General features: G+C 74.3%; 52 protein-coding genes (1 of these 52 only partly in view). 27 read left to right on the top strand and 25 right to left on the bottom strand.

Annotated features, from left to right (window positions below):
- Positions 1 to 333: the 3' end of a hypothetical protein gene (locus tag AB0N04_RS09715; protein ID WP_360206120.1), read on the top strand. 426 nt of this gene lie to the left of the window's left edge; the window shows 333 of its 759 coding nt (coding positions 427–759); its start codon lies beyond the left edge, outside the window; its stop codon occupies positions 331 to 333.
- A 308-nt stretch (positions 334 to 641) separates the two neighbouring features.
- Positions 642 to 1,556 carry a ribonuclease BN gene (locus AB0N04_RS09710; protein ID WP_360206123.1) on the top strand — a complete coding sequence of 305 codons (915 nt, stop codon included), beginning with the start codon at positions 642 to 644 and terminating at the stop codon, positions 1,554 to 1,556.
- 64 nt (positions 1,557 to 1,620) lie between these two features.
- On the opposite strand, the gene AB0N04_RS09705 is transcribed toward AB0N04_RS09710, so the two are convergent.
- Positions 1,621 to 2,340: a rhomboid-like protein gene (locus tag AB0N04_RS09705; protein ID WP_360206125.1), complete on the bottom strand. Its 720-nt coding sequence runs from the start codon at positions 2,338 to 2,340 to the stop codon at positions 1,621 to 1,623.
- A gap of 103 nt (positions 2,341 to 2,443) precedes the next feature.
- Positions 2,444 to 4,519, bottom strand: coding sequence for a SpoIIE family protein phosphatase (locus AB0N04_RS09700; protein WP_360206127.1), 2,076 nt, complete (start codon positions 4,517 to 4,519; stop codon positions 2,444 to 2,446).
- 260 nt (positions 4,520 to 4,779) lie between these two features.
- Here AB0N04_RS09700 and AB0N04_RS09695 point away from each other — a divergent pair, with 260 nt between their 5' ends.
- The 4 genes from AB0N04_RS09695 (at position 4,780) to AB0N04_RS09680 (ending at position 8,811) form a co-directional block, all read left to right on the top strand.
- Positions 4,780 to 5,457, top strand: coding sequence for a rhomboid-like protein (locus AB0N04_RS09695; RefSeq protein WP_360206130.1), 678 nt, complete (start codon positions 4,780 to 4,782; stop codon positions 5,455 to 5,457).
- Between the two features lie 64 nt (positions 5,458 to 5,521).
- Positions 5,522 to 6,052 carry a hypothetical protein gene (locus tag AB0N04_RS09690; protein WP_360206132.1) on the top strand — a complete coding sequence of 177 codons (531 nt, stop codon included), beginning with the start codon at positions 5,522 to 5,524 and terminating at the stop codon, positions 6,050 to 6,052.
- Between the two features lie 320 nt (positions 6,053 to 6,372).
- Complete coding sequence (gene argG, locus AB0N04_RS09685) at positions 6,373 to 7,791, top strand: argininosuccinate synthase (protein ID WP_360206135.1); 1,419 nt, start codon at positions 6,373 to 6,375, stop codon at positions 7,789 to 7,791.
- Positions 7,792 to 8,142: 351 nt separating this feature from the next.
- The gene (locus AB0N04_RS09680; protein WP_360206137.1) at positions 8,143 to 8,811 is read left to right on the top strand and encodes a GAP family protein; all 669 of its coding nucleotides are present in this window, start codon (positions 8,143 to 8,145) and stop codon (positions 8,809 to 8,811) included.
- A 77-nt stretch (positions 8,812 to 8,888) separates the two neighbouring features.
- Here AB0N04_RS09680 and AB0N04_RS09675 read toward each other — a convergent pair whose 3' ends face one another.
- The 3 genes from AB0N04_RS09675 to AB0N04_RS09665 form a co-directional block, all read right to left on the bottom strand.
- Positions 8,889 to 9,581 carry a hypothetical protein gene (locus AB0N04_RS09675; protein WP_360206140.1) on the bottom strand — a complete coding sequence of 231 codons (693 nt, stop codon included), beginning with the start codon at positions 9,579 to 9,581 and terminating at the stop codon, positions 8,889 to 8,891.
- Complete coding sequence (locus AB0N04_RS09670) at positions 9,578 to 10,150, bottom strand: sigma-70 family RNA polymerase sigma factor (RefSeq protein WP_360206143.1); 573 nt, start codon at positions 10,148 to 10,150, stop codon at positions 9,578 to 9,580. The genes AB0N04_RS09675 and AB0N04_RS09670 overlap by 4 nt, the downstream gene beginning before the upstream one ends.
- A gap of 312 nt (positions 10,151 to 10,462) precedes the next feature.
- Positions 10,463 to 10,936: a MarR family transcriptional regulator gene (locus AB0N04_RS09665; protein WP_360206146.1), complete on the bottom strand. Its 474-nt coding sequence runs from the start codon at positions 10,934 to 10,936 to the stop codon at positions 10,463 to 10,465.
- Positions 10,937 to 11,052: 116 nt separating this feature from the next.
- Here AB0N04_RS09665 and AB0N04_RS09660 point away from each other — a divergent pair, with 116 nt between their 5' ends.
- Positions 11,053 to 11,463: an organic hydroperoxide resistance protein gene (locus AB0N04_RS09660; RefSeq protein ID WP_360206149.1), complete on the top strand. Its 411-nt coding sequence runs from the start codon at positions 11,053 to 11,055 to the stop codon at positions 11,461 to 11,463.
- A gap of 209 nt (positions 11,464 to 11,672) precedes the next feature.
- Here AB0N04_RS09660 and AB0N04_RS09655 read toward each other — a convergent pair whose 3' ends face one another.
- Positions 11,673 to 12,038: an SHOCT domain-containing protein gene (locus AB0N04_RS09655; RefSeq protein WP_360206152.1), complete on the bottom strand. Its 366-nt coding sequence runs from the start codon at positions 12,036 to 12,038 to the stop codon at positions 11,673 to 11,675.
- A gap of 154 nt (positions 12,039 to 12,192) precedes the next feature.
- Between AB0N04_RS09655 and AB0N04_RS09650 the strand changes: the two genes are divergently transcribed.
- Complete coding sequence (locus AB0N04_RS09650) at positions 12,193 to 12,564, top strand: hypothetical protein (protein WP_360206155.1); 372 nt, start codon at positions 12,193 to 12,195, stop codon at positions 12,562 to 12,564.
- A gap of 104 nt (positions 12,565 to 12,668) precedes the next feature.
- On the opposite strand, the gene AB0N04_RS09645 is transcribed toward AB0N04_RS09650, so the two are convergent.
- Positions 12,669 to 13,319, bottom strand: a complete 651-nt coding sequence (locus tag AB0N04_RS09645) for a beta-glucanase (RefSeq protein WP_360206157.1) — start codon at positions 13,317 to 13,319, stop codon at positions 12,669 to 12,671.
- Between the two features lie 133 nt (positions 13,320 to 13,452).
- The gene (locus AB0N04_RS09640; protein WP_360206159.1) at positions 13,453 to 14,085 is read right to left on the bottom strand and encodes a CBS domain-containing protein; all 633 of its coding nucleotides are present in this window, start codon (positions 14,083 to 14,085) and stop codon (positions 13,453 to 13,455) included.
- Positions 14,086 to 14,445: 360 nt separating this feature from the next.
- On the opposite strand from AB0N04_RS09640, the gene AB0N04_RS09635 reads away from it, so the two are divergent.
- On the top strand, positions 14,446 to 16,389 hold the full coding sequence (locus tag AB0N04_RS09635; protein WP_360206162.1) for a hypothetical protein: 1,944 nt from the start codon (positions 14,446 to 14,448) through the stop codon (positions 16,387 to 16,389).
- Here the strand turns inward: AB0N04_RS09635 and AB0N04_RS09630 are convergent.
- Positions 16,373 to 17,572, bottom strand: a complete 1,200-nt coding sequence (locus AB0N04_RS09630) for an FAD-dependent monooxygenase (RefSeq protein WP_360206165.1) — start codon at positions 17,570 to 17,572, stop codon at positions 16,373 to 16,375. The genes AB0N04_RS09635 and AB0N04_RS09630 overlap by 17 nt on opposite strands.
- 278 nt (positions 17,573 to 17,850) lie before the next feature.
- Here AB0N04_RS09630 and AB0N04_RS09625 point away from each other — a divergent pair, with 278 nt between their 5' ends.
- Positions 17,851 to 18,531 (top strand): TetR/AcrR family transcriptional regulator C-terminal domain-containing protein, encoded by a 681-nt coding sequence (locus AB0N04_RS09625; protein ID WP_360206568.1) that lies wholly within the window; start codon positions 17,851 to 17,853, stop codon positions 18,529 to 18,531.
- A gap of 61 nt (positions 18,532 to 18,592) precedes the next feature.
- On the opposite strand, the gene AB0N04_RS09620 is transcribed toward AB0N04_RS09625, so the two are convergent.
- A complete protein-coding gene (locus AB0N04_RS09620) occupies positions 18,593 to 19,396 on the bottom strand; it encodes a methyltransferase domain-containing protein (protein ID WP_360206168.1) in 804 nt (267 codons plus the stop codon).
- 110 nt (positions 19,397 to 19,506) lie between these two features.
- On the opposite strand from AB0N04_RS09620, the gene AB0N04_RS09615 reads away from it, so the two are divergent.
- Complete coding sequence (locus AB0N04_RS09615; protein WP_360206171.1) at positions 19,507 to 20,307, top strand: HEAT repeat domain-containing protein; 801 nt, start codon at positions 19,507 to 19,509, stop codon at positions 20,305 to 20,307.
- Positions 20,308 to 20,371: 64 nt separating this feature from the next.
- On the opposite strand, the gene AB0N04_RS09610 is transcribed toward AB0N04_RS09615, so the two are convergent.
- Positions 20,372 to 20,737, bottom strand: coding sequence for a hypothetical protein (locus tag AB0N04_RS09610; RefSeq protein WP_360206173.1), 366 nt, complete (start codon positions 20,735 to 20,737; stop codon positions 20,372 to 20,374).
- Between the two features lie 276 nt (positions 20,738 to 21,013).
- On the opposite strand from AB0N04_RS09610, the gene AB0N04_RS09605 reads away from it, so the two are divergent.
- Entirely contained in the window at positions 21,014 to 21,283 is a 270-nt protein-coding gene (locus AB0N04_RS09605) for a GlsB/YeaQ/YmgE family stress response membrane protein (protein WP_360206176.1), read from the top strand.
- A gap of 62 nt (positions 21,284 to 21,345) precedes the next feature.
- Here AB0N04_RS09605 and AB0N04_RS09600 read toward each other — a convergent pair whose 3' ends face one another.
- Positions 21,346 to 23,226: an amino acid transporter gene (locus tag AB0N04_RS09600; protein ID WP_360206179.1), complete on the bottom strand. Its 1,881-nt coding sequence runs from the start codon at positions 23,224 to 23,226 to the stop codon at positions 21,346 to 21,348.
- Between the two features lie 526 nt (positions 23,227 to 23,752).
- Here AB0N04_RS09600 and AB0N04_RS09595 point away from each other — a divergent pair.
- The 3 genes from AB0N04_RS09595 to AB0N04_RS09585 all read left to right on the top strand — a co-directional run bounded on the left by AB0N04_RS09595 (position 23,753) and on the right by AB0N04_RS09585 (position 27,801).
- Positions 23,753 to 25,306, top strand: coding sequence for a N,N-dimethylformamidase beta subunit family domain-containing protein (locus AB0N04_RS09595; protein WP_360206181.1), 1,554 nt, complete (start codon positions 23,753 to 23,755; stop codon positions 25,304 to 25,306).
- A gap of 297 nt (positions 25,307 to 25,603) precedes the next feature.
- A complete protein-coding gene (locus AB0N04_RS09590) occupies positions 25,604 to 26,332 on the top strand; it encodes a polyprenol monophosphomannose synthase (RefSeq protein WP_360206184.1) in 729 nt (242 codons plus the stop codon).
- A 170-nt stretch (positions 26,333 to 26,502) separates the two neighbouring features.
- Positions 26,503 to 27,801 carry an aromatic acid exporter family protein gene (locus AB0N04_RS09585; RefSeq protein ID WP_360206187.1) on the top strand — a complete coding sequence of 433 codons (1,299 nt, stop codon included), beginning with the start codon at positions 26,503 to 26,505 and terminating at the stop codon, positions 27,799 to 27,801.
- Between the two features lie 45 nt (positions 27,802 to 27,846).
- Here AB0N04_RS09585 and AB0N04_RS09580 read toward each other — a convergent pair whose 3' ends face one another.
- The 3 genes from AB0N04_RS09580 to AB0N04_RS09570 form a co-directional block, all read right to left on the bottom strand.
- Entirely contained in the window at positions 27,847 to 28,320 is a 474-nt protein-coding gene (locus tag AB0N04_RS09580; RefSeq protein WP_360206190.1) for a VOC family protein, read from the bottom strand.
- A 230-nt stretch (positions 28,321 to 28,550) separates the two neighbouring features.
- Entirely contained in the window at positions 28,551 to 30,536 is a 1,986-nt protein-coding gene (locus AB0N04_RS09575; protein ID WP_360206193.1) for a phosphocholine-specific phospholipase C, read from the bottom strand.
- A gap of 14 nt (positions 30,537 to 30,550) precedes the next feature.
- Entirely contained in the window at positions 30,551 to 32,017 is a 1,467-nt protein-coding gene (locus AB0N04_RS09570) for an endonuclease/exonuclease/phosphatase family protein (RefSeq protein WP_360206195.1), read from the bottom strand.
- 279 nt (positions 32,018 to 32,296) lie between these two features.
- Here AB0N04_RS09570 and AB0N04_RS09565 point away from each other — a divergent pair, with 279 nt between their 5' ends.
- Complete coding sequence (locus tag AB0N04_RS09565; protein WP_360206571.1) at positions 32,297 to 32,791, top strand: NUDIX domain-containing protein; 495 nt, start codon at positions 32,297 to 32,299, stop codon at positions 32,789 to 32,791.
- Between the two features lie 62 nt (positions 32,792 to 32,853).
- Here AB0N04_RS09565 and AB0N04_RS09560 read toward each other — a convergent pair whose 3' ends face one another.
- The 3 genes from AB0N04_RS09560 to AB0N04_RS09550 form a co-directional block, all read right to left on the bottom strand.
- Positions 32,854 to 33,357, bottom strand: a complete 504-nt coding sequence (locus AB0N04_RS09560; protein WP_360206198.1) for an N-acetyltransferase — start codon at positions 33,355 to 33,357, stop codon at positions 32,854 to 32,856.
- A gap of 272 nt (positions 33,358 to 33,629) precedes the next feature.
- A complete protein-coding gene (locus AB0N04_RS09555) occupies positions 33,630 to 33,896 on the bottom strand; it encodes a metal-sensitive transcriptional regulator (RefSeq protein WP_360206201.1) in 267 nt (88 codons plus the stop codon).
- A gap of 173 nt (positions 33,897 to 34,069) precedes the next feature.
- Positions 34,070 to 34,417: a PRC-barrel domain-containing protein gene (locus AB0N04_RS09550; protein ID WP_360206573.1), complete on the bottom strand. Its 348-nt coding sequence runs from the start codon at positions 34,415 to 34,417 to the stop codon at positions 34,070 to 34,072.
- Between the two features lie 286 nt (positions 34,418 to 34,703).
- Between AB0N04_RS09550 and AB0N04_RS09545 the strand changes: the two genes are divergently transcribed.
- The gene (locus AB0N04_RS09545) at positions 34,704 to 35,534 is read left to right on the top strand and encodes an SAM-dependent methyltransferase (protein ID WP_360206204.1); all 831 of its coding nucleotides are present in this window, start codon (positions 34,704 to 34,706) and stop codon (positions 35,532 to 35,534) included.
- 265 nt (positions 35,535 to 35,799) lie between these two features.
- Here AB0N04_RS09545 and AB0N04_RS09540 read toward each other — a convergent pair whose 3' ends face one another.
- Positions 35,800 to 36,291 (bottom strand): FBP domain-containing protein, encoded by a 492-nt coding sequence (locus AB0N04_RS09540; RefSeq protein ID WP_360206207.1) that lies wholly within the window; start codon positions 36,289 to 36,291, stop codon positions 35,800 to 35,802.
- Positions 36,292 to 36,923: 632 nt separating this feature from the next.
- On the opposite strand from AB0N04_RS09540, the gene AB0N04_RS09535 reads away from it, so the two are divergent.
- The 3 genes from AB0N04_RS09535 (at position 36,924) to AB0N04_RS09525 (ending at position 41,258) form a co-directional block, all read left to right on the top strand.
- Positions 36,924 to 37,766, top strand: coding sequence for an ABC transporter ATP-binding protein (locus AB0N04_RS09535; protein WP_360206210.1), 843 nt, complete (start codon positions 36,924 to 36,926; stop codon positions 37,764 to 37,766).
- Positions 37,760 to 40,336: an FtsX-like permease family protein gene (locus AB0N04_RS09530; RefSeq protein ID WP_360206213.1), complete on the top strand. Its 2,577-nt coding sequence runs from the start codon at positions 37,760 to 37,762 to the stop codon at positions 40,334 to 40,336. Before AB0N04_RS09535 ends, AB0N04_RS09530 begins: the two co-directional genes overlap by 7 nt.
- Positions 40,337 to 40,526: 190 nt before the next feature.
- Positions 40,527 to 41,258, top strand: coding sequence for a hypothetical protein (locus tag AB0N04_RS09525; protein WP_360206216.1), 732 nt, complete (start codon positions 40,527 to 40,529; stop codon positions 41,256 to 41,258).
- Positions 41,259 to 41,814: 556 nt separating this feature from the next.
- Here the strand turns inward: AB0N04_RS09525 and AB0N04_RS09520 are convergent.
- Positions 41,815 to 42,525: a CHAP domain-containing protein gene (locus AB0N04_RS09520; protein ID WP_360206219.1), complete on the bottom strand. Its 711-nt coding sequence runs from the start codon at positions 42,523 to 42,525 to the stop codon at positions 41,815 to 41,817.
- Between the two features lie 251 nt (positions 42,526 to 42,776).
- Here AB0N04_RS09520 and AB0N04_RS09515 point away from each other — a divergent pair, with 251 nt between their 5' ends.
- Together AB0N04_RS09515 and AB0N04_RS09510 are read left to right on the top strand one after the other, a co-directional pair.
- The gene (locus AB0N04_RS09515; RefSeq protein ID WP_360206222.1) at positions 42,777 to 43,952 is read left to right on the top strand and encodes a hypothetical protein; all 1,176 of its coding nucleotides are present in this window, start codon (positions 42,777 to 42,779) and stop codon (positions 43,950 to 43,952) included.
- Positions 43,953 to 44,225: 273 nt separating this feature from the next.
- Complete coding sequence (locus AB0N04_RS09510; protein ID WP_360206225.1) at positions 44,226 to 44,630, top strand: hypothetical protein; 405 nt, start codon at positions 44,226 to 44,228, stop codon at positions 44,628 to 44,630.
- 43 nt (positions 44,631 to 44,673) lie between these two features.
- Here the strand turns inward: AB0N04_RS09510 and AB0N04_RS09505 are convergent, their stop codons facing one another.
- Together AB0N04_RS09505 and AB0N04_RS09500 are read right to left on the bottom strand one after the other, a co-directional pair.
- Positions 44,674 to 45,030 carry a hypothetical protein gene (locus AB0N04_RS09505; protein ID WP_360206227.1) on the bottom strand — a complete coding sequence of 119 codons (357 nt, stop codon included), beginning with the start codon at positions 45,028 to 45,030 and terminating at the stop codon, positions 44,674 to 44,676.
- 63 nt (positions 45,031 to 45,093) lie between these two features.
- On the bottom strand, positions 45,094 to 45,819 hold the full coding sequence (locus AB0N04_RS09500) for a TetR/AcrR family transcriptional regulator C-terminal domain-containing protein (protein WP_360206230.1): 726 nt from the start codon (positions 45,817 to 45,819) through the stop codon (positions 45,094 to 45,096).
- Between the two features lie 193 nt (positions 45,820 to 46,012).
- On the opposite strand from AB0N04_RS09500, the gene AB0N04_RS09495 reads away from it, so the two are divergent.
- Positions 46,013 to 47,593 carry an FAD-dependent oxidoreductase gene (locus AB0N04_RS09495; protein WP_360206233.1) on the top strand — a complete coding sequence of 527 codons (1,581 nt, stop codon included), beginning with the start codon at positions 46,013 to 46,015 and terminating at the stop codon, positions 47,591 to 47,593.
- Between the two features lie 218 nt (positions 47,594 to 47,811).
- Here AB0N04_RS09495 and AB0N04_RS09490 read toward each other — a convergent pair whose 3' ends face one another.
- Both AB0N04_RS09490 and AB0N04_RS09485 read right to left on the bottom strand, forming a co-directional pair.
- Positions 47,812 to 48,633, bottom strand: a complete 822-nt coding sequence (locus tag AB0N04_RS09490) for an alpha/beta hydrolase (RefSeq protein WP_360206236.1) — start codon at positions 48,631 to 48,633, stop codon at positions 47,812 to 47,814.
- A 73-nt stretch (positions 48,634 to 48,706) separates the two neighbouring features.
- The gene (locus AB0N04_RS09485; RefSeq protein WP_360206239.1) at positions 48,707 to 49,633 is read right to left on the bottom strand and encodes a glyoxalase; all 927 of its coding nucleotides are present in this window, start codon (positions 49,631 to 49,633) and stop codon (positions 48,707 to 48,709) included.
- Between the two features lie 432 nt (positions 49,634 to 50,065).
- On the opposite strand from AB0N04_RS09485, the gene AB0N04_RS09480 reads away from it, so the two are divergent.
- Complete coding sequence (locus AB0N04_RS09480; protein ID WP_360206242.1) at positions 50,066 to 50,947, top strand: DUF1906 domain-containing protein; 882 nt, start codon at positions 50,066 to 50,068, stop codon at positions 50,945 to 50,947.
- Between the two features lie 183 nt (positions 50,948 to 51,130).
- Here the strand turns inward: AB0N04_RS09480 and AB0N04_RS09475 are convergent, their stop codons facing one another.
- Positions 51,131 to 51,802, bottom strand: coding sequence for a DUF4097 family beta strand repeat-containing protein (locus tag AB0N04_RS09475; RefSeq protein WP_360206244.1), 672 nt, complete (start codon positions 51,800 to 51,802; stop codon positions 51,131 to 51,133).
- A gap of 348 nt (positions 51,803 to 52,150) precedes the next feature.
- Here AB0N04_RS09475 and AB0N04_RS09470 point away from each other — a divergent pair, with 348 nt between their 5' ends.
- The 3 genes from AB0N04_RS09470 to AB0N04_RS09460 all read left to right on the top strand — a co-directional run bounded on the left by AB0N04_RS09470 (position 52,151) and on the right by AB0N04_RS09460 (position 54,313).
- Positions 52,151 to 52,708: a GNAT family N-acetyltransferase gene (locus tag AB0N04_RS09470; RefSeq protein WP_360206247.1), complete on the top strand. Its 558-nt coding sequence runs from the start codon at positions 52,151 to 52,153 to the stop codon at positions 52,706 to 52,708.
- 286 nt (positions 52,709 to 52,994) lie between these two features.
- Positions 52,995 to 53,600 carry a hypothetical protein gene (locus AB0N04_RS09465; RefSeq protein ID WP_360206248.1) on the top strand — a complete coding sequence of 202 codons (606 nt, stop codon included), beginning with the start codon at positions 52,995 to 52,997 and terminating at the stop codon, positions 53,598 to 53,600.
- Positions 53,601 to 53,740: 140 nt separating this feature from the next.
- Complete coding sequence (locus AB0N04_RS09460; protein ID WP_360206251.1) at positions 53,741 to 54,313, top strand: SMI1/KNR4 family protein; 573 nt, start codon at positions 53,741 to 53,743, stop codon at positions 54,311 to 54,313.
- Positions 54,314 to 55,329 lie beyond the last annotated feature (1,016 nt).

The raw sequence follows: 55,329 nt of genomic DNA, 5'->3' as shown, positions 1-55,329 counted from the left end.
CGCTGCCGCACCGACCCGCCGCTCACCGTCACCGGCGTCACCGTCGCCGCCGATCCGGCGGCCGGGCCGTCCTGCGGCGGGACGGCCGTCATCACCGCCACCGTCACCACCGACGGCCACCCGGGCACCATCCGCTACCACTGGCTGCGCAGCGACGGCACGACCTCCGGCGAGCTGTCCCAACCGGTCCGCTCCGGGGAGCGCCAGGTCGGCCTGGTGCTGCGCTGGACCTTCGACGGCCCCGGCAGCATGCGCGCCGACGCCGTCGTGGAGATCCTCGCCCCGCAGGCCCTCCGGGCCGACACCACCTTCACGTACTCCTGCACGCGCTGACCTCACCAGGCCGACCGGCGGCGGAGACACCGGCGCGGAGACACCGGCCCGGAGAGGTGGCGACGCGGACAGGTGAAAGGCCTGACAGGAGCGGGCAGTTGGCGACGACCGCACGGTCCCGAGACCTCGCCGCCGGCAGGCCTCACCTCCCCGCAGGCGCCGCGCACGCCGCACCACGGCCACCGCCTGGCGGGCGCCGGACGTCCGTCGAGGCCACCGCCGTCCCGAACGGGCTCCCCCGGTGGCGGAGCGTCCCGGCCTCGCCTTGACTGGTGCCGATCGTTGCCCGGCTGTGGGAGGACCGAGGGATGGTGTCGGCGAGGGAGGTGGCCGCCCGCTGGCAGGCGCGGCTGGTCCGGGCCCGCACCCGGTTCGAGCACGGACGGGCCGAGGCCGAACGGCGCTTCCCGGTGATCACCGAGCTGACGGCCCGCCTGCTCTCCCCCGGCCTGCTCGACGCCGCCACCCGGATGGCCTCCCAGGTCTTCCTGACCTCCGTCCCGCTGCTGTTCGCGGTGGCCGCGTTCGCCCCGGACGGGGTGCGGGACCAGCTGGTCTCGTCGGTCCGCTCGCTGTTCGGCATCTCGGGCTCCGCGGACCAGCAGCTCCACCAGTCGCTGTACGGCACCGGGGACCTCCGCGAGACCAGCGGGTACATCGGCCTGGTGATGGCCCTGCTGTCGGCCACCAGTTGCAGCAGGGCGGTGTCCCGGGTGTGCGAGCGGGCGTGGCGGCTGCCGAAGGCCGCCACCAGGGTCGCGGCGTGGCGGTGGGTGCTGTGGATCGTGGGCTGGGTGACCGTCCTGATGTTCCAGGGCCCGCTGCGCAGCGGCTTCGGCGCGGGCCTGTGGCTGGGCCTGCCGCTGACCTTCCTGGTGTCCCTGATCGTCTGGTGGTGGACCACCCACCTGTTGCTGAGCGGCCGGGTCCTGTGGCTCCCGCTGCTGCCCGGAGCCCTGCTGACGGCCACCGCGGTGACCACGATGGCGCTGAGCGCCCGGATCTACATGCCGGGCGCGCTGAACCGCGCGCTGAGCCAGTACGGCTCCCTGGGCCTGGTCCTGATGATCCTGTCGTGGCTGATCGCGATCTGCGTCGCCGTCACCTTCGCGATCACGGCGGGGGCGGTGCTCGCCCAGGAGCCGCCGCTGAACGCCTACCTGACCACGCCCGCCCCGGAGGAGCGGCATCCCGGTTCCCCGGAGGAACGGCATCTCCGCTGAGCCGCCCGACCACGCCGCTCGCGCCGCACCGAACCGCACCGCGCAGACGACGCCGCACGGCGCGTCACCCGGGGCTCCGCCACGGCAGCCGCCGCAGGAGCAGGCGGCCGGTGGCGACCGGGTCGAAGGAGCCCGGCCGCCCCCGGGTGATCGGGTAGCAGGCCAGGCCGATCAGCACCGCGCTGAAGTGGCCGACGCTGGTGTAGTCCCGGCTCTGCACCACCCCCAGGGCGTAGAACCCCAGCACGCCCGCGGCGTACAGGTACCGCCACGGCCGCACGATCAGGTAGGTGAGCACCGCGACGACCCCGGCGAGCGCGTAGCTGACGCCGTAGTCGAGGGTGTAGACGGCCCGTGGCGGCGCGAGGCCCCGGTGGATCGCCCAGCCGAGGACGCCCTCGCTGAGGTAGGTCGCGCCGACGTGCGCGGCCGCCGCGACCGAGATCCAGCGCAGGGTCCCGAGCCAGCGCTCGGCGGGCACGTGGAAGACGTTGTAGAGCAGGAAGTAGCTCAGCCAGCCCCCGCCCGCGATCCACAGCGCGCTGGTGATCAGCACGCGCACCGGCGAGGTCTGCAGGTGGTGCAGGTTGGTCGAGCGCCGTTCCAGGATCCGGTCCGCGGTCAGCGGGTCGACGTGGCGGATGACCTGGGTGGTGACGAGCAGGATCGCCAGCCAGACGTAGGTGCCCGGGGCGCGGCGTACGTAGGCCCAGGCGGCGTGCGCGAGGCGGGCCCACCAGGGGCGCCGGTGCAGCTCGCCCGCCCGGGTGGTGCTGCCGCTCATCGGTGCCTCCTCCACGGTCCGCGCGCGGTCCCCCCGGGCTTCACCCTCTCCCGGGGCGCGGCGCGGCGCGAGGGCGCGTTCGGCCCTCCGGGTGAGGGCTGGATCAGTCCTCGGGCAGCGCCAGTTCGGTCCAGACGGTCTTGCCGCGGGTGCCGTACCGGGTGCCCCAGCGCTCGCTGAGCTGGCGCACCAGGAACAGTCCGCGGCCGCCCTCGTCGGTGGCCCGGGCGTGCCGCAGGTGCGGTGAGGTGCTGCTGGAGTCGCTGACCTCGCAGATCAGCCGCCGGTCGCGGACCAGTCTCAGCCGCACCGGGCCCTCGCTGTACCGGATGGCGTTGGTGACCAGTTCGCTGACGATCAGCTCGGTCTCGAAGGCCGGCCCGGTCAGCTCCCAGGCGGCCAGCTGGTGGCGGACCAGCTCGCGGGCGGTGGCGACGACCGCCGGGTCGTGCGGCAGCGTCCAGCTCGCCGTCCGGTCGTCCGGCAGCCCCCGGGTGCGCGCCAGCAGCAGGACGGCGTCGTCCTCGGCCCGGTCGCTGGCGAGCGCGTAGGCCACGGCGTCGACGAGGTCCGGCAGGGGGCGGTCGGGCTGGGCGAGGATGCGGCGCAGGGCGGCGGGGGCGTTCTCGTCACCGGACACCAGGCCGTCGGTGTACAGGCCGACGACGGTGCCCTCGGCGAGTTCGATCGTGAGCGCCTCGTACGGGTCCTCCCGCTGCCCGGGCGGGGCACCGAGGGCGGCTCCGGGCGGCAGGTCGAGCCGGGAGACGGTGCCGTCGGGCGAGACCAGCAGCGGCTCGGGGTGCCCGGCCCGGGCGGCGGTGAGCTGCCGGGTGACGGGGTCGTAGACCGCGTACGTGCAGGTCGCGATGGCCGGGACGGTGGACCGGTCCGCCGGGTCCGGCCGGGCGGTGGTCCCGTCCAGTCGGGCGGCGGTCTCGTCGAGCCGGGCGAGCAGCTCGTCCGGCGGCAGGTCGAGCACGGCCAGGCTCCGGACGGCGGTGCGCAGCTGGCCCATCGCCGCGGCCGCCTCGAGGCCGTGGCCGAAGACGTCCCCGACGACCAGGGCGGCCCGGGCGCCGGAGAGCGGGATGACGTCGAACCAGTCCCCTCCCGCCGTGGCGGGCAGGTAGAGGTGGGCAGTCTCGACGGCGGAGAGCTCGGGGGTGCGGCTGGGCACCAGGTGGCGCTGCAGGGCGGTGGCGGTGGTCCGCTCGCGCAGGTAGCTGCAGGCGTTGTCGATGCTCAGGGCGCCGCGGGAGGCGACCTGCTCGGCGAGGTCGAGGTCGTCCCCGGTGAAGGCCTCCGGGCGTGCGGCGCGGTAGAGGGTGAGCACGCCCTGGACGGCGTCGGCGGTGGTGAGCGGCAGCGTCATCAGCGAGTGGACGCCCGCGGCGGCGAGCCGGTCGGCGCGTTCGGCGCCCAGGGCCGCCCGGGCACCGTCGTCGTCCAGCCGCGCCATCAGGCGCGCCTGGCCGTCCTCCAGGGCGCGGCTGAACGGGGTCGCGAACGGCAGCGTCTCCAGGGCGTCGCCGGCGAGGGACCAGCCGGGGCCGGCGGTGCGGACGGCCGCCCGGCGCAACGGGCGGTCGGCGGCCACCGGTCCGGGCCGGCGGCGCTCGCCGCGCAGCAGCTCGTCGAGCACGTGCACCACGGCGGCGTCGGCCAGCGCGGGCACCACGACCTCGGCGAGCTGCTCGGCGGTGGTGACGGCGTCCAGGGTGGTCCCGATCAGCCGGTGGGCCTCGTGCAGAACGTCGAGGCGGTCCCGGGCGGCCTCCCGTTCGGTGACGTCCTCCACGGCGACGGCCAGTCCGTGGCGGTCCGCGGCGAGGCCCTCCAGACGGAACACCGAGACCGAGACCGCCGCCTCGCGCTCCGGCGCGTCCGGCAGCCGGCCCCGCAGCGGGTAGCCGCGCAGCGGCCGCCCGGTGGCCAGCACCTCACGGGCGAGCGCGGCGAGTTCGGTGGTGCGGAAGCCCTCGACGAGCTCGTCCAGGCGCCGGCCGAGGACCTCCTCGACGGGGAGGCCGCGCAGTCCCCGCGCGGCGGTGTTGTAGCGCAGGACGCGCAGGTCCCCGTCGAGGACGTACAGGCCCAGGGGCGCCGAGGTGAACAGCGCCTCGAGCACGGCGGAGGTGAACCCGCCGTCCAGTCCGTCGCCGTCGGCGTCACGCATCCGGTCCGCCTCCCTTCACCGCCCTCCTCCCGACCCTCCGTGCTGCGGCCCGTACCTGCCAGGCCCGCTGCTGCAATCGGGGGACGGGGGCGCCCGCGGCCGCCCTGCCGGGGTCGGCGGCTGGCGTACGCTGGCGATCCGACCGCCGGGGCGGGCCGCCGGGGACCGGCCGGGCGCCAGCACCGGTCACCACCACCCGGGGCAGCACCGGGCAGCGCACAGCGGGGGCGACGGGCACGATGAGGCAGCACGGCGGAACGATGGCCCCCGCGGACCGGGGCGCCGGTACCGGCTCCGGACCCGACACCCGCCACCCGGCGCTGCGCGTGGCGGCCCGGCTGCGGCTGACCACCGCGTACGTGCTGCTGCTGACCGTGACGGCCTGGTGGCTGGCCGGTCAGGGCCACGCGGCGCGGGCCCGGTTCGTCCGGCACAACAGCAGCAACGTCCACCACATGGAAGTGGGCAAGTGGTGGACGATGTTCACCAGCGGCCTGGTGGTCGACGGGGTGCCGGCCTGGGCGGGCATCGCGGCGGTCGCGGTGGCGCTGGGGCTGGCGGAGTGGCGCTGGGGGCCGGCCCGGGCGGGCGCGGTCTTCGTCGCCGGTCACCTGGGGGCGACGCTGCTGACCGAGGGCGCGATGTGGGTGATGCTCACCGCCCGGATCCCGGGGGCGCTGTCCCGCGCCCGTGACGTGGGGATCAGCTACGGGCTGGTGGCGACGGTCGGCTGCCTGGTGGCGCTGGGCCCGGCACCGCTGCGCCGGTACGGCCCGCCGGTGCTCGCGGCGGCCCTGGCCGTGGCCTGGGCGCTGGACCAGCAACTGGCCGACGCCGGGCACCTGGTGGCCCTGGGGATCGGCGTGCTCGCGGCCCGGACGGCCTGGCTGCGCGCCCGGGTGCCGGCTCCTCGGACGTCCGTACCCGCCGCACGCTGAATCGGTCACCACGGGTCCTGTCCCGGCCCTTGCCCATCTCCGCACAGCGAGTAATGCTGATTACATGATTACAACCTCACCCGAAGAACTCCGGGGATGGTTCACCGGCCGCCTCCCCGCGGACCTCTACACCGAGATCGTCGAGATCACCGCCGACCGCGAGGAGATCACCGTCGTCGGCCGCATCCCCGAGCCGGACCTCGACGGCGCCGCGCCGGACGCCGAACGCGAGGCGGCCTTCGAGGGCCGGATCGCCGAGTTCCGCGACCGGACCAGGGACGCCCGGATCGGCGTCGCCCGCGAGGCCGAGCGCCGCTACGGCCGCAAGGTCTCCTGGGGCGCCGAGTGCGGCGACCTGCGGGGCATGTTCACCACCGTCTCCTCCCCCGTCATGACCCGGCTGCGCCAGCCCGAACGGCAGGTGCTCGACACGCTGGTGGAGGCGGGCGTCGCCCGCAGCCGCAGCGAGGCGCTCGCCTGGTGCGTCCGCCTGGTGCAGCGCCACTCCGACAGCTGGCTCACCGAACTGCGCGAGTCGCTGGAGCACGTCCGTCGCCTGCGCACCCAGGGCCCGGACGCCGACCCCACCCCCTGAGCCCGCCCCCCGACCTCGCTCCGACCACCCCGTTCCCGACCCCGACCGCCCGGTCCCCGCCCCACGACCGACCACCTCGACCCCGGAACCAGCCCGACCGGAAGCCGACGGCCGGCCCAACACGACTGCGAGAAGGCCGGATTGACACCGCCGGCCGCGGCGGGCGGCGGCGTCCCGAGCGACCGCCCCCGCCGTACGCGATCGTATTCTCTTGCGTTACTCTGCAAACCTATGCCAAAGTGCGGGGCATCGGATACGCCGAATCCCACTCACACGTCGCTAAGTCAGGAGCCCGCGCCGCGCGGGTCAAGGGTGCATTCATGTCGAAGGTCTTGAGCAAGCTGCCGGTCGGTGAACGGATCGGCATCGCATTCTCCGGTGGATTGGACACCTCCGTCGCGGTCGCGTGGATGCGCGAGCACGGCGCCGTCCCCTACGCCTACACGGCCGACATCGGCCAGTACGACGAGCCCAACCTCGCCGACGTGCCGGCCCGTGGCCGCGCCTACGGCGCCGAGCAGGCCCGCCTGGTGGACTGCCGGGCGGCCCTGGTCGAGGAGGGCCTCGCCGCGCTCGCCTGCGGCGCCTTCCACATCCGCTCCGCCGGGCAGACGTACTTCAACACCACCCCCCTCGGCCGCGCCGTGACCGGCACCCTGCTGGTCCGCGCGATGCAGGACGACGAGGTCTCCATCTGGGGTGACGGGTCCACCTACAAGGGCAACGACATCGAGCGGTTCTACCGCTACGGCCTGCTCGCCAACCCCAACCTGCGGATCTACAAGCCGTGGCTGGACCAGGCGTTCGTCGACCAGCTCGGCGGCCGCAAGGAGATGTCGGAGTGGCTCGCCGAGCGCGACCTCCCCTACCGGGACTCCGCGGAGAAGGCCTACTCCACCGACGCCAACATCTGGGGCGCCACCCACGAGGCCAAGCGGCTGGAGTACCTGGACGCCTCGCTGGAGATCGTCAGCCCGATCATGGGCGTGGCCTTCTGGGACCCGGCGGTCGAGATCCCGACCGAGGACGTCACCGTCGAGTTCGAGTTCGGCCGCCCGGTCCGGATCAACGGCCAGGAGTTCGCCGACGCCGTCGCCCTGGTCCACGAGGCCAACCGCATCGGCGGGCGCCACGGCCTCGGCATGTCGGACCAGATCGAGAACCGGATCATCGAGGCCAAGAGCCGCGGCATCTACGAGGCCCCGGGCATGGCGATGCTGCACATCGCCTACGAGCGGCTGCTCAACGCCATCCACAACGAGGACACCCTCGCCACGTACCACACCCAGGGCCGCCGCCTCGGCCGGCTGCTCTACGAGGGCCGCTGGTTCGACCCGCAGTCGCTGATGCTCCGGGACAGCATGCAGCGCTGGATCGGCCACCCGGTCACCGGCAGCGTCACGCTGCGGCTGCGGCGCGGCCAGGACTACTCGGTCATCGACACCCAGGGCTCCAACTTCAGCTACCACCCCGAGAAGCTGTCGATGGAGCGCAGCGTCGACGCCGCGTTCGTCCCGGACGACCGCATCGGCCAGCTGACCATGCGCAACCTGGACATCGCCGACTCGCGCAGCAAGCTGGAGCAGTACGCGGTGCACGGCCAGCTGGCGCCGTGGAGCGGCCTGATCGGCGAGCTGTCCCCGGGCGGGGCCGCACCGATCGCGGCCGGCAGCTCCGACGCTGACCCGGCGGAGTCCACCGCGCTGGACAACGCGGCGATCGAGTCGGGCAACGACTGATCGCCCGGGTCCCCCGCGTGACGAGTGACGAGTGACGAGTGACGCGCCCGAGGGCCGCCGCACCGGTGAGGTGCGGCGGCCCTCGGGCGTTCGGCGCGGGCGCCGCCCCGGCTGCGGGCCCGACCGCCTGGCCCACCGCGACGCCCCGGCTCGACCCCGACCCGGCCCGCCCCGACCGGCCCCGACCCGACCCGGCCCACCCCGCCCCGACCCGGCGACTCACCCGGACGGCGGCGGAGCCCGTGCACGGCGGCCCCGGCCGTAGCTGAATGGGCGGGACGCGCGTCGGGCGACGGAACGGAGCACCGGTGCCGACGGACCCGGTCGGGCGGCCCGGAGGCGGGAGTGGGGATGGGCGAGGCGGTCGGCGCGATGCTGGTGTCGGCGGTGGGCATCGCCATCAGTCCGCTCGCACTGGTCACCGTGGTCCTGATGCTCGCCACGCCGCGCGGGCGGGCCTGCGGCGCGGCCTTCACGGCCGGCTGGGTGGCCGGCCTGGCCGGGGTGGTGGCGGTGGTGGTGCTGGCGGGCGGCGGCACGGGCCCGGGCGGCGCCGCCCCGACCTGGTCGTCCTGGCTGCGGCTGGCGCTCGGCGCCCTGTTCGTGCTGCTGGCCGCGAAGCAGTGGCGCGACCGCCCGCGCGAGGGGCACGTCGCCGCGCCGCCGGAGTGGATGCGGGCGGTCGACCGCTTCACCCCGGGACGGTCCGCCGGACTGGGGGTCGTGCTGGTCGCGGCCAACCCGAAGAACCTGGTGCTGGCCGTCGGCGGGGCCGCCTCGATCGCGACCAGCGGCGCCGGCCCCGGGGGCGAGGCGGCGGCCGGCGCGCTGATGGTGCTGGTCGGCTCGCTGTGCACGCTGGTTCCGCTGGGGGTCGACCTGCTCGGCGGCTACCGCTCGGCCCGGGTGCTCGGCGAGTGGAAGGCCTGGATGGCCGCCCACAACACGGCGATCACGACCACGGTGCTGGCGGTGCTCGGGGCGAAGTACCTCGGCGACGCCCTCACCGCGCTCGCCTGAGGCCTCCCGTCCGCCTGCGCGCCCACCTGCGGGCCCGGGGCCGGGCGGGCGGCCCGCGGGCCCGCCGCCCACCCGCCTCAGCGGATCCGCACCACCCCCCGCCCGCGCACCGACCGCAGGCCGAGGCGCGGCCCGTCGTCCGCGCCGGGGCGCACGTCCAGCACGTCCCGCAGCGTCAGCAGGATCTCCCCGTCGTAGTCCTCCGCCAGCGTCCGCGCCAGCCGCGCCGCGCCGGCCGGACCGGCCTCAGGGGCGAGCGCGGGCAGCCGGCCCGGGGCGCTGAGGTCCTGGGCCTGGGCGGCCCAGCGGGCCGCGTCCCGGGCCTCGCCCTCGGCCGTGTAGTGCACGGCCAGGCAGTGCACGGCCAGCTGGTCGCCGTACTGGGCGGCGATCCGCCACCAGAAGACGCCGTCGGCGGCGCGGCCCATGCCGTAGAGCAGGCAGCCGAGGGTGCGGAAGGCGGTCTTCTCGGCCAGCTCCAGGTCCAGCGCCAGCTCCCCCGGTTCCGCCGCTCCCGCCACGGCGGCGCACAGGTGCCGCAGGTCCCGGCGGAGCTCGGCCCGCCCGCCGGCCCCCGGGGCGCGGTCGTGGGCGTGCGGCGGACGGGCGGCCGCGGGCGGGCGGGCCGGCCGCTCGCGCGCGGTCGGGGCGGGTCGGCGGGCGGCGGCCAGGCGCTCGGCCAGCCGGCGGGTGAACGCCGCCGGGTCGTGGTCGCGGAGCTCGCGCTCGAGCACGGCGGCGTCCGCGCGCAGCAGCTCGGCGACCTTCACTGCGCCGGCCCGTCGTCCGGGTGCTCCAGCAGGTACTCCAGGTGGCGCCGGCCGAGGCTGTAGTACGTGCGGGCGGTGGTGTGCGCGATGCCGAGGGCGTGGCCGATGTCGGGGTAGGACAGGCCGGACTGGCGCAGCCGGACGACGTCGGCCTGGACGGGGGCGGCGCGGGTGAGCTCCTCCATGGCCCAGTCCAGGGCGTCGAGTTCGGCGAGCCGCTCCAGTTCGTCCTGGCTGGTGTCGGGCCGGTGCTGGGCGATCACCCGCAGCCGTTTGCGTTCGGCCCGGCGGCGCTCGCGCAGCTGGTCGACCACCGCGTCCTTGACGACCTTGAAGGCGAAGGCGCGCGGGTCCGCGCTGGCGAGGGCGCGGCGCCAGTTCTTGTACAGCGTGGCGCCCGCGTTCTGGACGGCGTCCTGGGCGTCCTCGCGGTGGCGCAGGCGCTGCTGGGCGTACCGGAGGTAGCCGGGGTTCTCGCGGGTGAAGAAGGCCTCGAAGTCGGCCGGCAGGTCGTCGAGCGGGTCCGCCCGCAGGCCCCGCCTCTCGCCCGGCCCGGGGGTGTTCAGCACACACGCCCCCCTTCCGTGGGTCAGCTGGCCGGCCCACCGGGTGGCACGCCGACGGCCCCTTGGGGGCTCGTGGTGTAACCGTCCGGGGGATGCGGGTTGTCGACCGGATCGGGCGGACAATTGGCGACCGTTTCCGGTCACTTCCGAACACCACCGCTGACCTGCCGGTTCGCCGCCGGGGCACGCCGCACCGCGCGGGCCACGTGACCCACGTCACACCTGACGGGCCGCCGACTTGACAGCCTCACGGCACCGGCCACCCCACCCGGCCCCCCGACGCGGGGCCCGACCCCCGGGGCACAGGCCCCGCCCCTACGGCACGGGCTCCACCGCCGAGGAGTCCAGCGCGACGGTCACCCGCTCCAGCAGCACCCGCAGTGCGGCCAGGTCCTGGACGGGCAGCCCGGTCGCGGTGAGCAGCCGGCGCGGCACCTGCCCGGCGCGCTCGCGCAGCGCGGCGCCCTCCGCGGTCAGGGCGACGGTGACGGAGCGCTCGTCCTGCGGGCTGCGCTCGCGCCGGACCAACCCGGCCGCCTCCAGCCGCTTCAGCAGCGGGGAGAGCGTGCCGGAGTCGAGCCGCAGGCGCTCGCCTATCCGCTTGACGGGCAGCTCGCCGTCCTCCCAGAGCACGAGCATGACGAGGTACTGGGGGTAGGTGAGCCCGAGGTCCTTGAGGAGCACCCGGTAGACGCCGCCGAAGGCGCGGGAGGCCGCGTTCAGCGAGAAGCAGATCTGCTGGTCGAGGCGGAGCAGTTCCTCGTCCGCCATGCCGGGGAGCGTGGTCATGCCCCCATCGTACCGATCGCATCCGCGCGATTGAGTTGTGCGCAATTGAATTGCGTGCTCTACTTGATGGCGAAGGGCGGCCCCGCGGCCGCCACAGGAGACGAAGGGAACGGACCATGGACGCGCTCTACACCGCAGCCGCCACCGCCAACGGCCGGGAGGGCCGCGCCGTCAGCTCCGACGGGCAGCTGGACCTCGCGCTCGCGATGCCGGCCGCGCTCGGCGGCAACGGCCAGGGCACCAACCCCGAGCAGCTCTTCGCGGCCGGCTACGCGGCCTGTTTCGCGAGCGCGCTGGGCCTGGTCGGGCGCCAGTCGCGGGTCGACACCAGCGAGGTCTCGGTGACCGCCGAGGTGTCCATCGGCAAGGACGGCGCCGGCTTCGGCCTGGCCGTCGTGCTGCGGGTCGAGCTGCCCGAGGCGCTCGCGGGCGAGACCGGCGAGCTGCTGGTCAAGCAGGCCCACGAGGTCTGCCCCTACTCCCGCGCCACCCGCGGCAACATCCCGGTCGAGCTCGTCGTCGAGTAGTCGCCGCGCCCGGCCCGGGCCGCGCCCGGCGGCCGACTCCCGCCGGACCAGCCCCCGCCCGGGCCGTGCCGGGCCGCACACGGACCTCCGCGACCGACCGCCGAAGGTCCGCTCCCCTGACGGCCGACGGTGCCGCGCGGACCGCGCACGGGCCCGCCGCACACCCCGGTGCGGCGGGCCCTCCCCTGCCCCCGGGTCACCGGCCCGGGTCAACCACCGCCCGGCCCGTCCGCCGAGCGGAGCGTGTCGAGTCTGTGCCGGTACTCCTCCGCGTCGATCTCGCCGCGCGCGAACCGTTCCGCGAGCACCTGCTCGGGCGTCGGGCCCGCCGCCGACCCGTGGGCCCCGCCCCAACCCGGACCCGCCCGGCCGGCACCCGGCGCCGCGGGACCCGCACCCGCGGCCGGCGCCCCGTACGGGACCGGCCGCCGCGAGCGGGTGATGTACCGGAACAGGGCGATGGCGGCGAGCACCAGGACCACCAGGACCACCAGCGAGCCGATCACCGCGATCGCGATGCCCCAGCCGCCCAGCCCGTGGCCGTGGCCGTACCCGTTCGTGTGCCAGTGCCTCATCAGGACCTCCTCCTCCGGCCCCGCCGCGGGGCCCGTCGAGGCGATGAGCGCCTTACCACCATCGTGCGCCCGCGACCGGCCGAAGCGTCGTGAGGAAAGTCTGAGAAAACGTTCCGGCGCCCGGTGCGCCGCCACCGGGGTAGCGTTGCCGCCCATGAACCACCACCCGCCGGCCGACCGCCGCTCACCCGAGCAGCTCGTCGCGGCCGGGGTGCTCCGGCGCCACGGGGACCCGTACCCCCACCCGGCCCTCGGGCACTCCCCGGTGGCCTACGTGTCCACCGCGCTCTGGGACGAGCTCACCGCGCTCGCCATCGCGCCGGACGCGGCCGAGGCCACCGCCACGGCCCTGCTGCACGCGCTCGCCGAACGCGCCGTGGACGCCGCGCTGTCACCCGGCAACGAGCGCGCCCCGCGCGACGACCTGTACGTGACGCACCCCGCCCACATCGGCCCGCAGCGCCGGACGGTCTGGTTCCAGCGCTCCGGACCGCGCGGCCCGATCACCGCCGGGTTCGCCCCCTGAGACCTGCCGACTCCCCTCGGCCCCGTCCGCTCGGCCACGCCCCCTCAGCGCCCGACCCCTCAGCGCCCGACCCCTCAGTGCTGGACCTCTCAGTGCTGGACCTCTCAGCGCTCGACCCGCAGACTGTGACACACCCAGCTCAGCCGGTCCGGCCCGCCCAGCGGCGGCCGGTCGTGGTACGTCCCGTCCGCGACCGACAGGTTCACGATCAGGTACGCGTGCCAGCCCGGGCCGACCCCGTGCAGGTCCGCGTAGACCAGCTGGCCGTCGACGTACCAGTCCACCGAGTTGGCGCCGAGCACGACCCGCAGGTCGAAGGTGGCGCCCGGCGCGATCCCGGCGCCGGCGCCGTGCCAGTAGCGGAAGCCGCCCCGGACGTGGTTGGAGATCTCCAGCAGGTCCGGGTTGTCGGGGTGGTACTCGAAGAGGTCGACCTCGTTGCCGCCGTCCCGCCAGGTCCAGATCGCCGGCCAGGCGCCCAGCTGGAGGGGCAGCGTGACCCGGGCCGACACGACGTCTCCGGTGTGCACCTGGAAGCCGTCCGGGCTGCCCTCGGTGGTGAGCAGACTGCAGGTCCACAGCCCGCCGGTCAGTCGCCGGACGGCCGTGAACACGCCGCCCGGGCAGTAGGCGCGGCCGAGGTAGTCGAGTTTGTGGTCGCTCCGGTTGGTCGGCCCCATCCGGGGATAGGCGCTGCTGCGCCCCGCGATCCACTGCCTGGTCGAAGTGAAGTCTGCGTCGAACACGACTGCCACGGCCGCCTCCCCTGGGCTCCGGCGCCCCGGGGGTCCGAACCGCCGGGCACACAGAGTGAGTTACCCGATACGCTCCGCAGTATGCGAACCGGATCGCCCCGGTCCGTGCCGGGCAGCTCGAACGATCGGCGGATCAGCCCACCGGTGCGGCCGCTCCCCCGGCCTCCAGCCGGTCGGTGACCGACACCACGCCGTCCACCGAGCGGCACAGGTTGAGCACGATCGGCACCAGGTGCTGCTCCGGCACCGTCCCGCTGAGCACCACCCGCCCCTGGTCGACCTCGACGCCTACCTCCGCCGGGCTCACCCCCTCGACCCGGCCGAGCACCTCCTCCACGATCTCCCGCCGGATCACCCGGTCCTCGCGCAGGAACACCCGCAGCAGGTCCCCGCGGCTCACCATGCCGATCACCCGCCCCTCCTCGTCCAGCACCGGCAGCCGCTTCAGCCCGTGCCGGCTCATCAGCCGGGCCGCCGCCACCACGCTGGTGCCGGGGGTGGTGCAGACCGGCTGCCCGGTCATCAGGTCCGCGGCGGTGACGGCCCCGCCCGGCCCCGGAGGCGGCGCCGCCTCCGGGGCCGGCAGCAGGGCGCCCGGATCCTCCTGCGCGGCCAGGGTGCGCAGCAGGTCCGCCTCGGACACCACGCCGAGCGGCCGCCCCTCGGCGTCCACCACCGGCACCCCGGTGATGTCGTAGTCGGTCAACAGCGCCACGATCTCCCGGAAGCCGGTCTCGGGCGCGACCCGGACCACGGGGCTGGTCATCACTGATTCGACGGTGGCATGCCGCACGCCGGTTCACCTCGTCCACGACGCTACTCCGCCCGGGCACGGATCGTCCCGGCCGTACCGGCAGCATCGCTCCCGGCCGCGCGGACCGCCAGGGGCCAAGGGGCTGAACGGGAGGGACCAAGGCCCCCGCTGGCCGAACACCCCTCCGACATCCGCTCGCACGTTCCCGGCGACACCCGGGCGCGGCCGCACCCCCGACCCCGCACCCCCTCGCCCCCGCCGCCGCAGCAGCGGGCCCGCGGGCGGCCGGCGACCCCGGACGGCGCAACCATCACATGATCGACTCGTTGGACCGTCCACCACGACAGCACCGACGACTCCGGGGAGGGCCCGTTGGCAGAACGGACGGTGGACTCGGCGGCGCCCGCCCGGGGTACCGCCGCGCGCCCTGTGGCCCGGGCCGAGGCCGCCCTGGTGCGCCACTACCGCAGGCTGGTCCGGCTCGCGTACCTCGCGCTGCCCGCGGACCGCGACCGGCACAGCCGCGTCCTCGCCGCCCACACGGCCGTCCAGCGCGCCCTGCCGTCCCGCTGGTCCCGCCCGGTCGACCCGGCGCCGGCCGACGAGGACCCGGTCTACGCCGCACTGCGGCTGCGGGTGCTGCGCGACGCGCTGCGCCCCCGTCCCGCCCGCCGGCTGCTGGCACCCCGGGTCTGGGGCCTGCGGCTGTTCACCCCGCACGGCGGCGAACAGGACGCCGCACTGGACCACGCGCTCGCGGCGCTCGACGCACCCGCCCGGGCCGCGTTCGCGCTGCGCGCCGTGGAGGGGCTGACCGGCGCGGAGGCCGCGGAAGTGCTGCGGCACGCCGGGGTCGAGCAGCCCGAGCAGGCCCTCCACGCGGCAGCCGGCGTCGGCTCGGAGGCGGAGCCGGACCCGTCCGCCCCGGAGCCGGGCGCCTTCGACCCGTCCGCGTTCGACACGAGGAGCTTCGACCCGTCCGCGTTCGACCCGTCCGCGTTCGACCCGTGCGCCGTCCGGGTCCAGCCCACCGACCTGCTGCGCCGCCGCCGGGCGCTGACCGCCGTGCTGCTGGTCGGCGCGCTCGGCCTCACCACCACGGCCGCCGTGCTCACAGGCACCGGCCCCGCCGCCTCCACCACCCGGCCGGCGCCCGCCCCGCCCGCCGGCGCCACGGCCGATCCGGCGCACCTGGTCCGGGTGCCCGCGGACCTGTGGCAGCACACCGCCCGGGTCGACTTCACCGCCTGGCCGGCCCGCGGCGACCGCCGCGAGGACGCCGCGCTGCTCGGCCGCGCGCTGACCGCCTGGGAGCGTCCCGGCCCGCAGACCCGCGCCGAACCGGGCGCGGACACCGCGCCGCCGGTCACCGCGCCACGGCTGCTCTACGCCGGGACGGTGGACGGCGCCGCCGTCGTCCTGCTGTACGACGGGCAGCGGCTGGCCCGCTACACCGACGGACGCGGCGGCGGCCTCGACCTCGCCCGGGCCGACGACTCGGACGTCACGACGGCCGGCGCGGTGGTGCTGCGCCGCCAGGGCACCTCCGTGCGCTACCTGCTGGCCCCCTGGGTGGAGGCCGCCGAGACCCGCCGGATCGACCAGCCCGACACCCCCGCCCGCCCGTTGGAGCACCCCGACGGCCTCACCCCGGCGGCGCCGGGCGGCGTGCTGACGGACTGCCGGGGCGCCACCGTGCTCCAACTGCACTCCTCCCCCGTCATCGCGGAGAAGCACGCCTTCCTGCTGGCCGACCTCGGCGGGCTCGTCCCCGCCCACCTCAGCTACACGCCGCCCCCGGACCGCAACCAGCCGGCGCGCGAGCCGCGCGAGGCCACCGGCCCGGACGCGCTGCAGGCCTGGGCCCGGGCGGGCTGCGCGGCTCCGGACGGCACTCCCGGCGTCAAGCAGCTCAACCTGTGGGCCTTCGCGGTGCAGCCGCTGCCGCAGAACGCGGGCTCGGCGTCCTGGGTCTGCCTGCGCGCCGACCGCTGGACCGGCGAGGGCAGCGCCGCCACCGCCGTCCTGCTGCCCGCCGCCCGGGGGCCGCAGCGCACCGGCGGCGGCCCGGGCCGGGCGTGCAGCCGGTTCGAGCAGGACACCGTGGGCTGGGCCTGGTGGCGTTCCCCGCAGGGCAGCGAGTTCCTGCTGGCGGCGGGCAGCCGGCGGGTCGCCCGGCTCGCCGTCAAGGGCCCGGACTGGTCCGCCGACCGGCCCGCTCCGGACCACACCCTGGCCGTGGAGCGCCCGGTCCGGGCGAACGTCCAGGTGGAGGGGGTGCTGGACGGCGGCACCCGGATCAGCCCGCAGCACTGACCCGGACGGACGGCTCGCGCCCGTAGTCGGGCAGCTCGACGCTGGACACCTCCTGACCCAGCTGCAGCATCCGGTCCAGGATCCAGCGCCGGTTCAGCAGGCCGTTGCGCACCCGCAGGCCGGCGGCGGTGCGCGGCGCCAGGAACGGGCCGGTGCGGTCACCGCCCTTCTGGCAGCCCCGGGCGTAGTCGCGCAGCAGCGCCTCGTACCGGCCGAAGGCGGTGCGGTGGTCGCCGCCGGAGCGGGCCAGTTCGCCGGCCAGCACGTACGCGGCCACCACGGCGGTACCGGTGCCCATGCCACCGATGGTGGCTCCGCAGGCGGCGTCGCCGAGCAGCGCGATCCGGCCGGTGGACCAGCTGGGGACGTCGGCGCGGCTGATCGAGTCGAAGTACAGCTCGGGGGTGTCCCGCAGGCTGTCCAGCAGGCGGGGCACCTCCCAGCCGAGGCCCGCGAAGGCCCGGTGGACCAGGGCCTTCTGCTGGTCCTGGTCGTGCCGGTGGTAGCTCAGCTCGGGCGAGGCGAAGAGGCAGAAGGCGCCCGCCCTGGTCGGGTCGCGGTGGTCGCCGCCGAGCGCGGCCAGCCGGCCGGGGACGTTGAGGCCGAGGGAGCCGGGCGGCAGGCCGAGGTCGTTGGGCAGCTGCCAGGTCGCCGCGTAGTAGCCGAGGTGGCGGACGAAGCGCTGCTCGGGGCCGAAGGCGAGCCGGCGGACGGTGGAGTGCAGCCCGTCGGCACCGATCACCAGGTCGAACTCCCGCGGCGCGCCGTGCCGGAAGGCGACCCGCACCCCGCGAGGGGTCTCCTCCAGGGCCGTGATCGTGTCGCCGAAGACGTACTCGGCGCGGTTCCGGCTGTGCCGGTGGAGCAGCTGGGCGAGCTCGCCGCGCGGGATCTCCAGTTCGCCGCCCGCGAACTCGGCCGGCAGGTGCAGGAGTCGTCGCCCGTCGGGGCCGAGGAAGGTCATCGGGGAGCCTCCGGTGTCGAGTGCGCGCAGTTCGTCGAGGACGCCCATCCGCTCCAGCACGGTCAGGTGGGTCCGGCCGCGGAAGTCGACGTTCTGGCCGCCGCCGCGCAGCGCGGGGGCGATCTCGACGACGGTGACCTCGAATCCGTACCGGCCCAGCCAGTGCGCCAGGGCGGGGCCGGCGATGCTCGCACCCGAGATCAGGACCTTGGTGCTCATGGGAGTGCTCCGTTCGATAGGGACGAAGAACTGTGTCCACCGGACACTGTTTGCTTGCTGTGTACGGTAGACACAGTTCAAGCCGAGGGCAACCCCCGGACCGGGGGCGACCACAGGAACAGGAGCGGAACGTGAGCGAGGCGGCGAACCCCGCAGGGCCGGCCAACCCCGCAGGCCCGGCGGACGCGACCGGCGCGGCGGACACCACCGGCCCGAAGGGCACGGTCGCCCCGAAGGGCGCGGTCGGGCCGGACGACCCGGCGAACGCCGTGGTGCGACTGCTCTGGGGCCCCGCCCCCAAGCCGACCCGGGGCCCGAAGCCGGCCCTCAGCCTGGAGCGGATCGCCGCGGCGGGCGTCGAGATCGCCGACGCGGAGGGCCTGGGCGCCGTCTCCATGCAGAAGGTCGCCGGGCTGCTGGACTTCACCAAGATGTCGCTATACCGGTACGTACCGGGCAAGGCCGAACTCGTCGCCCTGATGGTCGAGTCCGCCGCCGGCGACCCGCCGGCCGCCGGGCCCGCGCTCGGCTGGCGGGAGCAACTCACCGCCTGGGCTAAGCTGTTGGCCGAATCGTTCGACCGCCACCCCTGGCTGCTGGACGCCACCGTCGGCCCCCGGGTCATCGGCCCGAGGGAACTCGCCTGGCTGGAACGGGTGGTGGCCGCCCTCGACGGCCACGGACTGACCGGCCCCGAGCGCATGGACGCCGCCGTGCTGCTCGCCGGGCACGTCCGCAGCATCGCCGAACAGTCCCGCGCCGCCGGCCCGGACGGCTCCCCCGAGGCCGACCTGCTCGCCGCCCTGGGCACGGTGGTGCACCGGCACGCCGACCGCTACCCCGCCGTCGCCGCCGCCATGGCCGAGCCCGGCGGCCGTGACCAGGCCCTGGACTTCGGTCTCGAACGGATCCTGGACGGCCTCGCCGCCCTGATCAGCCGCCGGACGGGCGCCGCGTAGCCGGACACGCCCTCAGGGACGGCCCGGCGGATCGTGCCGAGCGCGCGACGCCGGACACGCCCTACGGGCGGCGGCCCCAGGCGGAGACCATCGGGGCGGTGGCCAGGTCCAGCCGGCCGGCGGCGACGTTCGCGAGGTGGCGGTCGATCTCCTCGTCGGTAACCAGCCCCTGCCCGGTCAGGTGGTGCCGGATCTGCCGCACGGTCGCGTCCTCCAGCACGGCGCAGGCCGGCGAGGTGATCGGGAAGTACGCGTCGGCCCGGACGTCGACCAGGCCCGCCTCGCGCAGCACCCGCGGCAGCGTCCGGCCGTAGGAGAGGTCCGCGCCGCGGGCCGCCATCAGGGTCCGGAAGCCGGCCCGCAGACGGTTGGCGAGCCGCTGCTCGGGGCCCGACTCGTCCGGGCACAGCAGCGGCTGCAGGGCGGGGTCGGCGTCCTCCAGCAGCAGCCGGCCACCGGGGCGCAGTGCCCCGACCATCCGGCGCAGGGCCTCCGCACGGTCGGCGACGTGGACCAGCACCAGCCGGGCGTGCACCAGGTCGAAGCCGCCGGGCGGCGGCGGGTCGGCCGCCACGTCGTGGGCCAGCACCCGGATCACGCCGCCGGCCGCACCGGCGGTCCAGGACACGTCGATGTCGGTCGCGACGACCTCACCGGTGGGGCCGACGCGCTCGGCGAGTCCGAGCGGGACGGAGGGGCCGCCGGCACCGACCTCCCAGCAGCGCATGCCGGGGCCGATCCCGAGCCGGTCGACGTGCCGGAAGGTCACCGGGTCGAACAGCTCGGCGAGGGCGCCGAAGCGGGCGCCGGCCTCCGACTGCCGGTTGTCCAGCAGGTAGCCGTCCTCGCCGCGATGCTCAGCCATGCGGCGATTCTGGCAGACGGCCACGGCCACGGCCCGGGCCGTGGCCGTACGGGGCGGCACCGGGAAATCCCCTCGCGCCCCGCCCGGGCGAGGCCCTAACGTCCCCCTCCATGGCGATGTTCGTGCACCTGACCGCCGCGGCGAACACGCCGCGGATCCGCCGCGCCGGAATCCGGGCCGACAGCCGCGGGCAGGGCGGCGCACGCGGGCTGTACTGCTTCCCCGTGCTGCCGTCCTACCCGCTGACCCACCAGTGGCTGCGCGAGCTGGCCCGGTTCGGCGCCCGGGGCCCGCTGGTCGCCGTGCACCTCCGGCTGGACGACGCGCAGCCGGTACTGGCCGGGCACTACCGGGACCGCGCGCAGGCCGCCCAGCAGCGGCTGCCGGCCGCCGAGGCGGTGCGCCGGATCGGTGCACTGGCCGATCCGCGCGGCTGGGAGGTGTTCGTGCCGCGGGCGGCGGGCCCCCGCGAGGTGCACCGGATCCGCCCGGTGCCCCAGGTCGCCGGCTGGCGCTACCGGCCGGACGCCCACGGCACCCGGCCCTGCACCTGCTACGGCTGCCGGATCCGCGGCGAGTACGGCGGCCGCCGGCTGCGCGAGCGCCTTCCGCACCCGCTGGACGGCCCGCCGCCGCCCGTGCCGGTGCTGCTTGCACGGCTGGACGCCGCCGGCGAGCCGGGGGACGCCGCCGAACTGCGGGCCGCCCTGCACTGGTTCGGGATGCGCCGCCGCGGGCCGGTGGACCGGCTCGCCCGGCTCGCCGCCCATCCGGACCCGGGGGTGCGCACCGAGCTGGTGTGGGCCGTCGGCGGCTGGTCCACCCCCGGGGTCGCGGCGCTGCTGGCCGGCCTCGCCGGGGACCCGCATCCGGACGTCCGCGAGGCCGTCGAGGCGGTGCTGGACCGCTGAGACCTGCGGGTGTCCGGGCCTGCAGCGGTCGGGCCGGCGGGAGCCCGCCGCCTCCCGACGGGCGTCAGGAGACGCGCTTGAGCTGCCAGGAGTTGTCGTTCAGGCTCGGCACCGCGGAGTACTTGCAGCCGGCGCTGTAGAAGCTGCTGACGATGGTCCAGCCGGCCGGCGGCCAGGTGGAGCCGCAGGCGTTGACGACGGTGCCGACGGGGTAGCCGGTGAGCTGCATGATCTTCTTGGTGTTCGGGTTGAAGCCGGAGCCGCAGCCGCCGCTGTTCCACCACTGGACGTCCACGAAGCCGCTGGGGGTCAGCGAGGATCCGCACATGGTGGTGGTGTCGCCGGGCGCGGCCTGTGCGGTGCCCATGGTCAGGGTGAGGGCGGCGGCGGTACAGCCGAGGGTCATGACGGCAGCGCGGAGTCGACTCACGGGGGGCTCCTCTCGATGACGCGGCGGGTCCGCGCCAGGCACATTCCTATCGGCGCCCGCCCCTGACGGACAGTGGGTTTCCGGCCCGCTCATCGGCGCGTTTTCGCTTCCCACACGTCACCGCCACATGATGTTTACCGTGGCACACCTCGCTGACCTGCGGGTCTTCGCGCCGACATGCCCGACGGGCGGAACCGGGCGATCATGGGACGAACCGTGTCTTCGGCGATGCGGCGCACCGGTGCCCCTCCGGCCGCGCCCGGAAGGTGGACCGCGATGTTCCAGCTCCTGTGGATCCTGATGATCGGCTTCGTGCTGGGCCTGCTCGCCAAGCTGCTGCTGCGCGGCCCGCAGTCGATCCCCTGGTGGCTGACCATGCTGCTCGGCGCGGCCGGAGCCTGGCTCGGCAACGCCGTCTCCGGCTGGATCGGCGTGCGCCACACCTCGGGCATCGACTGGATCCGCCACCTGCTCCAACTCGGCTTCGCCGTCGCCCTGGTGGCCGTCGTCGCACCCGCCTGGAGCCGGTCCCACCCGAGGCGCTGACCACCGGGCCGCACCGGCCGCACCGCCGCGGGCCCCCGGGACACCGGGCCGCGGCGACGCCGTCAGCCGACGTGCACCGCCGGCCGCCGCCTGCGCTCCGGTTCGGCCTCCCGCAGCACCTCCCGGGTCACGGGCGCGATCTCGCCCTGCCCGAACAGGAGGAACCGCAGGAACTGGGCGAAGGGGTTGCCCTCCGTCCACTCGAAGTAGATGTGCGGCTGCTGCCCGGTGAGGTCGCGCACCCGCAGCAGCAGCGCGGCCAGCGCGTTCGGCACGCTGGAGCTCTCCAGCGAGAGCACCCGGTAGCGCTCGTGCAGGACCTCCCCGCGCACCGTGAGCTCGGCCTCGAAGTCGGACGGGTCCAGCACGGTGACCTCGACGAACACCAGGTCGTCCTCGGCCGGGATGTCGTTGTCGCGCCGGATCTGGTGGATCTTGTCCCGGTACTCGGCGAGGTCCCTGCTGTTCGGCTCGTTGGCGATCAGCCGCAGCGGGCGGTGCATGTAGTCGCGGACGAAGCGCTCCGCCACGTCGTCCAGCACCACGTCGGTGACGCGCAGTTCGAAGGCCCGCTTGAGCCGGGACAGGAAGGAGACCAGCATGATCCCGGCGATGAAGCAGGCGCCGATCTTGACGCCGTCCGGCCGCTCGGCGATGTTCACGGCGGTGGTGTAGAGGAAGACCGCGGCGATCACCGCGAAGCCGGCCGTCCAGCGGCGCTGGGCGGCCTTGTGGGCGGCGATGGTGACGGCGATGGCGGCCGAGCTGATCAGCACCAGGACACCGGTGGCGTAGGCGCCGCCCTGGGCGTCGACGTTGGCGTCGAAGAGCCAGGTGACCAGGAAGGCGATCAGGGTCAGCACGATCACCGTGGGGCGCACGGCCCGGGCCCAGTGCGGGGCCATGCCGTAGCGGGGCAGGTAGCGGGGCATCAGGTTGAGCAGTCCGGCCATCGCGGAGGCGCCGGCGAACCAGAGGATGGCGATGGTGGACAGGTCGTAGACGCTGCCGAAGGCGCTGCCCAGGTTCTCGTGCGCGAGGTAGGCGAGCGCCCGACCGTTGGCCGGGCCCCCGGTCTTGAAGTCGTCCGGGGGGATCAGCAGGGTGGTGATGAAGCTGGTGGTGATCAGGAAGCAGCTCATGATCACGGCCGCGGTGGTGAGCAGCTTGCGGGCGCCGCGGATCCGGCCGGTCGGCTTCTCCTCGGTGTCCTCCGGATCGCCCTCGATGTGCGGCATCACGGCGACGCCGGTCTCGAATCCGGACAGGCCGAGCGCGAGCTTCGGGAAGACGATCAGGGCGACGCCGATCACGGCGATCGCGTTGCCGTGCTCGGCGATGAGCGCGTCCGTCCAGTCGGCGAAGAGGTGCGGGGCCTTGAGCACGTGCCAGAGACCGTTGACCACCACCACGACGTTGAGCGCCAGGTAGATCCCGACCAGGACGACGGCCAGGCCGATCGCCTCGCCGAAACCCTTCAGGAAGACCCCGCCGAGCAGCGCGATCAGGATCAGCGTGATCAGCACCTGCTTGCCGTCCAGCGCCGTGTGCAGGTGCGGGTTCTCCACCAGGTGCGCGGTCGCGTCGGCGGCCGACAGGGTGATGGTGATCATGAAGTCGGTGCCCGCGAAGCCCAGCAGCGTCAGGACGAAGAGCTTGCCCTGCCAGAACGAGAGCAGCCGCTCCAGCATCGCGATGGAGCCCTCGCCGTGCGGACTCTCCTGCGCCACCCGGCGGTAGACCGGCAGGGCGCCGAGCAGGGTGACGACCACCAGCACGAGGGTCGCGATCGGCGAGACCAGGCCGGCCGCGAGCGCGGCGATGCCGGGCTGGTAGCCGAGCGTGGAGAAGTAGTCCAGACCGGTCAGGCACATCACCCGCCACCAGCGCTGGCCCTTCACGTGCGGGGCCTGCGCGTGCGGGCCGGGGTGCTGCTTGGCCATGTCGGACAGGCCTTCCAGCAACCACGCCCGGAACCGCGAGCCGCGGTTCACGGGCGCCGACCCAGCTCCGACCGAACCCGACGAGACCACGCGCACCCCTGTCCACGGTCGGCCGGGCACACGGCGCCGGACCCCCTGACCGCCGGACGGCGGGCCTGGTCAGGCTAGGTGACACGGCGCCACGGCCGGGCGGCCGCGGGCCCGGACACGCCGGGGTACCCCCGGACGGCCCCGGGCGCGGTGCACGGCGAGGCGGGGCCGCCCCGCCGGCGGACGGCCACCCGGCGCGGCGGCCCGTAGACCTCACCCCCGAGGGGTAAGGATGACCGCGCGCGTTGACCCGCCGTCTTGACCACCGTCTTGACCCGCCGTCGGTACCCACCCGCCCTGACGCGGCGTCGTGACCCACCCGTCGTGACCCACCGTCTCGGCCCGCCGTCCCGGTCCGGCGTCCGGACGCGGCGCGGCGGCGCAGCGAGCCGTCGCACCCCGGCGACGGACCCGATCGGACACCAGGGAGGCCACGATGGCGGAACCGAGCCGGCGCGGCGTACTGGGCCTGGGCCTGATGGCCGCGGCCCTCTCCTCCTGCGGCACCGGACCGCCCCACCCCGCCCCCGCACCGCACCCCTCCCCCGACGCGGGCGGCCCGGGCACCGCCGAACACGTCGGCCTGCGCACCGAGCAGTCCCTCCCCGGCGACCCGGACTGGGAGATCACCGACCCCGGCCCCGCCGACGCCATCGAGGGCTTCGCCGACCGCGTCAGCGTGCTGCCCGGCGAGCAGTTCGGGCTGCACGTCTCCACCCCGGCCACCGCCTTCACCGTCTCCGCCTACCGCGCCGGCTGGTACGGCGGCGCCCGCGCCCGCCTGGTCTGGCGCCGCGAGCACGTCCCCGGCGGCAGACAGCCGGCGCCGCACGTGGACCCGGCCACCCGCACCGTGCTCACCGGCTGGCGGCGCACCCTCGCCGTGGACACCACCGGCTGGCCCGAGGGCGCCTACCTGCTGCGGCTGGACGCCGAGGACGGCACCGGCCGGCGCTACGTCCCGCTCACCGTCCGCTCCGCCACCACCGCCGGCCGGACCGTGGTGATGAGCGCCCCGGCCACCTGGCAGGCCTACAACGAGTGGGGCGGGCACAGCCTCTACAACGGCCCCACCGGCGGGCTCGCCACCCGCTCGCTGCGGGTCGTCTTCGACCGGCCGTACGACTACGACCACGGCGCCGGGCTGTTCCTGGTCTACGAGGCCCCGCTGGTGGCGCTCGCCGAGCGGCTCGGGCTGCCACTCGCCTACACCACCGGCATCGACGTCGCCCGCGAACCCGGGCTGCTGCACGGCGCGAGCACCGTCGTGTCCCTCGGCCACGACGAGTACTGGTCCCCCGAGCAGCGCGCCCACGTCACCGCGGCCCGCGACGCCGGGACCAACCTGGCCGTCCTCGGCGCCAACTGCTGCTACCGCCGGATCCGCCTCGAACCCTCCGAGCTCGGCCCGGACCGCACGGTGGTCTGCTACAAGGGCGCCTGGGCGCAGGACCCGGGCCACCTGGCCGGCGCACCCGCCACCACCGACTTCCGGGCCGACCCCGGCGCCGACCCCGAGAGCTCCCTGCTCGGCGTCCTCTACGACGGCTACCCGGTGGACGCCCCGTACGTGGTCCGCGCGGCGGACCACTGGGCCTTCGAGGGCACCGGCGTCGCCGCCGGGGCGTCCTTCCCGCACCTCGTCGGCGTCGAGTACGACCGGGTGGACACCGCCTTCCCCACCCCGCGCCCGATCCAGGTGCTCGCCCACTCCCCGGTGGTCTGCGAGGGCCGGCCCTCGCACGCCGACACCGCCTACCACACCCTCCCCGGCGGCGCCGGGGTGTTCGCCACCGGGACGATGCGCTGGGTCGAGGCCCTGGACGCGCACGGCCCCGGCGGCACCGGCGCCGACCACGGCATCGACGCCCGCGCCGGCGACCTCGTCCGCAAGGTCACCGAGAACGTCCTGCGCACCTTCGCCGCCGGCCCCGCCGCCCGCACCCACCCGGCCACCGACGACCTGGCCACCGTCTACGGCCCGGCGTAGGGCCCGGTCAGGTGGTCGCTCCCGGGGCCGGGGCGGCGGCGAGGAGCCGGGGGGCGACGGATCTTCACAAGAGGTCTCCATGTCGGTCGGTCGGACGGCAGCGGCAGCCTGGCATGGACACGCATCGAGGTCGAACGGTCTTCCGACGGGCCGTCAGCCGGGTCGGCCGGGACGCCCGGGGCGGGGGGAGCCCCGTGGCACGGATACACTCACACGGTCCAATCCAGCGCAGGTCGTCCAGACAGACCGACCGGTGCGGCACGGGTGCCGGCCGGCGAGGGCACGAGGGAACAGAACATGGTCGAGGCCTCCCCGAAGGTCGTTGTCGTCGTCCCCACGTACAACGAGCGGGAGAACCTCCCGGTCCTCGCGGGGCTCCTCGCGGACCTCCCGGTTCCCGACCTGCACCTGCTGGTCGTCGACGACAACTCCCCGGACGGCACCGGCGAACTGGCCGACAAGCTCGCCGCGGACTCCGGCGGCACCGTCGGCGTGCTGCACCGCACCGAGAAGAACGGCCTCGGCCGCGCCTACCTGGCCGGCATGGCCCGGGCGCTGGACGAGGGCGCGGACGTCGTGGTGCAGATGGACGCCGACCTCTCGCACCCCGCCTCGGCGATACCCGCCATGGTGGAGGCCCTGCTCGCCGACGAGACCGCCGTGGTGCTCGGCTCCCGCTACGTCCCCGGCGGCTCCACCGCCGCGGAGTGGCCCTGGCACCGCAAGGCCCTGTCCGCCTGGGCCAACCTGTACGTCAACACCATCCTCGGCCTGGGCGTCCGGGACGCCACCGCGGGCTTCAAGGCCTGGCGGGCCGCCACCCTTCGGGCGATCGACCTGCCGAGCGTGCAGAGCAGCGGGTACTCGTTCCAGGTCGAGATGAACTACCGGGTCGTCCAGCGCGGCATGACGATCCGCGAGGTGCCGATCCGCTTCGAGGAGCGGATCGAGGGCGCCTCGAAGATGAGCATCGGGGTACAGGTCGAGTCCGCGCTGGCGCCCTGGAAGCTGCGGCTGAACCGCTGAACCGCTGGGCCGCCGAACCGTCGGCCCCGATGAGTCGTCGGCCCGGCTGGAGCACGGGGACGCGCCGCGGGGTGGCTCCGTAGGGCGCCGGACGGCTCCGGAACGGGCATACGGGTGCCCGTCGGGCCGCCCGGCGGTGTGGACGGCGGCTGCGGGGAAAGAAGGGCCACATGTCCCTTCTCCCGGAGTCCCTGACGGCCCTCGTCCGCCGCGGCGCCCGAGAACCCTTCGTCGTGCAGACCGTGCGGGCCACGGTGGCCGCCACCCTCGCCTACGCGGTGGCGACCAGGCTCAGCAGTGAGCCGGCCCCGCTGACGGCCCCGCTCACCGCCCTGCTGGTGGTGCAGGTCACCGTCTACTCGACGCTCAAGACCAGCATCCGCCGGGTCAACTCGGTGGTGGTCGGGGTCCTGATCGCGATCGGCTTCAGCGCCGTGGTCGGGCTCTCCTGGTGGAGCCTCGGGCTGATCATCCTCGCCTCGCTGGTCGTCGGCCGGTTCGTCCGGGTCGAGGAGTTCGTCCAGGAGGTCGCGATCAGCGCGATGCTGATCCTGGGCGTCACCAAACTCGCCTCGCAGGCCTGGGACCGGGTGCTGGAGACGCTCATCGGCGCCGCCGTCGGCCTGCTGTTCAACCTGCTGTTCGCCCCTCCGGTGTGGGTGGACACCGCCGGCGAGTCGATCGAGGACCTCGCCCGGCGCGCCCGCCACCTGCTGCTGGACATCTCCGAGGAGCTGGGCCGCCCGACCCCGGTCGCCCGGGCCGCCGAGCGGCTGCACGAGGCCCGGCGGCTCGACCAGGCGATCGCCGACGTGGACGCGGCGCTGCGCCAGGCCGAGGACAGCCTGCGGCTCAATCCGCGGATCAGCGAGGGGCTGCTCTCCCGGCTGGTGCTGCGCACCGGGCTGGACACCCTGGAGATCTGCGTGGTGGTGATCCGGGTGCTGGCCCGCTCGCTGACGGACCTGGCCAAACGCCGGGCACCCGGCGAACGGCTGCTCCCCCCGGACGTGGCGGTCGGCCTGGAGGAGCTGCTCGGGCACGTCGGCGGGGCCATGGTGAGCTTCGCGGTGCTGGTGACCACGCAGGTCAGCCGCAACGCCGAGGAGGCGGAGCAGCGGCTGGCCGCCGAGCTGGCCGCGGCCTGGAGCTGCCGGGAGAACGTCGCCCAGGTGCTGCTGCGCAGGGTGCAGGAGCACCCCGAGGCGTGGCAGCTGCACGGGTCGATCCTGGCCGAGGTGGACCGGATCCTGGACGAGCTGGACCCGGAGCACCGCGGCCGGCGGCTGATGGAGGAGCTGGACCGGGCCTCGGTGGCCAACCGGGAGCGGTTCTCCCGGTTCGCCGGGCTGCGCCGCTTCCTGCGGGGCGAGCGCTGGCGGGCCCGGCGGCGGGGCCGGCCGGCCGGCCCGGGCGACGGGCCGGAGCAGGGGGGACGGGAGCGCCCGACGGTGGGGGCCGGGCGCTGACGCTGCGTCTCCCCCGGAGTCTTCCGGGACCTCGGTCGCGCGCCGTCAGCCCCGGGCCGCGTCGAGCAGCGGCTGCACCTCGATCTTGCGCATCTGCAGCATCACCGCCATCACCCGGTCGGCCGCGGCCCGGTCCAGCCCGCTGATCAGCTCGTTGAGGACCCGCGGCACGATCTGCCAGGACAGGCCCCAGCGGTCCTTGAGCCAGCCGCAGGGGCCCTCCTGCCCGCCGTCGGCGGTGAGCCTGGACCAGAGGTCGTCGACCTCCTGCTGGTCCTCGCAGTCCACCTGGAGCGAGATCGCCTCGGTGAAGCGGAACTCGGGGCCCCCGTTGAGCGCCACGTACTGCTGGCCGGCGAGCTCGAAGACCACGGTCATCACCGAGCCGGGGGCGCCGGGGCCGGCCTCGCCGTAGCGGTTGACCTGGGTGATCCGGGAGTCGGGGAAGAGCGAGGTGTAGAAGGTCGCGGCCTGTTCGGCCTGGTCGTCGAACCAGAGGAAGGTGGTGATCTTCTGCATGCGCCCGACCGTAGACCCGGGCCGCGGCCGGGTGGCCGAGCCACGGCCGGGGGTCACCGGTTCGGCGCCCCGCGCGCACGGGAGCGGCCGGGAGCGCCCGGGCGAGGCGCCGCGGGGGCGGGAGGGTGTGCGGTCCCCGGGGTGCGCGGCCCCCGGGGCGGGTGGCTGGTGGTGACACCCGGCGCGCGGGGCGGGCCCGCGCGCCGGGGCCGGTCCGTGGACCCGACCGGTCAGTGCACCCAGCCCGCGTAGCGCTGGGCGAAGCGCCGCCCGCTGTGGGCGGTGACCACCACGTCGTAGCGGCCCTGCCCGTCCAGCGGCCAGGCCACGTCGACCTGCTTGCCGGGCCGCACCCACACCGTCCGCGCCGTCCCCGCGAAGTCGTTGGGCTCGGCCGTGAAGGCGAGGTCCGTCAGACCGTCGTTGACGAGCTGCAGGGTGAGCCGACGGCCGCGCAGGTCCGCGGTGACGATCGGTACGGCGACGTCGTTCTGTCCGTCCCGGCCGTCACGGACCACCGTGCCGGCGAACCGGCGCACGAAGCCGTCCGGGCCGTGGACGGTGAAGTCGTAGCGCCCGTTGGTGGCGGCCGCGTCCCAGGTGTACGTGGCGGTGGCGCCGGGCGCGACGGTGTACGGGGTGCCCGCGAACGGGAACACGATGTTGGGGTAGACGGTGTAGGGGAAGGCGACCGAGCCGTCGTTGCTCAGGGTGCAGACGACCTTGCCGCTCGTCCGGTCCACCTCCACGTCGGCCCACGGCTGGTACGGCAGCGCGCGGTGCGGCCGCTCACCGCGCTCCTGGACCGGCATCGACTGGGCGCCGACCGCGGGCAGGACGACGCCGGGCAGCTTGGTCCCGGCGTCGGCCCTGGCCATCAGCGCGGTGGTGTCCGGCAGCTCGGGGATCGAGTGGTCCGGCGCGGCGAAGTCCAGGCAGCTGGTCAGGTCGCCGCAGACGGCCCGGCGCCAGGCGGAGATGTTCGGCTCGGCGACCCCGGTCACCAGCTCCATGAAGCGCAGCACGGACGTGTGGTCGAAGACCTGGGAGTCGACCCACCCACCGCGCGACCACGGCGAGACGACCCAGAGCGGGACGCGGTTGCCCAGACCGATCGCACGCCCGTGGGTGAACTCCTCGGGGGTGCCCGGCTCCGGGGTGGGCGGGACCATGTGGTCGAAGTAGCCGTCGTTCTCGTCGTACATCACGAGGAACACGGTGTGCCGCCAGACGTCCGGGTTGGACATCAGCGACTGCAGGGCCTGGTCGACCCAGTGCGCGCCGTACGCCGGGCCGGCCTCCGGGTGCTCGGAGAACAGGTAGGGCGCGACCAGCCAGGAGATCGTCGGCAGGGTGCCGTCCTTGCAGTGCCGGTCGAAGTCCGCCGGGTCGAACTTGGTCATCGCGTTGACGTACCGCGGGTCCGTGGGCGGGAACGCGTGGAACTGTTTGAAGTAGGAGAGCGCGTTGTCGTCGTAGTCGCCGGTGCGGTCGTCCTTGCTGGGGTTGTGGTAGACCCGCCAGCTGACGCCGGCCTGCTCCAGGCGCTCGGCGTAGGTGGTCCAGTCGGCGACGGGGTTGTCGGTGACCGGGGTGTTGTCGATCCAGGGCCCGGTGGTGCCGTCGCGGCCGGGCCCGGCCGTACCGGTCCACAGGTAGAGGCGGTTGGGGTCGGTCGGGCCGGCGAGCGAGGTGAAGTAGGCGTCGCAGAGGGTGAAGGCGTCGGCCAGCGCGTACTGGTAGGGGATGTCGTCCCGGGTGAAGTACCCCATGGTCCGCTCGCCCTTGGCCGCGATCCACTTGTTCATCGCGCCGTTGTTGATGGCCTGGTGGCCCGTCGCCCAGTCGTGCGCCAGACCGCCCGCGTTCTGCGCGTTGTACCTGGAGGTGTCCATCCGGTACGGCAGCATCGCCCCGCCGTCGCTGCGCCCGGCGTCGGGCTGGCGGAACACGTCGGTGCCGTCCGGGAAGCGCAGGGCCTGGCGGTCGCCGAAGCCGCGCACGCCGGAGAGCGTGCCGAAGTAGTGGTCGAAGCTGCGGTTCTCCTGCATCAGCACCACGACGTGCTTGACGTCCTTGATGGTGCCGGTGAGCCGGTCCGGGGAGGGGGCGGGAGCAGGAGCGGCCTCGGCGGGGGCGGCCGCCAGGCCGGTCAGGGCGGTCGCGCCGACGGCCGCGGTGGCGCCGACGAAGGTGCGGCGGGAGAGCTCGGACATCACGAACTGGCCTCTCAGAGCTGGAAGGTGGCGACGGCGGCGGCGGTGTCGGAGGGCCACTCGTTGGCGGCGGTGTTCGGCTCGGGCTGCGGCCAGTCGGCGACCAGCGTGTGCGCCTCGACCAGCTTCAGCGGGCCCGCGTAGTGGACGTGGTCGGTGCGGTCCTGCGGCTCCGGCCGGTCACCGCGCTGCTTGCGGGTGGGCGACCAGGTGGCACCCGGGAAGGCCACCGGGTCGCGGCGCTCCTCCCGGAAGGCGTCGGTCAGCCCCGCGCCCTGCAGCGCCTTGCTGACCGGCCAGTCGAGCGCGCCGACCCCGTTGTGGGCGGCGGCGGTGGCGGCCGTCCAGTCCAGGTGGGACGGCGAGGACATGGCCCCGGCGAGCACCACCGGGACGTGCCGGGCCGCGTCGGCGCGCACCGCGGCGGCCAGCGCCGTCGCCTGCCGGCCGCGGAGCGAGGCGGCCTCGGCGGCGGTCACGTCGGCGGCGCTGCGCCCGTCCTGGATCGCGTACGGGCCGTAACCGGCCTCGTCCAGGTGCGCGGCCCAGAAGCGGACGGTGCGCCCGCCCGGCAGCTGGACGGTGGCCGCGGCCGCGGGGAGGTCCGCGGTCACCGGGGTGACGTCGGTGAGCGGGTGACGGCTGAGGATGCCGACACTGCCGGGGCTCTGGTAGGCGTACCAGCCGAGCGCGTCGGCGAGGGTCTTCGCGCGCTCGCCGGCGGTCTCCTGGAGGGCGAGCACGTCCAGGCCCTGGGTGAGCACGACGCGCAGCTGCTTCTCCAGCGCGTCGGTGTGACCGCGGCCCGCGTCGTGCAGGTTCCAGCTGGCGGCCTTGAGGCGCGGCGGCGCGGCCGGGTCGGCGACGGGGACGAGCACGGTGACGGTGTCGGTGGCGCCCGTGCCGTCCTTGACCGCGCTGTCCTTGACGGCGACGACCACCACCTCCGGGGTCTTGCCGGCCGCACCCGCCGCGCCGGCCGCGGGGGCGGTGCCGGTGAGCGTGCCGTCGGTGCTGACGTTCAGCCAGGACGGGCCGCTCACCTTGCGGAACGCGGCGGTGCCGGCCGCGTTGCCCGCCGGGCGGGACCAGAGGCCGCCGAGCCTGACGGTCAGCGCGGCACCGGGGGCGACCGGGGTGGCGGTGAGTGCGTCCACGGCGGCGTGCGGGCGCACGACGGCCGGCTTCGGGCGGAAGCTGAACGGCTCGGTCCGGGCGAGCACGCCGTAGCCGTCCTTCGCCAGCAGGTAGGCGGTGTACGGGCCGCCGGTGAGCGCGGAGGTGTCCAGCTGGACGTCACCGGAGGCGGCCGGGGTGTACTTCCACAGCAGGGAGGAGCCGGTGCCGGGCTGGCGGGTGCCGTCGTAGACACCGACCCAGTTCTTGGCGTCGGGGGCGTCGGTGGTCCAGTGGAAGGTGAGCCGGTCGCCTTCGGTGGGGTTGGCGGAGGAGGTGAGGGTCAGGGCGCTGCCTGCGGCCACGGTTGTCCTGTCCGCCGCCCGGGGCCGGTCCGCCGGGGGACGGCCGGGTCCGCGCGCGGCTGGTCACGGAGGTTGGGAGGGAGGCCTCGCAGTTGGCTGTACAACTGCGGGCGGCCCTCATTCATCCGAAGGCCAGCGACCGGGACGTGAACGACGCATGACGGAACATCGGGCGGTTCGGGAACTCCGGGGCGCAGGCGCCGCCGGGTGGGGTGGGCTTGGCTGGTTCCGGCGCCGCGCGGCCGCCGGCGGGCCGGTAGGGTCGACCTCGTGGTGCCGATGAGGTGGACCTCCCGCGTCCTGCTGGTCGACGAGCGCGACCGGCTCCTCCTGCTCTGCGCGCGGGACCCCCGCAGACCGGGCGCCCGCTGGTGGTTCACCGTCGGCGGCGGGGTGGAGGACGGCGAGGACCACCGGCAGGCCGCCCTGCGCGAACTGCGCGAGGAGACGGCGCTGAGCCTGCCCGCCGAGCGGCTCGGCCCCCTCCTCTGGACGCGGCGGACCCACCTCAGCGTCGACGGCCGGGCCTTCGACCAGCACGAGGAGTACCGCCTCGTCCGCCTCAGCGCCGCGGAGGCCGCGGCCACCAGGGTCGACCCCGCGGAGGCCTCGCACGGGCACCACTGGTGGACCGTGCAGGAACTCGCCACCACCTCGGAGACGGTGCGCCCCAAACGGCTGGCCCCGCTCCTCGCCGAGGTGCTGACGGCCGGCGGGCCGGCCCGGACACCGCTGCACCTGGGGGACTTCGACGAGGACGCCGACCCGGAGTAGGCGGCTGTGCCGGGGGTGGTGGCGATCGGTCAGGACGGCCGACCGGTACGGGCGACGAGCACTTACGCGTCGGGATGCTCCGGCAGGGCGAGCCAGTCCGACCAGGAGATCCCGCGGCCGAGGAAGCGCGGCTGCTCGAACGGCCAGTCGGCGGCGATCCACTGCGGTACCAGCGCGTCGAAGGCCTGCTCGACCTCGCTGCCCACCAGCTCGTCCACCACCCACCAGGAGATCTCGCCGTCCGCGCCGGCCCGCTCCGGCGGGTCGATGTAGACGCAGCCGAGCAGAGCCGTCTCCGCTGCGTCGAACAGCGCGTAGTTGAAGGACTGGTGTGCGGCGATCTCCTTCTCGTGCCGCAACAGGTCGGCCTGGTCGGCCTCGTAGGTCATGGTGGCCGCGGGCCAGCCCCAGGCCGGACCGAACATGGCCCACAGCCGCTCGCGCGAACCCATCACGGCCGGATAGTCGAGCGGGGCGTCCGCCTCCCGGATCGGCCGCAGGTGATGGCCACCGCCCGGCAGCGGTACCAGGACGGGGTGGACGAAGTCATCGGGAAGCCAGCTCATGGCGCCCGACCGTATCAGCGCGCGGCCGCCCGCTCCCCTGGATTTTCCCCGCCTACCGCCAGGCCCTGCCCCCATGCCGGGCAGGGCCCGCGACCACCCGGTCGAGACTCCCGTTCGACCGACGGACTCCATGATCGGTACGGCAACGGCTGCTCGGCCGAGCTCGGAGCCGGCCAGTCATTGCGGGCAGGGCCCGGCCAGGTCATTGCGGGCAGGGTCAGGCCGAGTCATTGCGGGCAAGGTGAGGCAGGGTCAGGTCAGGCAAGGGCAGGTCAGGCAAGCGCGAGGAACAGCTTCTCCAGCTCGGCCTCGCTCATCGGCGGGGTGTCGTCGTCGGCGGCGGCCATGCACTGGCGCATGCCGCTGGCCACGATCTTGAAGCCGGCCCGGTCGAGGGCGCGCGAGACCGCGGCGAGCTGGGTGACGACGTCCTTGCAGTCGCGCCCCGCCTCGATCATCGCGATGACTCCGGCCAACTGGCCCTGGGCGCGGCGCAGCCGGTTCAGCACCGCGCCGACCGACTCCTCGTCCACCTGCATGTCCGGGCCGCCTTTCACATCGACTGTCGACTGACAAGTGTACCCCGCGGGGTATCCATTCCCCCGGGGGTGCGATGTGGGCCGACCGGCGGCGCGACCCCGGCCCGACCTGGGCGCGACGACCTGCCCGGGTCGGGCTCGGGGCTCGGGGCTCAGGGCTCAGGGCTCAGGGCTCAGCGGCGGGCGAGGCGCCGTTCGCCGCCGGCACCCGTGGCGTAGGGGAGCTCGTAGTGCGCGAACACGGCGGGCTCGTCCTCGGCGGGCAGGACGTCGTCGGTGCCGATCGACGGGGCCTGCTTGACCTGGCCCTTCGAGAACGGGACGCGGACGTACTTCGGCCCGACCACCGCGCCGTCCAGGGGAACGAACACCAGCCGGCGCCGGGTCGCCAGGCCGATCGCGACCGTGGCGAAGAAGGGCTGGTCGGAGGCCGTCTCCACGTAGACGGCCTCCAGCGAGCCGATGCGGTGGCTCTTCTCGTCGACCACCGCGTGGCCGCGCCACTCCCGGATGTCTGCCATGTCGATCGCCACGACCCTGACCTCCCGTCTCCCGGCGCCCTCGTGTCGCAGCGCTCCGGCGCTACGGTGCCGGGACCTCCCATCCTGCGCCGGGACGGCGGACGGCGCGCGGCGAGGCACAGGGGTCGCGCGGGGCCCACCTGCGGGCGAAACAGGCATAGAAGGGGCATTCCGGGGCGACCCGACCATCCGCCTCCACCGCCTTGACCAGGGCTTTAAGCTGTCCGCCAAGAACGCTGCAAGTAGATCGTCAGATCTTCGACAGATGGGGGCGACGGTCATGCCCGTGGGCTACGAGAGCATGTGGGATCCCGGCCGACCCGGAGTCCCCGCCGACCTGAGACCCGACATCCCGCACCCGGCCCGGATGTACGACTACTACCTCGGCGGGAAGGACAACTTCCCCGCCGACCGCGCCGCGGCCGAGAAGGCCCTCGCGGCCAACCCGGAGTTCCGCTCCACCGCGCGCGCCAACCGGGGCTTCCTCACCCGGGCCGTACGCTGCGTCGCCGACCTCGGCATCGACCAGTTCCTCGACATCGGCACCGGCATCCCCACCGCCGGCAACACCCACGAGATCGCCCAGGCCGTCAACCCGGCCGTGCGCGTCGTCTACGTCGACAACGACCCCATCGTGCTCAGCCACGCCCGCGCACTGATGTCCGGAACGGGCTCGGGAGGCACCACCGTCCTCCAGGCCGACCTGCGCGAACCGGCCGCGGTACTCGCCGCCGTCGAGAGCGAGGAACTCCTCGACTTCTCCCGCCCGATCGGCCTCGTCCTGGCCGCGGTGCTGCACTTCCTGCGCGACGAGGACAAGCCCTACCAGGTGGTGACCACCCTCCTGGACGCCCTGCCGTCCGGCAGCCACCTGATCCTCTCCCACGGCACGGCCGACTTCATCCCCGCCGCGGTCCGCGACCGCGTCACCGGCGTCTACGACAAGGCCACCGCACCCCTCGTCGGCCGCACCCGCGACGAGGTCCGCGCCTTCCTCGACGGCCTCGACGTCCTCACCCCGGGCGTCACCACCGTCCCCCTCTGGCGCCCCGAGACCACCCCCTCCCCCGACGCCGACCGCGTCAGCATGTACGGCGCCGTAGCCCGCAAACCCTGACCGGCTCGCACCAGCCTTCGGGAAAATATACCGACCGGTCTACCGATTTGCGCAGCAGCGCTGACCGGTGCCCGTCCACCCGCGCAGGAAGTCGACCACATCGACTTCCTGCGCACCCAGCAAGGTCAACATCCACCCCTCCCGGTCCGGCCCCGCAGAAAATCTGCAGACCGGTCTACAGATTCAGTGCCGGCCCTCCCCCTTGCCGCACCCGGGAGTCGACCGGATCGACTTCCCGTGCGGGACCTGTCGTCGACGCTCGCCGTCAGGCCGCGACCTTGGCGACGAACGCCGCGAGGTTCACGACGGACCGCTGAATCCGCTCCTCCAGGGTGAGCGACTCGTGGAAACCCGACCCCGGGCCCGCGTCCTTCTTGCCCCGGACGTACAGCGAACAGGCGAGGTCGCTGCAGATGTAGGCACCCACGGAGTTGCCCTGCTTCCCCGCCTTGCCCGCCCTCGCGGCGACCATCAACGACACACCACCGGTGTGCACGGTCACGCAGATCGAACACATGCTGCGCCGCCCCTGCCACGCGGCGGCACCGGGACTGCGCAGCGCGACGGCCACGACGCGCCCGTCCGACTCGGCGGCGAGATAGGCCCGATCGGGAGCCTGCGGATCCCGCCAACCGAGGAAGTCCAGCTCCCCCCAGGGCCGCTCGACCAGGTCCCGGGGGACGAACAGCCTCTTGGCCTCGCCCTTGCTGCAGTTCAGGAAGGCGGCTCGGATCTCTGGTTCGGTCAGCTGCTTCATAATCGGCAGGCTAATTTACCTAAACCAATTAGGCAAATACATAACGCCCATCGCCCACGAGGCCCGCGAGGGGGCAGGCGGGTGAGTCCACCGGGGTGCGGTGTCACCCCGCTGGTGAACTCCTACTGCTCTCCCGTGCTCGGGAACCCATGACAGGAGCCACGGTTGCCGGCCGGCCGGGGGCGCGCGGCGGATCCTGTCCGAGTGCCCCCGCACCTGCCGAGCCTGGCCGGCGCGTCGGGCCGAAGGCGGGAAGCCCGGCGTGGCCGCAGGAGGGAGCGGGCCTGCGCTGACGTGCAGTTGGGATTCGTCCGGCCCTTCCGACCGGAGCGACAGCCCCCCAACACCCCTACAGGCATTCGCAGTTGCGGCACGGGCGGGAGCCCAGGCTCGGGGCGCACCCTGCTGCCCGTCGGCGTAAGGGTCAGGGGTTCCTCAGGGTCGAGATCAGGGGCAGTCCGGAGGTGCGGGCGCCGCTGGCGGGCCTAGCGTCGGGTGCGGCGGGTGATCGTTGCCGCCCGGCCGGTCCAACCGGCCGTCGGATCCAGGGAGATGGCGAGCGAGTGTTCCGGAACAGGGCTCTACCGACGCGGGCTGCGCGTCCCGCACCCGGCACCGCGGCGGACGCGGGCGTGGCCGACACCGTCCGCCTGATCGGTGTGCACAAGGCGTACCGGCGCGGCGACAGCTCGGTGCGGGCGCTCGACGGGGTGGACGTCGCCTTCGCGGCGGGCACCTTCACCGCCATCATGGGCCCGTCGGGATCCGGCAAGTCGACGCTGCTGCAGTGCGCGGCGGGCCTCGACCGGGTCGACGCGGGCCGGGTCCTGCTGGACGGCGCGCCGTTGCACAGGCTCTCCGAGCGCGCCCTGACCGAGCTGCGTCGCGCGCACATGGGCTTCGCGTTCCAGTCCTTCAACCTCGTACCGGCTTTGACGGCCCGCCAGAACGTCGAGCTTCCCCTGCGACTGGCGGGCCGAGCGATCGATCCGGCGGCGATCGAGCGGGGCCTGGCCGAGGTCGGTCTCGCCGAGCGCGGCGAGCACCGGCCCGCCGAGCTGTCGGGTGGCCAGCAGCAGCGGGTCGCCATCGCGCGTGCGCTGGCCGCCAGGCCCAAGGTGATCTTCGCGGACGAGCCCACCGGCGCCCTGGACTCGCGCACCGCGCGCGAGGTCCTGGCCCTGCTGCGCGGGGTCGTCGAACAGCACGGCCAGACGGTGATCATGGTGACGCACGACCCGGTGGCCGCCTCCTACTCGCAGCGGGTGGTCCTGCTCGCCGACGGCCGGGTGACCGGCGAGCTGTTGGAGCCGACGGCCGAGGGCGTGGCGCTGCGCATGGCGGCCCTGGAGCCGGGCGGCGGGCCGGGATCGGACGCCCGGGGCGGAATGGACGGGCCGTCGGAAAGCGAACGGCTAAACAGCGAACGGCGAAACGAGGCAGGCCTCGGTGGGAATCGGGCGAAGCCGTGCTGAGCCTCGCCCTGGCCACGCTGCGCCACCGCCTCACGGGCTTCCTCGGCGCCTTCGTCGCCCTCGCGCTCGGCACCACGATGATCGGCATGATGGCGCTGACCCTGGCCGCCACCTTCGGCACGCCGCACCCGGGGCCGCAGCGGTTCAGGGCGGCCGCGACGGTGGTCGCCCCGCTGGGCTTCGATGGGCAGCCGATGAAGGCCCCGGCGGTGCTGTCGGCCGAGGTCGTCGCACAGGTGACCGCGGCGGGGACGACGACCGCCGACCGTAGCTTCCCGGTCCGGCTGGACGCGGGCTCCCCGGGAGCGACCAGCCAGGTGGGCCGAACCGGCCACCCCTGGTCCTCGGCCGCCTTCGCGGGCTACCGCCTGCTCGCCGGGCGTGCCCCGCAGGCGGCGGGCGAGATCGCCGTCACCGGTGGCGCGGAGTCGCTGGTCGGCCGGACGGTGGAGGTGGGCACTGCGGCCACCGGCACCGACACCGCGTCGCACGGCGTAGCCTCCGACGGCGCCGCCGCCTCCCTCGGCGAAGTCTCCGGCGCTACAGCCTCCGACGCCCCCGCGCCCGACGGGCCACGCCGCTACACGGTGGTCGGCGTCACCGACGCGCTCTGGTTCGAGAGCGCGGTCTTCTTCGGCGACACCGAGGCGCAGCGCCTCTCCCCCGGCGTCAACGCGCTGGTCACCGACCAGGACCCGGGGCGGCTCGCGGCCGCCGTCGCCGGACGGGCCGTGGTCCTCGGGGGCACGGACCTGACCCGGCTCGACCCCGACTCCACCGGCGGCGCGCAGGCGCTGGCCGACGCCCAGGCGATGGCCGGCAGTACGACCGGACTCGCGGTGTGCGTCGCGGTGTTCGTGGTCACCGCGACCTTCGCGTTCGCCGCCGAGCAGCGCCGCCGTGAGCTGGCGCTGCTGCGGCTGGTGGGTGCCTCGCCCCGGCAGGTGCGGCGCATGGTGCTCGGCGAGGCGCTGCTGATCGGGGTGGCGGCCGCGGCCGTCGGCTGCGTCCTGGCCCCGCTGGGGACCGTGCCGCTGCGGTCGTGGATGCTCGGCCACGGCGTGGCCCCGGACTGGTTCACCATCCCGATCGGCCTGCCGGCCCTGCTGGTCGCCTTCGTCCTCGGCGTGGCCGCGGCGCTGGCCGGCTCGGCCTCGACCCTGGTCCGGGTCTCGCTGGTCCGGCCGGTGGAGGTGCTGCGCGAGAGCGTGGTGGAGCGGCGTGCGATGACGCCGGTCCGCTGGCTGCTGGGGGCCGGGATGCTGGTCGGCGCGGTCGCCGCGGGGGTCGTCATCGCGCGCACCGAGCCGTACCTCGCGGCGAGCGCGCGCAAGTACGAGGCCGTCCCGGTGCTCTACGTCGGGGCGTTCACCCTGCTGGCACCGGTCCTGGTGCGTCCGGTCACCCGGCTGCTGGTCGGCCCGTTGCGCGGCTCCGCCAAGGCCGGCCCGCTGCTGGTGCGCGAGAACGTCCTCACCGCCCGGCGGCGGACGGCGGCCACGGTGGCACCGATCGTGGTGGCCGTCGGGCTGGTCGGCACGCTGCTGACGATGCAGCGGTCCGGTGACGCGGCGGTGCTCGCCCGCCAGCAGCAGGAGGTCCACGCGGCGGGCGTGGTCGTGCCGGGCGGTTCCGGGATCGACGCCGGGACGCTGGAACGGCTGGCGGCGGTCCCGGGGGTCCGGGTCACCCCGGTGACCTCGATGAACGTCCGGATCGGCACCGCCGCCGGCGACCAGATCGACTCGCTGAGCACCCTCGCGGTGCCCGCCGCGGCGCTGGGCACCACCATCACCCCGCCCGTGCGCTCCGGTTCACTCGCCTCACCGCCGGCGAACTTCCTGGTCATCGACGAGCACGCGGCCGAGTCGGACGGCCTCGCGGTCGGCGACCAGGTGGTGGTCCTGCTGCCGACCGGAGTGCGGGTGCCGACCGTCATCGCGGCGGTCGTGGCCCGCGGCCTGCACGGCGACGACACCTACCTGTCCGCCGCCGTGACCGGCGCACCGGCCCCGACCCAGGCCTACCTCGACTCCGAGACGGGCCGGGGGCGTCCGCTCGACGAGGGGCAGACCGCCGCGGTTCGCCGGGCGCTGACCGGCTCCGGGGCGCACCTCACGACCTACGACGCCTACCTGGAGGCGCGCCGCACGCAGGCCGCCGAGCAGACCGACACCGCGGCGGTGGTCATCCTGGGGATCGCGCTGGCCTACGCGCTGATCGCGGTCGCCAACACGCTGGTCATGGCGATGGCCGGTCGACGGCGGGAGTTCGCGCTGCTCGGCCTGGCCGGCGCGGTGCGCGTCCAGATCGTCAGGGTGGTCGCGGCCGAGTCCGCCGTCGCCGTCCTCGTCGGCACCGCCCTCGCGGCGGCGGCGACCGTCGCCGCGGCCGCGACCCAGCACGCCTCGCTGAGCCGACTCGTGCCCGACGCACCGACCGTCGTCCCGTGGTGGCAGATCGGCGCGACCGTCGCGCTCTGCGCCGTGGTCACCGTGGCCGCCGCCTCGTCGGCGACCGTCCGCGCGACCCGCGGGCGCGCGGCCGAGGCGGCGGGCGGGCGCGAATAGCGAAGCGGAGCGCTGATCTGACGGGCCCATCGGACGAGCCGACCGGACGGGACCGATCGGTTCCGCAGGTCGGTTCGGCTGACCCGGTCGGGCGACTGAGGAGGGGCGACCGGTAGGGAACACGTGGTGAATCAGTAGGGATCAGAAATCGGGTATCGCCGATCAGTTCGATACTGATAGCTTCCTCGACGTGGCAAAGCTGAACCAGATCATCGCCGTCGAAAAAGGCGTCAAGTCGAAGTCCTTCCAGGAGCTGACGCAGGCCCATCAGGATCTGCAGAAGCCCGCTCTGCTGGCCGGGATCTCCCGTGCGTACCAGCCCAAGGACGAGGAGGGCGAGCAGCTGCCTCCCGAGTCGACCCGGGTGCAGCTGAAGGCCGAGGACGTCCTGCGCTCCACCGCGGTGACCCTCACCCGGCTGTTCGACGTGACGGCCACCAAGGACTGGGCCAACGTCGGCGCGAGTGCGGACGTGGTCGTGGACGGCCAGGTGCTGCTCGCCCGCGTCCCGGTGCCGTACCTGCTCTTCCTCGAGAAGCAGCTCACGGACCTCTTCACCTTCGTGAAGAAGCTCCCGGTGCTGGACGCCTCCGAGTCGTGGAACCTGGACGCGTCCACCGACTCCTGGAAGACCGAGCCGGTGCGCACCATCCGGACCAAGAAGGTCCCGCGCAACCACGTCAAGGCCGAGGCGACCGACAAGCACCCGGCCCAGGTCGAGGTGTACTACGAGGACATCGCCGTCGGCTACTGGACCACCGTCAAGTTCTCCGGCGCGCTGCCGGCCCGTCGGGTGAACGAGCTCGCCGAGCGGGTGGAGAAGCTCCAGCAGGCCGTCAAGTTCGCCCGCGAGGAGGCCAACGCGGTGGAGGTCACCGACCAGCGGGTGGGTGACGCCGTCTTCGGCTACCTGTTCAGGTAGCCCCATGATCGCCCGCCCGGGGAGCCGGGCGGGTGCGCCGAGCACGTCACCTCGCCCGCCGAGCCGGGCGGGTGCGTTGCACGGCGCGCAAAGCTGACACTGATGTTGAAGCTGACCAAGGGGTCACAGTGGAGGTTCGAATCCTCCCCCCGGCACCACGGGCCGGGGTAGCCCAAGCCAGGCAGAGGCAGGCCCCCTCAAACTCAGATTCTCGCTCCAGTCTCAGCATTCGCCGCCGAACGCCGGATCGACCGGGTGCGGACGAATATCGACGAATGCAGGTTCAAGTCCTGTCTGTGCCGCTCCGTGGCACGGTAGTTCAAAGGTAGAACGCGTCGGTTTCAATCTGATCCGCGACCCTTAAACGTGCCGGTGTGCGCAATTGGGCGGCAAAAAGGGGCCCGGGAGCTGGCTACGCTCCCGGGTCCTCTCGCGTTTCCTGCGGCCGTCGGGCGGCGCCTGCCGTCGGGCCCGACGAGCTGCCGTCAGGCGTTGCGTACCGTCAGGCCCTACGTGCTGCCGTCAGGCGTTGCGTACCGTCAGGCGCCTCGTGCCGTCATGCGCCGGGCGGGGTGACGTAGCCGGTGACGGGCAGGCCCTTCGCACCGCCGGTCGCGTGCTCGGGGTCGAGGTGGCTGCGCAACGTGACCTTGTCACCGTAGTTGCCGTCGACGGTGTCGATCGTCCCGTCGCCGTGCACCGCGACCACGACGGCGACGTGACCGCCGGTCTCCCGTGGGGCCGGCTTGCCGTACACCACCAGGTCGCCGGGCTCGGGCCGGGCCGCGCCGCGGTCGTGCCACAGGTGGTGCTTCTGGCCCCAGGCGCCGACTCCACGACCGGTCAGGTCGGTCGGGACCTCCTTGACCCCGGCCTTGCGCCAGGTCCACTCGGCGAAGGCCGCGCACCAGGAGGTCCTGCAGGTGTGGCTCCCGCCCGGGAAGTACTTGTCGCACTCCGCGCTGCCCTCCCGCACCCCGACCTCGCCCCGGGCGACGGAGACGATCCGGTCGCGGAGCGCGGAGCCCACCCGCGTGGCGGGGGCACTGATGACGGCACTCGCGTCCGTGCCGCCGCCGGTGGCCGCGGCGTCCGCCGCGCCGGCACTCACGCCGAGGACGCCGCTGACGACGAGCGCGGCGACGAGCGTGCCGACGACGCGCCCCGTCCGGGCGAGGGGCACCGCCTGGGGCAGAGCACGGGACGAGGCGCGGTCCGTGCCGCGCTCCGTGGTGCGGTCCGTGGCGCGGCGGTGGTCCTGGTTCACGGGGATCACTCCTTCGGGTTCACTCCCCGCCCGGGCACGGCGAAGGAAGTCCCGGGCCGGGACGGGGATTTGGGAGGCGTCGGCGAGCGCCGACGGCAATCACCATGCCACCGGGCGGGGCGCCGTCGGTAGCCTGGGCCGGTCCCAGGTGTCCCAGAGCCCGCCCGTCCGTCCCACACGCCTGTGACCTGCACCGACGTGGCGGACTTGGGACGGCGGCGGGTCGCCGGGAAGGCGCGAGGAGGAGGCAGATGAGCGGCAGTCGGCCCACCCGGGGGCGTGCGATCCCCCTTCCGCACCCGCCGGACGTCCAGGAGTGGACCGGCCTGATCGCCACGCTGACGGCTCAGCTGGACCTGCAGGGGCGGTCACTGGAGAACCGGTCCACCAAGGCCGGCCGCCCGGTGGGCAAGAGCACCTGGCACCGCGTCCTGACCGGCCACACCCTGCCCTCGGCTCAGGTGCTCGACGTGATGCTCGGCAGCGGCCGGTTCACCGACGCGCAGCGCCGCTCGCTGCGCACCGCCTGGGAGAAGGCCGCCGACTGCCTCGACCGGACCGACAGCACCCGCCGCGCCGCCTCACCGGCCGCGCCGCCCGAACCGGTCGAGCCACCCGCCGCCCCGGCCACCGATTCACTGCCCACCACAGCCCGCCGCCCCCACCGCCAGGCCCGCGCCCGCCGGACCGCAGGCCGACTCACCGGCGCACTCACCGCCGCGGCCGCCTGCGCCCTGTTCGGCCTCCTCTGCCTCCTCGGCCTCCACCTCCTCGGCGGCTCCGCCCCCACGCCCGTCGAGGACTCCGCCGACGCCGTCGCCCCCACATCCCCCGCGTCTCCCACGTCCCCCGCGTCCCCGACGACGACCTCGGTTCCCCTGACACCCCCGTTTCCCCAGGCACCCCCCGCCACTCGCCCCGCCCCGGCCGGACGAGCCGCCCCGAGCACCCCCGCCACCGAACGGCCGCCCCTCGTCCAACCCGCGCCGGCCACCGAGCGCCCCGGCGTCGAGAAGGGCACGCTGGGCGAGGACAGCCGCTGCAGCCGCCCCTTCCAGGGCCCCGACGTCGTCACCTGGCGGGTCTGCGTCCTGGTGGAGGCCGACCGGGTCTCCTTCGCCCTCAAGGTGACGAACCGGGCCAGCGCCCCCACCCGGGCCAAGGTCCACCTCGAGTTCGCCCGCGCCGGGACCATCCACCCCTGCCCGGGCGCCGCCACCGCCCACGTCATCGACCTCGACGCCGGCACCACCGTCCTCACCCCGCCCGCCGACTGCACCTCCGAACGCCAGCCCACCGCCCTCTCCTACCAGGCCCTCGGCCGGGTCGTCGCCGCCGACGCCACCGACGCCGCCTACAACGTCTCCCCCACCGCCAGCGTCTACCCCACCAGCCCCACCATCTGGCGCCCCGACCTCCTCGACTAGCGCGCGGCCAAGGGGTGTCGGCCCGTCGCGCGACGGCGTGCCCGGAGCATTCGCTGGCGAGGCCCGGCCCGCCGGGCGGCACCGCCGCGCCATCCGCGCCGAGGCCCTGCGGATCTGCGTGCCGTCGGTGCAGCGACGCGGGCAGGCCTGGAGCGAACGCGGGGAGGGCCGTCACAGCGTCAGGTTCCGTTCGGTTCGGTCCCGCGGATCGTCAGCCTCTGACGGACTTCACCTCATTGGCCCGAGGGGTTCCGGCGTGAGAGCCTCACGCTCATGGCCACTGAAACCGAGGTGGGCGAGCTGTTGCACCGACGTGGCTGGCGGACGGCGTTCACGGTCGCTGACAGGGTGAACGCGTGGGCCGCCCTGGTGAGTGCCGTCGAGCGCGGCTACGACGACGACATCTACGAGTACACCAACGACCTCTATTGCCGGAACTGGCTCCACGAGGCATGGCTCCTGCTGGACGACCACATCGTCCAGCTCTGGACTCCTCGGATCAGAGCCCTGGACGGGCGGTACCGGGCCGCGACCGTCGATGACGACGGCCAGGCGCTCGAGCAGTTCCACCGACTGCCCGGCCCCGACCTGTGGTGGTGGCGACGGCACCCCCGCGCCCTCACCGGGGACCTCGGGCGATCACTTCGCTCGGCCGGCGCCATCGACGGCGTCCCGTGACCGGCATGGCCCTCCGGCACCTCCGGCGACGGCCTGCCGCCGGTCAGGGCCGGGGGCGTCCGGCTTCCAGGGCGTCGGCCCGGGCCTGGAGGTCTGCCGCGATGGCGTCCCAGTCCGGGCCGTGCAGGTAGAGGCTGTGGGCCGCCTCGCGCAGCAGCTCCGGGTCGTCGGGGCGCTGGAGGAGGAGCAGGCGGTAGGCGAGGTTCCGGACCCAGACCGGCAGCTCGCCGTCGACGATGTGCGGGCAGAGTTCGCGGAGCATGGCGAGGATGGAGTCCGCGTCGGCGAAGGTCAGCCGCTCGACGAAGAGGAACTCCTCGTGGTTGCCGGCGCACTCGGGCGCGGGGCGGTACTCGTCGCCGAAGACGCACCGGGCGTGTTCCGTCAGGGTGGTGTGCATGCCTCGGAGCGTACGGCGCCGTGACCGACCGGGCGGAACCATCGGATCCGACGGACGGAACGTTCAGCGCGGCGCGAGGCCGTTGATCATCAGGGTGAGGGTGAAGTCGAACCGGTCGTGGCCCTCTCCGGCGGTGAGTTCGGCGGCGTGGCGGGTGGTGTGGGGGAAGGTCGCGGCGGGCAGGGCGGCGAAGCGGCGGAGCAGTTCGTCGCGGTCGAGGACCCAGGCGTCGTCCTCGTGCGCCGAGCGCTCGCGCACGATCGACAGTTCGAGGCAGTACGCGGCCACGTAGAGCAGGAGGGCGTCGACGGCCCAGGCGGCGGCCTGCGGGGCGATTCCCCCGGCGAGCAGGATGCCCAGCAGGCCTTCGTTGACGCGGATGGTCTCGAGGTCGGTGGGCGCCATGGCGAGGGCGGCCCGGGAGATCCCCGGGTACTTCAGGTACTGGTCGCGGATGCGGGTGCAGACGTCGCGGATCTGTTCCTGCCAGGCCGCGGGGTCGGGCCGGGGCAGGTCGAGCTCGGCGCAGAGCCGTCCGATGAGCAGGTCGTCGAGGTCGGCCTTGTTGACCACGTGGGCGTAGAGCGAGGCGGGCCCGGTGTCGAGTGCGCCGGCCAGTCGGCGCATGGTCAGCGCCTCGTAGCCCTCCGTGGCGATGACGCCGAGCGCGGTGTCGATGACCTGCTCGACGGTGATCGGGGCGGTGCGGCGCCGCCGCCTGGTGTCAGCGGGTTCGGCCTCGGGGTTGGGCGGCTGCTGTCGCGCCGCGCGTCGCTCTCTCGGGTTCACCCGACCATCATAGCTTGACACGAACGCTGTTCGTTAATAGAACGGTGTTCGTAACGAGAGACAGGAGCACGCCGTGAATCCGACCCAGGGCATCCAGCAGGACCCGAAGCACGATGCGAGCCCGGAGCCCGGCCCGGATCGGGACGCTGCTCGGGCTACTGCGCAGGGCACGGGCCCAGGTGGCGCCGAGACCGTGGACGTGACCGTCGTCGGCGCCGGGCCGGCGGGCCTCGTCCTCGCCGCCGAGCTGGCGCTCGCCGGGGCGGCCGTGCAGGTGCTCGAGCGGCGGACCGAGCCGGACGAGTCGATGAAGGCCGGTGGGATCAACATCCCGACGGCCGAGGCGCTCGACCGCCGCGGCCTGCTGCCCGCCGCCGAACGGGTGCAGCGGGAGCTGCTCGCGCGGATGGGGCCGCCCACCCGCCCCACCGACGCTCGGCAACGGCCCGCCGACGGTCGGCACCAGCCGGCTGCCGAACGGAAGGCGGGCGAGACGCGGTTCACCGGGCACTTCGCAGGCATGGTCCTCGACCCCGACCTCGTGGACTGGTCCGACCCCGACCTCGCCGACCACACCGCCGCCGCGGGCGCCCGCCTGGTGCCGCAGCGCGAACTCGAGGCGCTCCTGGCCGACCACCTCGCGCGGCTCGGCGTACCGGTGCGACGCGGAGTCGAGGTCACCGCGTTCGAGGACACCGGCGACGGCGTCCTCGTCGACACCAACGTCGGCCCCCTGCGCACCGGCTGGCTGGTCGGATGCGACGGCGGGCGCAGCACCGTACGCCGCCTCGCGGGCATCGGCTTCCCCGGCACCGACCCCGAACTCACCGGCCACCTGGCCGTCGTCGACATCGCCGACCCGGAGAAGCTCGCGAACGGCTGGGCGTGGTCCGCCCAGGGCGCGTACCGCTACGGGCCCCAGCCCGGACGGGTCGTCACCGTCGAGTTCGACGGCGCCCACCACGACCGCACCGCCCCCGTCACCCTCGACGACGTCCAGGCCAGCCTCCGCCGGGTCTCGGGCACCGACGTCACACTCACCGCACTGCGCGGAGCCGCCACCCGCTGGACCGACAACGCCCGCCAGGCCGCCTCCTACCGGTCGGGCCGGGTACTCCTCGCCGGCGACGCCGCGCACGTGCACTCGCCGTTCGGCGGCCAGGGGCTCAACCTCGGGGTCGGCGACGCCATGAACCTCGGCTGGAAGCTCGCCGCAGTGGCCACCGGACGGGCCCCCGAGGACCTCCTCGACACCTACGACGCCGAACGACGGCCCCTCGGCGCCTGGGTACTCGACTGGACCCGCGCCCAGATCGGCGTGATGCGCGGCGACGCCAAGTCCGCGGCACTCCGCGAGGTCGTGGCCGACCTCCTCGGCACCCCGTCCGGCGCCACCCACGCGGTCAAGAAGATCTCCGGGGTCACCCAGCACATCGACCTGCCCGGCGACCACCCGCTGATCGGACGGTACGCCCCCGACCTCCGGCTGAACGACGGCACCCGCCTCGCCGACCACGGCCACACCGGCGGATTCCTGCTGCTCGATCGCACTCCGGACGGCACCTTCGCCCGCCACGCCGCCCCCTGGGCCGGACGCGTGCGCCGCGTGGCGGACGAGGGCCCGTCGACGCCGGCGGGCGTGCTGGTACGCCCGGACGGCGTCGTCGCCTGGGCCTGCGACAGGGCCGACCCCGACACCGTCACCGACCTCGACGCCGCCCTCCGCCGATGGGCCGGCGCACCGCACGGGGTCGCGTACGAGCCGGCGGGGTGACCGATCGGACTGTCGACCTCCGGCGACGGGAATCGACGGCGCGCCGCACGGGCGCCGGACGCGGCCGCCCAAGTGGTGCGGTTCTCGGTACGACGGCCGCGACGCCGGGGACTGACGGCACCACACCGCCCTTGGACCGGACCACCCAGGGTCGACGTGGGCCGTGGGAGCGGGCCGTGGGAGCGGGCCGGGCCCGCGGGCCCGGCCACGTGGTCGGCTCAGCTGCTGATGAACTCGACGAGGTCGTGGGTGAACGCGGTCTCGAAGGCGCCCACCAGGCCGTGGGGGGCACCGGGGTAGACCTTCAGAGTGCCTCGGGGCAGCAGCTCGACGCTCTTCTCGGCGGACGCGGCAATCGGGACGATCTGGTCGTCGTCACCGTGGGCGACCAGGACCGGGATGTCGATCCGCTTCAGGTCGTCGGTGAAGTCGGTCTCCGAGAAGGCCTCGATGCAGTCGAGTGCACCCTTGAGCCCGGCCTGCATGCCCTGGAGCCAGAACTCCCGGCGCTTGCCGTCGGACACGGCCGCGGCGGGGCGGTTGAAGCCGTAGAAGGCCTCGCTCAGATCGTGGAAGAACTGGGACCGGTCAGCGGCGACGCCTGCACGGATGCCGTCGAACGCCTCGATCGGGGTGCCTTCCGGGTTGTCCTCGGTCTTGAGCATGAGGGGCGGGACGGCACCGAGCAGGACGGCCTTGCTCACGCGGGAGCTACCGTGGCGGCCCAGGTAGCGGGCGACCTCGCCGCCACCCGTGGAATGGCCGACCAGGACGACGTCGGTGAGGTCGAGCTGGGCGAGGAGCTCCGCGAGGTCGTCGGCGTACTGGTCCATGTGGTTGCCGTCCCAGGTCTGGGTGGACCGGCCGTGGCCGCGCCGGTCGTGCGCGATGGCGCGGAAGCCGGCCGAGGCGACGGCGACGGCCTGGTTCTCCCAGGCGTCGGCGTTCAGCGGCCAGCCGTGGGAGAAGACCACCGGACGGCCGGTGCCCCAGTCCTTGTAGTACATCTGCGAGCCGTCGGACAGGGTGATGTGGGGCATGGGCGTACCTCTCGATGACTGGTGGTGCGGGGATGACTGGTGGCGCGGGAGGGAAGGGAACGGACGCTGCGGGTCAGCGGTGCGTCCGGGTGTCGTGGATCTCCGCGAGGTATCCGCCCGGGAACTGCACCAGGGCGCTGTCACGGTCGGCCGTGGCGGTCGGTCCCCACCGGACCTGCGCCCCCGCGGCGGTGGCTCGGGCGAGCGTCGCGGCCAGGTCGTCCACCTGGTAGCCGGTCAGCTCACGGCCGAACGGGCTGGGCAGGTGGCCGTCAGTGGCCTGGACGACGGTGTTGCCGAACGGGCTGGTGATCCTGACCCGGCGGTAGGTGGTGCCGGGCATGCCCAGCTCGCTGCCGGGCGCGCGGTCGTCGTCGGAGACCACCGTGCCGCCGGTGAAGCGCAGGTAGCTGTGCAGGAACGCGGTGACGGCTCCGGTCGGGACGTAGAGGCGGTTCTCCGGGACGCTGGCCAGCGGCGGGTAGGAGGGCGGGGTGGTGTGCCAGTACAGCTGTGCGTCGATGCCACCTGGGAAGCGGACGATCGCGTCGCGCCCGATCGGATCCGCGAAGGGCTCGACGACCACGTCAGCACCGGCGGCACGGGCCCGGCGTACTCCCTGATCCAGGTTCTGGACCAGCCAGCCGGTGCGTTCGGTGCCGAAGCCGTAGGGCACCGGCGTGCGGTAGTCGAAGACCGAGAGCATTCCGACCGGCGAGTGGACGAGTTCGGAGACCGTCAGGCTGGGGGTGGGGGTCACGGTGACCAGCGCGGGCTCGGTGTGTGTTCCGCCGAACGTCGCCTCCCAGCTGCTGACGAAAGCCTCGACGGTGCCCGGCTCGAGGTAGACGTGGGTGCTGTCGTACTGCGCGCCCACGGCGATCGTGGAGGCGGCCGCGGGGGCCGGTGGTGCGGCCAGGCCCGCCGACGCCGTGCCGAGCAGGAGCAGCGCGGCGGCGACGACGGCCGACCGCGTCCGCGCGAATGGTTTCGGGCGCACGGGGATCCCTCCCTGGGGGCTGTGGGCCGGGCGGAGGAAGTCCGCCCTCCATCTCGCGATGAAACGTATCCGCCTGGCAGGAAGCGGAGTTGACCCTCCGCGCAAAGGCATGTCCTCACAGTGAGCGGCTGTCCGGGCGCGGAACCGCCGGACGCACCGCCCGTGAGGTCAGCGGTGCCGGAGTCCGCGGCGACCTGGCCGCCTCCCGCACCCACCTCCACCGCCCGCTCGTGGCGGGGCATGCGATGGCGACCGGCCGGACACCGAGGCAACGGTTCCACCGTCGTCGACCGCCGTCAGTGGTCAACCGGGAGTCGCCACTGGGGACCGGCCCGGTGCCCGGGCCCGGCGTGTGGTGATTCCGGGTGAGCGGGACGCGGCGCGTCGGCACGTTGGCGGGGCGGGCCCGCGGTCGGCGGCTAGGACGGAGGGATGCGACTTCCCTCACCGACCGCGCTCCTGGCGCTTCCGCTCGTCCTGCTCGCCGGCGCCGTCCACGGTGCCGCGCCCGTCTCGGCGGCGGCGCCCCCGACCGCCCGCCCCGCACCCTTCGCCCCGCCCGTCGCCGCACCGCCTCCCGTGGTCGCGGAAGCGCTGCCGGAGTACCGGTTCACCGGCGCGGGCTTCGACGCCTGCTCGGCCCCGTCCGCGGCGGCGATGTCCGCCTGGCGCACCGCCTCACCGTACGGTGCGGTGAACATCTACAGCAGCGGTAGTCAACGTCACTGTGAGCAGAAGCAGTTGACGCCGGAGTGGGTCGCCACCGTCCGGGCGATGGGGTGGAAGCTGGTGCCCACGCACGTCGGGCTCCAGGCGCCCTGCGCCGAGCGGGACGACAAACCGCTGCGGATCGACCCGGACCGGGCCGAGGAGCAGGGCGGCGAGGAGGCGGGCGAGGCGGCGGCGGCGCTGCAGGCGCTGGGCCTGGGGCCGGGCAGCCCGGTGTACCTCGACATGGAGGCCTATCCGACGGGCGACGAGGTGTGCAGCCGGGCGGTGGTCGACTTCACCGTCGGCTGGACCGAGGCCCTGCACGCGGCCGGGTACCGCTCCGGCTTCTACTCCAGCGTGAACTCCGGCATCGCGGACGTCGTCGCGGCCGCCCGGGACGGACGTGCGCCGATGCCCGACGCGATCTGGTACGCCCGCTGGGACGGCCGCCCCACGACCACCGGGCAGGCCGGGCTGCCCGACGATCTGTGGACCCACCACCGCATCCACCAGTACCGGGGCGGCGCCGACGAGACGTACGGCGGCGTGACCCTCAACGTCGACCGCGACGCGCTGGACGGGCTGGTGGCCGGCGGCAGCTGAGCCGTACCGGGCGGGGGGCGGGACCGGCCGCCCGCGAGCGCCCCCGCCCGGTGGCCGCGGTAGCCACTGCCGGACCATGATCCGCCCCCTTCGTCGGTGGGTCACGGCGTGGCATGCGCGCCCCTCGGCCGGTGGGGCCGAGGGGTTGCGCGTCGGCGTGGGCCGTCGGAAGCTCCGCCCCGCTCAGAGGCTGCGGGCGGTGACGTTGCCGTAGGTGGTGGTCGCGATGATGGTCAGCTGGGCGGCGGCCCCGTCGGTGTTGTGCAGCGCGTTGTGGATGCGGCCGTAGGAGGTGCCGGCGTCCAGGGTGGCGGACACGCCGCGGGCGGCGCCGACCGAGATGTCGCCGTGCTCGGTGTGCAGCGAGACGGCGCCGCCGGCAGCCTCGGTGACGGTGAGGTCGCCCTTCTGGGTGCCGAGTCGGGCGGGCCCGCCCAGGCGGCCGAGGTGGATGTCGCCGGACTGGAGGGTGAGGCGGGCGCTCGCCGTCTCGTCGAGGTCGACCGTGGCCTGTGCGCCCTCGAAGACGACGTCGCCGAGGCGTCCGGTGCCGCGCAGCTCGGCGAGGGCGGCCTTCGCCTCGATGTGGGAGCCGGCCGGCAGCTGGACGCTCACCTCGACCTGTCCGCCGTCGCCGAGGATCCGGTTCTGCGCCGGCGCGGCCTCGATGCGCAGGACTCCGTCGGCGTAGGCGATCCGGATCCGCTCGGCCGCCTTCACGTCGCGGTTCTTCGAGGCGTCCGCCGGGCGGACCTCGACCACGGTGTCGCTGCGGTCGGCAGCGGTGAGCCGGATGAGTCCCGCCGGGATGTCCAGGACGGCGGTGACGGGGGCGGGGGTGTCGAACTTCTGCATGATGTCTCTCCTGTGCTTGCGCTCGTCGTTTCTGACGATGGAAAAGCTACGTTGCTTTCCATATTCGGGCAACACTCTCGTTGCGACCGATCAGCATTTGCGCAGGTAAAAGCGCGTAAATCGTTGCAACGCTCCTGAATCTAACGCAACGACAGGCTGCTGCCCGTTGCAGTCGACTGGCGATGAACGCTACGGGGTGACGGCTGTGGCACGCGGGTGGCGGCCCTCTCCGAGCGCAGGCAACCGACCCTCGCCGGAACGCGTCTCGATCTGTGGCGGCGTCAGAGGCCTTTGCGCGTCGCCGCCGTGCGGGCCGCACCGTGCGGCCGCGAGGATCAGGAGCCCTTCATGCCGGACCAGGACGACGTGACCGCCTCCGCCTGGCCGCCCGCCCCGATCAGGACCGAACGGCTCGTGCTCCGCGGGTCCGAGGCCCGGGACCGCGCCGCCTTCATCGAGCTGTTCGCCTCGCCGGAGGTGGGCACCCACGTCGGTGGCGCCCGGCCGCGGGACGAGCTCGAGCGCGCGATGCCCCGGGTGCCCGGGCGGCGCTTCGGCTTCTTCGCGGTCGAGCTCGGCGGCGCGATGATCGGCATGATCACGCTCGACCCGCGCGACCCGGGGCGTCCGGGTCACGTCCGGCCGGAGGGCGGGGAGACCGAGCTCGGCTACATGTTCCTGCCGCAGACCTGGGGGTACGGGTACGCCTCCGAGGCGTGCACGGCGGCGCTCGACTGGTTCACCGGCGTGTTTCCGCGCGAGCCGGTGGTGGTCTGCACCCGGACCGCCAACCGCGCCTCGATGCGCGTCGCGGCGAAGCTGGGGTTCACCGAGGTGGCACGGTTCGAGGAGTACGGCGCCGGGCAGTGGTTCGGCGTACGGTCCCCGGTCACGCCGTCGACATGACCTCACGCACACGAGGACACGGGCCTCTCCCGGGCGGAGCGACCCGGCCGCCGCCCCGGCTGCCGAACCGGCAGCGACCGGACGGCCCGGCCCGGTCCGCCATGACTGACGCGCCGTGGGCCGCCGCGCGACGCGCACCTCGCAGTCAGACGCGCACCTCGCAGTCAAATGACTGATGTGCGCCCGATGCGGTTCGGCGAGAGTCGGGGTCGCCGGGTGTTCCCCGGCGGCGGGCACGGGGGCGTGCCCGCGCGTTCGTCGACGTACGAGATCGAGGAGCACCAGGATGACAACCAGTCAGCGGCCGGTCGGAACGTGGAGGACGGCCGTGGTCGCCGGGGCCGCGGCCCTCGCCGTCACCGGAGGCATCGCCGCACCGGCCGGCGCGGCGCCCGCCTCGAGCTCGGCGGCGGACCGCCTGGACATCGCGAACGAGGCCCGGTTCGGCGACGTGCAGCTGGGCGAGCCGGCGCACCCCCGGGACCACCCGGGCGGGCGCCCGCTGATCAAGCACTACTGGGTCGCCAAGCTCGGGTACGCCGCCGTGTCCGCCCTGAACCAGCGGACCAACTTCGGCTGGCAGCGCAACTACAAGGACTGGACGGTCGCCATCGTCGGCAACGACATCCAGGGCAAGCGGGTCACCGTCTACACCAAGATCACCAACCTCTACTACGGCGAGGGCGGCGTCATCGGCGCCCAGACGGCACCGACTCAGCAGGTGCTGATCGCCCAGAACACCATCAAGGCCCAGAGCGTCGACGTCGTCACCGAGATCGTCAACGTCCACGTCATCAGCCCCAAGTGGGAGGACGTCTTCAGCGCCGACTGCCGCGCCCAGGAGGACCTCCGCAACGCGGTGAAGGCGCAGCTCGCCTGCACGATGGGCTGAGTCGCAGCCGAACTGCCGGGGTGGCGTGGCTCCACAGCGGGGCCACGCCACCCGGGCCGACGCGGGAGGAAGCGGCTGCCCGGTCCGGCGTCAGTGGCGGGTGCTACGTTCCGTCCGTCGTGACGACGGAGGGATTCCCGATGCAGGAGATCTGGGCGCGGATCGAGGCCGCGCTCGGGCGGATCGCCCCGGAGGTGGTGGCCGCGATGCCGCCCGGTGCCACCGAGGAGGAGATCGCGGCCGTGGAGGCCGTGATCGGGGTGGAGCTCCCGGAGGACGTCAGGGAGTCCTACCGCTGCCACGACGGCCTGCCGGGGGTCCTGATCGGCTGGCACGACGCGCTCCACTCGCTCGCCGCGATGGCGGACGACTGGCGTGAGCGGGTCGTCGACGCCGGGGACCCGCCGTGGGACGAGCGGGAGGAGGACGGCGTGATCCGCCGCGACGTCGCCTGGTCCGCCGGGTGGATCCCCGTCATCGGGATCGGCAACGGTGACGTGATCTGCATCGACCTGGATCCGCCCACGCCGGAGCGTCGCGGTCAGATGATCGACTGGTCGCACGAGGGCTGGCGGGCCCGCTACGAGAGCGCCGGTCTGCGGGAGTTCCTGGAGCGCTTCGCCGCGGACCTGGAGGCCGACCGCTACCAGGTCGGCGGGACGGGCGGCGCACGGGGCGACGGTGGCCTGCCACTGGTGATGCTCAAGGACTGAGGACGGTCCGGCGGCCGGGGGTGGTCGGGGTTGGCCTCGCGCCCTCCGACTGCGCGGGATCGGGGCGGTGGCGACCGGGCCGCGGCTTCCCGGGGCGGGTCGGGGGAAGCGCAGGTTCTGGTAGGAGCAGGGTCCGCTGGTGCCGCTGCCGGTGACCGTCCAGCCGCCGGGCACGGCGTAGCCGTAGACCCGGCCGCCGGGCATCGCGCAGGCCACGTCGGCGGTGGCCGTCGCACCGTGGGGCGCGCCCTGGAGGTAGACGACCTGGGAGGTCTGGGCGTCGCCGGACACCGCCACCAGCACCCAGCCGGCCGGGACCGCGGTGTTCGCCAGGACCGCCACCCTGGCCAGGTACGGTGCGCCACCGAGGTACTCGATGGTCTTCTGGCCGGTCGACTGGCTCTGCCCGATCACCGCCCAGCCCGCCGGGACGGGGTCGTACAGGCCGATCCGGGTCTGCGTCCAGAAGGGCGGACTGGCCGCGGGCGAGGCGGCGGCGGCGACCGGCCACAGCAGCGCCGCCAGGGCGACGGCACAGGCGGCCAGGGCAGGGGCTCTGCGGACGGAAGTGCCAGCACGCACGGGGGACTCCTCAGCGCTCGGGAACGGGCGTCAGCCGATCCGTTCGGCCCGCCGCGTTCGACACGGCCTCCGGTCACGAAAACCCTCTCGCAGCCACTGACGAAGCATCAATGCTCTTTGATTCAAGGTAAGTTCAACTCACCAGGCGGGTACGCGCCGCTCTCCTCACCGACACCCGCGCCGCTCACCCGGCCTCGCCCCAGGACCCGCATTCGGACCTACACGGGGCGAAGTGCATCACCAACAAGGGCAACTCCATGGCGAACGGCACCTGGATGACCCTGTGGGCCTGCAACTCGGACTGGAACTACGCGCAGTCCTGGCAGATCAGCCTGTGACGCCGTAGCCCTGCTGCGCGCAGCGGTCCGCCGACGTGTGCGTCACCGACCTCTACCTGGAGAAGGTGACCGGCCCGGACACCTACCAGGTCGACG

Source organism: Kitasatospora sp. NPDC051702, assembly GCF_040681575.1.
In the GTDB taxonomy this organism is placed as follows: Bacteria; Actinomycetota; Actinomycetes; order Streptomycetales; family Streptomycetaceae; genus Kitasatospora.
This window is presented reverse-complemented; position numbering and strand designations above follow the sequence as displayed.

Coding starts and splice junctions, on each gene's coding strand:
- AB0N04_RS09595 (WP_360206181.1), top strand. CDS start 23,753: ATGGCGGAACCGAGCCGGCGCGGCGTACTGGGCCTGGGCCTGATGGCC.
- AB0N04_RS09540 (WP_360206207.1), bottom strand. CDS start 36,291: ATGAAGCAGCTGACCGAACCAGAGATCCGAGCCGCCTTCCTGAACTGC.
- AB0N04_RS09630 (WP_360206165.1), bottom strand. CDS start 17,572: ATGAGCACCAAGGTCCTGATCTCGGGTGCGAGCATCGCCGGCCCCGCC.
- AB0N04_RS09700 (WP_360206127.1), bottom strand. CDS start 4,519: ATGCGTGACGCCGACGGCGACGGACTGGACGGCGGGTTCACCTCCGCC.
- AB0N04_RS09615 (WP_360206171.1), top strand. CDS start 19,507: ATGGCGATGTTCGTGCACCTGACCGCCGCGGCGAACACGCCGCGGATC.
- argG (WP_360206135.1), top strand. CDS start 6,373: ATGTCGAAGGTCTTGAGCAAGCTGCCGGTCGGTGAACGGATCGGCATC.
- AB0N04_RS09575 (WP_360206193.1), bottom strand. CDS start 30,536: ATGTCCGAGCTCTCCCGCCGCACCTTCGTCGGCGCCACCGCGGCCGTC.
- AB0N04_RS09465 (WP_360206248.1), top strand. CDS start 52,995: ATGACAACCAGTCAGCGGCCGGTCGGAACGTGGAGGACGGCCGTGGTC.
- AB0N04_RS09680 (WP_360206137.1), top strand. CDS start 8,143: ATGGGCGAGGCGGTCGGCGCGATGCTGGTGTCGGCGGTGGGCATCGCC.
- AB0N04_RS09585 (WP_360206187.1), top strand. CDS start 26,503: ATGTCCCTTCTCCCGGAGTCCCTGACGGCCCTCGTCCGCCGCGGCGCC.
- AB0N04_RS09600 (WP_360206179.1), bottom strand. CDS start 23,226: ATGGCCAAGCAGCACCCCGGCCCGCACGCGCAGGCCCCGCACGTGAAG.
- AB0N04_RS09515 (WP_360206222.1), top strand. CDS start 42,777: ATGAGCGGCAGTCGGCCCACCCGGGGGCGTGCGATCCCCCTTCCGCAC.
- AB0N04_RS09655 (WP_360206152.1), bottom strand. CDS start 12,038: ATGAGGCACTGGCACACGAACGGGTACGGCCACGGCCACGGGCTGGGC.
- AB0N04_RS09690 (WP_360206132.1), top strand. CDS start 5,522: ATGATTACAACCTCACCCGAAGAACTCCGGGGATGGTTCACCGGCCGC.
- AB0N04_RS09650 (WP_360206155.1), top strand. CDS start 12,193: ATGAACCACCACCCGCCGGCCGACCGCCGCTCACCCGAGCAGCTCGTC.
- AB0N04_RS09620 (WP_360206168.1), bottom strand. CDS start 19,396: ATGGCTGAGCATCGCGGCGAGGACGGCTACCTGCTGGACAACCGGCAG.
- AB0N04_RS09470 (WP_360206247.1), top strand. CDS start 52,151: ATGCCGGACCAGGACGACGTGACCGCCTCCGCCTGGCCGCCCGCCCCG.
- AB0N04_RS09605 (WP_360206176.1), top strand. CDS start 21,014: ATGTTCCAGCTCCTGTGGATCCTGATGATCGGCTTCGTGCTGGGCCTG.
- AB0N04_RS09665 (WP_360206146.1), bottom strand. CDS start 10,936: ATGACCACGCTCCCCGGCATGGCGGACGAGGAACTGCTCCGCCTCGAC.
- AB0N04_RS09710 (WP_360206123.1), top strand. CDS start 642: ATGGTGTCGGCGAGGGAGGTGGCCGCCCGCTGGCAGGCGCGGCTGGTC.
- AB0N04_RS09560 (WP_360206198.1), bottom strand. CDS start 33,357: ATGAGCTGGCTTCCCGATGACTTCGTCCACCCCGTCCTGGTACCGCTG.
- AB0N04_RS09510 (WP_360206225.1), top strand. CDS start 44,226: ATGGCCACTGAAACCGAGGTGGGCGAGCTGTTGCACCGACGTGGCTGG.
- AB0N04_RS09590 (WP_360206184.1), top strand. CDS start 25,604: ATGGTCGAGGCCTCCCCGAAGGTCGTTGTCGTCGTCCCCACGTACAAC.
- AB0N04_RS09490 (WP_360206236.1), bottom strand. CDS start 48,633: ATGCCCCACATCACCCTGTCCGACGGCTCGCAGATGTACTACAAGGAC.
- AB0N04_RS09695 (WP_360206130.1), top strand. CDS start 4,780: ATGGCCCCCGCGGACCGGGGCGCCGGTACCGGCTCCGGACCCGACACC.
- AB0N04_RS09460 (WP_360206251.1), top strand. CDS start 53,741: ATGCAGGAGATCTGGGCGCGGATCGAGGCCGCGCTCGGGCGGATCGCC.
- AB0N04_RS09555 (WP_360206201.1), bottom strand. CDS start 33,896: ATGCAGGTGGACGAGGAGTCGGTCGGCGCGGTGCTGAACCGGCTGCGC.
- AB0N04_RS09475 (WP_360206244.1), bottom strand. CDS start 51,802: ATGCAGAAGTTCGACACCCCCGCCCCCGTCACCGCCGTCCTGGACATC.
- AB0N04_RS09565 (WP_360206571.1), top strand. CDS start 32,297: ATGAGGTGGACCTCCCGCGTCCTGCTGGTCGACGAGCGCGACCGGCTC.
- AB0N04_RS09480 (WP_360206242.1), top strand. CDS start 50,066: ATGCGACTTCCCTCACCGACCGCGCTCCTGGCGCTTCCGCTCGTCCTG.
- AB0N04_RS09660 (WP_360206149.1), top strand. CDS start 11,053: ATGGACGCGCTCTACACCGCAGCCGCCACCGCCAACGGCCGGGAGGGC.
- AB0N04_RS09550 (WP_360206573.1), bottom strand. CDS start 34,417: ATGGCAGACATCCGGGAGTGGCGCGGCCACGCGGTGGTCGACGAGAAG.
- AB0N04_RS09505 (WP_360206227.1), bottom strand. CDS start 45,030: ATGCACACCACCCTGACGGAACACGCCCGGTGCGTCTTCGGCGACGAG.
- AB0N04_RS09705 (WP_360206125.1), bottom strand. CDS start 2,340: ATGAGCGGCAGCACCACCCGGGCGGGCGAGCTGCACCGGCGCCCCTGG.
- AB0N04_RS09640 (WP_360206159.1), bottom strand. CDS start 14,085: ATGACCAGCCCCGTGGTCCGGGTCGCGCCCGAGACCGGCTTCCGGGAG.
- AB0N04_RS09580 (WP_360206190.1), bottom strand. CDS start 28,320: ATGCAGAAGATCACCACCTTCCTCTGGTTCGACGACCAGGCCGAACAG.